The 57,671-nt window shown below is 59.2% G+C and carries 54 protein-coding genes, 1 tRNA gene and 2 rRNA genes (2 of these 57 running past the window's edge); 11 read left to right on the top strand and 46 right to left on the bottom strand.

The window, feature by feature from the left end:
* On the top strand, positions 1-577 hold the 3' portion of the coding sequence (locus tag OO730_RS00300) for a DMT family transporter (protein ID WP_264982585.1). Its footprint begins 320 nt before the window's first position; only the last 577 of its 897 coding nucleotides appear in the window; the start codon falls outside the window, past its left edge; its stop codon occupies positions 575-577.
* Positions 578-589: 12 nt separating this feature from the next.
* Here OO730_RS00300 and OO730_RS00295 read toward each other — a convergent pair whose 3' ends face one another.
* From OO730_RS00295 to OO730_RS00275, 5 genes are all read right to left on the bottom strand, one after another.
* A complete protein-coding gene (locus tag OO730_RS00295) occupies positions 590-1,903 on the bottom strand; it encodes a methyl-accepting chemotaxis protein (protein WP_264982584.1) in 1,314 nt (437 codons plus the stop codon).
* Positions 1,904-2,572: 669 nt separating this feature from the next.
* A complete protein-coding gene (locus OO730_RS00290) occupies positions 2,573-2,815 on the bottom strand; it encodes a hypothetical protein (protein ID WP_264984105.1) in 243 nt (80 codons plus the stop codon).
* Between the two features lie 2 nt (positions 2,816-2,817).
* A complete protein-coding gene (gpmI, locus tag OO730_RS00285; RefSeq protein WP_264982583.1) occupies positions 2,818-4,347 on the bottom strand; it encodes a 2,3-bisphosphoglycerate-independent phosphoglycerate mutase in 1,530 nt (509 codons plus the stop codon).
* An 8-nt stretch (positions 4,348-4,355) separates the two neighbouring features.
* Positions 4,356-4,730 carry a ribosome silencing factor gene (gene rsfS / locus OO730_RS00280; RefSeq protein ID WP_264982582.1) on the bottom strand — a complete coding sequence of 125 codons (375 nt, stop codon included), beginning with the start codon at positions 4,728-4,730 and terminating at the stop codon, positions 4,356-4,358.
* A 21-nt stretch (positions 4,731-4,751) separates the two neighbouring features.
* Positions 4,752-5,339, bottom strand: a complete 588-nt coding sequence (locus OO730_RS00275; RefSeq protein WP_264982581.1) for a nitroreductase family protein — start codon at positions 5,337-5,339, stop codon at positions 4,752-4,754.
* 339 nt (positions 5,340-5,678) lie between these two features.
* Here OO730_RS00275 and OO730_RS00270 point away from each other — a divergent pair, with 339 nt between their 5' ends.
* Positions 5,679-6,983, top strand: a complete 1,305-nt coding sequence (locus OO730_RS00270; RefSeq protein WP_264982580.1) for a phenylacetate--CoA ligase family protein — start codon at positions 5,679-5,681, stop codon at positions 6,981-6,983.
* Positions 6,984-7,009: 26 nt separating this feature from the next.
* Positions 7,010-7,441 carry an ACT domain-containing protein gene (locus OO730_RS00265; protein ID WP_264982579.1) on the top strand — a complete coding sequence of 144 codons (432 nt, stop codon included), beginning with the start codon at positions 7,010-7,012 and terminating at the stop codon, positions 7,439-7,441.
* Positions 7,442-7,511: 70 nt separating this feature from the next.
* On the opposite strand, the gene OO730_RS00260 is transcribed toward OO730_RS00265, so the two are convergent.
* A complete protein-coding gene (locus tag OO730_RS00260; RefSeq protein ID WP_264982578.1) occupies positions 7,512-8,270 on the bottom strand; it encodes a substrate-binding periplasmic protein in 759 nt (252 codons plus the stop codon).
* Positions 8,271-8,544: 274 nt separating this feature from the next.
* Here OO730_RS00260 and OO730_RS00255 point away from each other — a divergent pair, with 274 nt between their 5' ends.
* Positions 8,545-8,889 (top strand): Hpt domain-containing protein, encoded by a 345-nt coding sequence (locus OO730_RS00255; RefSeq protein WP_264982577.1) that lies wholly within the window; start codon positions 8,545-8,547, stop codon positions 8,887-8,889.
* Between the two features lie 45 nt (positions 8,890-8,934).
* Here OO730_RS00255 and OO730_RS00250 read toward each other — a convergent pair whose 3' ends face one another.
* From OO730_RS00250 to uvrB, 5 genes are all read right to left on the bottom strand, one after another.
* Positions 8,935-10,269 carry an MATE family efflux transporter gene (locus OO730_RS00250; protein ID WP_264982576.1) on the bottom strand — a complete coding sequence of 445 codons (1,335 nt, stop codon included), beginning with the start codon at positions 10,267-10,269 and terminating at the stop codon, positions 8,935-8,937.
* Between the two features lie 69 nt (positions 10,270-10,338).
* Positions 10,339-11,118, bottom strand: a complete 780-nt coding sequence (dapB, locus tag OO730_RS00245) for a 4-hydroxy-tetrahydrodipicolinate reductase (RefSeq protein ID WP_264982575.1) — start codon at positions 11,116-11,118, stop codon at positions 10,339-10,341.
* 37 nt (positions 11,119-11,155) lie between these two features.
* Entirely contained in the window at positions 11,156-13,210 is a 2,055-nt protein-coding gene (gene ligA / locus OO730_RS00240; RefSeq protein ID WP_264982574.1) for an NAD-dependent DNA ligase LigA, read from the bottom strand.
* A gap of 22 nt (positions 13,211-13,232) precedes the next feature.
* A complete protein-coding gene (locus OO730_RS00235) occupies positions 13,233-14,267 on the bottom strand; it encodes a potassium channel family protein (protein WP_264982573.1) in 1,035 nt (344 codons plus the stop codon).
* 3 nt (positions 14,268-14,270) lie between these two features.
* Positions 14,271-16,271 carry an excinuclease ABC subunit UvrB gene (uvrB, locus tag OO730_RS00230; protein WP_264982572.1) on the bottom strand — a complete coding sequence of 667 codons (2,001 nt, stop codon included), beginning with the start codon at positions 16,269-16,271 and terminating at the stop codon, positions 14,271-14,273.
* A gap of 86 nt (positions 16,272-16,357) precedes the next feature.
* On the opposite strand from uvrB, the gene OO730_RS00225 reads away from it, so the two are divergent.
* The gene (locus OO730_RS00225; protein WP_264982571.1) at positions 16,358-16,837 is read left to right on the top strand and encodes a hypothetical protein; all 480 of its coding nucleotides are present in this window, start codon (positions 16,358-16,360) and stop codon (positions 16,835-16,837) included.
* Positions 16,838-16,839: 2 nt separating this feature from the next.
* Here the strand turns inward: OO730_RS00225 and aat are convergent, their stop codons facing one another.
* The 4 genes from aat to OO730_RS00205 all read right to left on the bottom strand — a co-directional run bounded on the left by aat (position 16,840) and on the right by OO730_RS00205 (position 20,892).
* A complete protein-coding gene (gene aat / locus OO730_RS00220; protein WP_264982570.1) occupies positions 16,840-17,532 on the bottom strand; it encodes a leucyl/phenylalanyl-tRNA--protein transferase in 693 nt (230 codons plus the stop codon).
* Positions 17,533-17,577: 45 nt separating this feature from the next.
* Positions 17,578-19,890 carry an ATP-dependent Clp protease ATP-binding subunit ClpA gene (gene clpA, locus OO730_RS00215; protein ID WP_264984104.1) on the bottom strand — a complete coding sequence of 771 codons (2,313 nt, stop codon included), beginning with the start codon at positions 19,888-19,890 and terminating at the stop codon, positions 17,578-17,580.
* A gap of 9 nt (positions 19,891-19,899) precedes the next feature.
* Positions 19,900-20,214, bottom strand: a complete 315-nt coding sequence (locus tag OO730_RS00210) for an ATP-dependent Clp protease adaptor ClpS (protein ID WP_264982569.1) — start codon at positions 20,212-20,214, stop codon at positions 19,900-19,902.
* 81 nt (positions 20,215-20,295) lie between these two features.
* Complete coding sequence (locus OO730_RS00205; RefSeq protein WP_264982568.1) at positions 20,296-20,892, bottom strand: class IV adenylate cyclase; 597 nt, start codon at positions 20,890-20,892, stop codon at positions 20,296-20,298.
* Positions 20,893-20,931: 39 nt separating this feature from the next.
* On the opposite strand from OO730_RS00205, the gene crcB reads away from it, so the two are divergent.
* Together crcB and OO730_RS00195 are read left to right on the top strand one after the other, a co-directional pair.
* Entirely contained in the window at positions 20,932-21,306 is a 375-nt protein-coding gene (gene crcB, locus OO730_RS00200; RefSeq protein ID WP_264984103.1) for a fluoride efflux transporter CrcB, read from the top strand.
* Positions 21,307-21,324: 18 nt separating this feature from the next.
* Entirely contained in the window at positions 21,325-21,657 is a 333-nt protein-coding gene (locus OO730_RS00195) for a DUF190 domain-containing protein (protein WP_264982567.1), read from the top strand.
* A 55-nt stretch (positions 21,658-21,712) separates the two neighbouring features.
* Here OO730_RS00195 and OO730_RS00190 read toward each other — a convergent pair whose 3' ends face one another.
* The 19 genes from OO730_RS00190 to OO730_RS00100 all read right to left on the bottom strand — a co-directional run bounded on the left by OO730_RS00190 (position 21,713) and on the right by OO730_RS00100 (position 40,751).
* Positions 21,713-22,780, bottom strand: a complete 1,068-nt coding sequence (locus OO730_RS00190) for a protein-glutamate methylesterase/protein-glutamine glutaminase (RefSeq protein WP_264982566.1) — start codon at positions 22,778-22,780, stop codon at positions 21,713-21,715.
* Positions 22,781-22,804: 24 nt separating this feature from the next.
* The gene (locus OO730_RS00185) at positions 22,805-25,006 is read right to left on the bottom strand and encodes a chemotaxis protein CheA (RefSeq protein WP_264982565.1); all 2,202 of its coding nucleotides are present in this window, start codon (positions 25,004-25,006) and stop codon (positions 22,805-22,807) included.
* Positions 25,007-25,132: 126 nt separating this feature from the next.
* The gene (locus OO730_RS00180; protein WP_264982564.1) at positions 25,133-27,202 is read right to left on the bottom strand and encodes a methyl-accepting chemotaxis protein; all 2,070 of its coding nucleotides are present in this window, start codon (positions 27,200-27,202) and stop codon (positions 25,133-25,135) included.
* A 174-nt stretch (positions 27,203-27,376) separates the two neighbouring features.
* Entirely contained in the window at positions 27,377-27,904 is a 528-nt protein-coding gene (locus OO730_RS00175) for a DUF2062 domain-containing protein (RefSeq protein ID WP_264982563.1), read from the bottom strand.
* Positions 27,905-27,907: 3 nt separating this feature from the next.
* Complete coding sequence (gene fusA, locus OO730_RS00170; protein ID WP_264982562.1) at positions 27,908-29,956, bottom strand: elongation factor G; 2,049 nt, start codon at positions 29,954-29,956, stop codon at positions 27,908-27,910.
* Between the two features lie 2 nt (positions 29,957-29,958).
* Positions 29,959-30,834, bottom strand: a complete 876-nt coding sequence (locus tag OO730_RS00165) for a hypothetical protein (RefSeq protein ID WP_264982561.1) — start codon at positions 30,832-30,834, stop codon at positions 29,959-29,961.
* 33 nt (positions 30,835-30,867) lie between these two features.
* A complete protein-coding gene (locus OO730_RS00160) occupies positions 30,868-31,596 on the bottom strand; it encodes an outer membrane protein assembly factor BamD (protein ID WP_264982560.1) in 729 nt (242 codons plus the stop codon).
* Positions 31,597-31,604: 8 nt separating this feature from the next.
* The gene (trxB, locus tag OO730_RS00155; RefSeq protein ID WP_264982559.1) at positions 31,605-32,525 is read right to left on the bottom strand and encodes a thioredoxin-disulfide reductase; all 921 of its coding nucleotides are present in this window, start codon (positions 32,523-32,525) and stop codon (positions 31,605-31,607) included.
* 4 nt (positions 32,526-32,529) lie between these two features.
* A complete protein-coding gene (gene trxA, locus OO730_RS00150; protein WP_407681899.1) occupies positions 32,530-32,886 on the bottom strand; it encodes a thioredoxin in 357 nt (118 codons plus the stop codon).
* A gap of 110 nt (positions 32,887-32,996) precedes the next feature.
* Positions 32,997-34,085, bottom strand: coding sequence for a tRNA (adenosine(37)-N6)-threonylcarbamoyltransferase complex transferase subunit TsaD (tsaD, locus tag OO730_RS00145; RefSeq protein ID WP_264982557.1), 1,089 nt, complete (start codon positions 34,083-34,085; stop codon positions 32,997-32,999).
* Positions 34,085-35,116 carry a class 1 fructose-bisphosphatase gene (gene fbp / locus OO730_RS00140; protein ID WP_264982556.1) on the bottom strand — a complete coding sequence of 344 codons (1,032 nt, stop codon included), beginning with the start codon at positions 35,114-35,116 and terminating at the stop codon, positions 34,085-34,087. The genes tsaD and fbp overlap by 1 nt, the downstream gene beginning before the upstream one ends.
* Positions 35,117-35,142: 26 nt before the next feature.
* Complete coding sequence (locus tag OO730_RS00135) at positions 35,143-35,931, bottom strand: hypothetical protein (protein WP_264982555.1); 789 nt, start codon at positions 35,929-35,931, stop codon at positions 35,143-35,145.
* Positions 35,932-36,000: 69 nt separating this feature from the next.
* The gene (locus OO730_RS00130) at positions 36,001-36,729 is read right to left on the bottom strand and encodes a tetratricopeptide repeat protein (RefSeq protein WP_264982554.1); all 729 of its coding nucleotides are present in this window, start codon (positions 36,727-36,729) and stop codon (positions 36,001-36,003) included.
* 49 nt (positions 36,730-36,778) lie between these two features.
* Complete coding sequence (locus OO730_RS00125) at positions 36,779-37,093, bottom strand: FtsB family cell division protein (RefSeq protein ID WP_264982553.1); 315 nt, start codon at positions 37,091-37,093, stop codon at positions 36,779-36,781.
* Positions 37,094-37,096: 3 nt separating this feature from the next.
* Positions 37,097-37,375, bottom strand: a complete 279-nt coding sequence (locus OO730_RS00120) for a hypothetical protein (protein WP_264982552.1) — start codon at positions 37,373-37,375, stop codon at positions 37,097-37,099.
* 237 nt (positions 37,376-37,612) lie between these two features.
* Entirely contained in the window at positions 37,613-38,194 is a 582-nt protein-coding gene (gene pgsA / locus OO730_RS00115; RefSeq protein ID WP_264982551.1) for a CDP-diacylglycerol--glycerol-3-phosphate 3-phosphatidyltransferase, read from the bottom strand.
* A 9-nt stretch (positions 38,195-38,203) separates the two neighbouring features.
* Positions 38,204-39,088: an Mrp/NBP35 family ATP-binding protein gene (locus OO730_RS00110; RefSeq protein ID WP_264982550.1), complete on the bottom strand. Its 885-nt coding sequence runs from the start codon at positions 39,086-39,088 to the stop codon at positions 38,204-38,206.
* A gap of 42 nt (positions 39,089-39,130) precedes the next feature.
* Positions 39,131-40,090, bottom strand: a complete 960-nt coding sequence (locus OO730_RS00105) for a DUF368 domain-containing protein (protein ID WP_264982549.1) — start codon at positions 40,088-40,090, stop codon at positions 39,131-39,133.
* Between the two features lie 19 nt (positions 40,091-40,109).
* On the bottom strand, positions 40,110-40,751 hold the full coding sequence (locus OO730_RS00100) for a protein-L-isoaspartate(D-aspartate) O-methyltransferase (protein ID WP_264982548.1): 642 nt from the start codon (positions 40,749-40,751) through the stop codon (positions 40,110-40,112).
* A 170-nt stretch (positions 40,752-40,921) separates the two neighbouring features.
* Between OO730_RS00100 and OO730_RS00095 the strand changes: the two genes are divergently transcribed.
* The 3 genes from OO730_RS00095 (at position 40,922) to OO730_RS00085 (ending at position 43,529) form a co-directional block, all read left to right on the top strand.
* A complete protein-coding gene (locus OO730_RS00095; protein WP_264982547.1) occupies positions 40,922-41,350 on the top strand; it encodes a CBS domain-containing protein in 429 nt (142 codons plus the stop codon).
* 168 nt (positions 41,351-41,518) lie between these two features.
* Complete coding sequence (locus OO730_RS00090; protein WP_264982546.1) at positions 41,519-42,868, top strand: M23 family metallopeptidase; 1,350 nt, start codon at positions 41,519-41,521, stop codon at positions 42,866-42,868.
* Positions 42,869-42,980: 112 nt separating this feature from the next.
* Positions 42,981-43,529, top strand: coding sequence for a hypothetical protein (locus tag OO730_RS00085; protein WP_264982545.1), 549 nt, complete (start codon positions 42,981-42,983; stop codon positions 43,527-43,529).
* Positions 43,530-43,606: 77 nt separating this feature from the next.
* Here the strand turns inward: OO730_RS00085 and lon are convergent, their stop codons facing one another.
* From lon to OO730_RS00040, 9 genes are all read right to left on the bottom strand, one after another.
* Positions 43,607-46,069: an endopeptidase La gene (gene lon / locus OO730_RS00080; protein ID WP_264982544.1), complete on the bottom strand. Its 2,463-nt coding sequence runs from the start codon at positions 46,067-46,069 to the stop codon at positions 43,607-43,609.
* Positions 46,070-46,180: 111 nt separating this feature from the next.
* Positions 46,181-47,434 carry an ATP-dependent Clp protease ATP-binding subunit ClpX gene (gene clpX, locus OO730_RS00075; protein ID WP_264982543.1) on the bottom strand — a complete coding sequence of 418 codons (1,254 nt, stop codon included), beginning with the start codon at positions 47,432-47,434 and terminating at the stop codon, positions 46,181-46,183.
* A gap of 6 nt (positions 47,435-47,440) precedes the next feature.
* A complete protein-coding gene (gene clpP / locus OO730_RS00070) occupies positions 47,441-48,064 on the bottom strand; it encodes an ATP-dependent Clp endopeptidase proteolytic subunit ClpP (RefSeq protein WP_264982542.1) in 624 nt (207 codons plus the stop codon).
* Positions 48,065-48,339: 275 nt separating this feature from the next.
* Positions 48,340-49,824, bottom strand: a complete 1,485-nt coding sequence (gene tig / locus OO730_RS00065) for a trigger factor (protein ID WP_264982541.1) — start codon at positions 49,822-49,824, stop codon at positions 48,340-48,342.
* Positions 49,825-49,874: 50 nt separating this feature from the next.
* Positions 49,875-49,959 (bottom strand) — tRNA-Leu (locus tag OO730_RS00060).
* A 71-nt stretch (positions 49,960-50,030) separates the two neighbouring features.
* The gene (gene thiD / locus OO730_RS00055; protein ID WP_264982540.1) at positions 50,031-51,410 is read right to left on the bottom strand and encodes a bifunctional hydroxymethylpyrimidine kinase/phosphomethylpyrimidine kinase; all 1,380 of its coding nucleotides are present in this window, start codon (positions 51,408-51,410) and stop codon (positions 50,031-50,033) included.
* A gap of 81 nt (positions 51,411-51,491) precedes the next feature.
* Positions 51,492-51,920 (bottom strand): hypothetical protein, encoded by a 429-nt coding sequence (locus OO730_RS00050; RefSeq protein WP_264982539.1) that lies wholly within the window; start codon positions 51,918-51,920, stop codon positions 51,492-51,494.
* 121 nt (positions 51,921-52,041) lie between these two features.
* Positions 52,042-52,929, bottom strand: a complete 888-nt coding sequence (locus OO730_RS00045; RefSeq protein WP_264982538.1) for a MerR family transcriptional regulator — start codon at positions 52,927-52,929, stop codon at positions 52,042-52,044.
* A 170-nt stretch (positions 52,930-53,099) separates the two neighbouring features.
* The gene (locus OO730_RS00040; protein WP_264982537.1) at positions 53,100-53,582 is read right to left on the bottom strand and encodes a hypothetical protein; all 483 of its coding nucleotides are present in this window, start codon (positions 53,580-53,582) and stop codon (positions 53,100-53,102) included.
* Positions 53,583-53,843: 261 nt separating this feature from the next.
* Here OO730_RS00040 and OO730_RS00035 point away from each other — a divergent pair, with 261 nt between their 5' ends.
* Complete coding sequence (locus OO730_RS00035; RefSeq protein WP_264982536.1) at positions 53,844-54,239, top strand: MucR family transcriptional regulator; 396 nt, start codon at positions 53,844-53,846, stop codon at positions 54,237-54,239.
* A gap of 39 nt (positions 54,240-54,278) precedes the next feature.
* Here the strand turns inward: OO730_RS00035 and OO730_RS00030 are convergent, their stop codons facing one another.
* From OO730_RS00030 to OO730_RS00020, 3 genes are all read right to left on the bottom strand, one after another.
* Positions 54,279-54,944, bottom strand: a complete 666-nt coding sequence (locus OO730_RS00030; protein WP_264982535.1) for a TetR/AcrR family transcriptional regulator — start codon at positions 54,942-54,944, stop codon at positions 54,279-54,281.
* Positions 54,945-55,080: 136 nt separating this feature from the next.
* Positions 55,081-55,195, bottom strand: a 5S ribosomal RNA gene (gene rrf / locus OO730_RS00025).
* A 65-nt stretch (positions 55,196-55,260) separates the two neighbouring features.
* Positions 55,261-57,671, bottom strand: a 23S ribosomal RNA gene (locus tag OO730_RS00020) (it continues 528 nt past the right edge of the window).

Here is a 57,671-nt window from a genome sequence, read left to right as displayed (position 1 = left end):
GGCCGTGACCCTGTCCCTGCTGTCCGTGCCGCTCCTGGGCCAGAAAATGTCACTCAAGGACCTGGCGGCCATTCTCCTGAGCTATTTCGGCGTGGTGGTCATCTCCACCCACGGCGACCTGCCGGCGCTCGACTTCTCCAGTCCCGCCGGCGTAGCCTTGGCGCTCGGCAGCACGATCATCTGGGCGCTCTACTGGATCTTCAACACGCGCAGCAAGGCCGACCCCATGGCCGGTCTGTTGCTGGGATTCCTGTTCGGCTTTCCGCTCATACTTGCGGCCACGCTCGTTTTTTCCGAACTTCCGACCCTGACCACCGAGTCGCTCCTGGCCGCCACGTATGTGGGATTCTTTGAAATGGGCGTGACCTTCGCCCTGTGGATCACGGCCATGAAATACGCGGCCCTGCCCGATGGGGGCGGGACCGCGCGGGTGGCCAACCTGATATTCCTTTCGCCCTTTCTTTCCCTCGTCTTCATCCACTTTCTGGTGGGCGAAGACATCCTGCCCGCCACCGTGGCCGGGCTCGGTTTCATCATCGCGGGCAACGCCCTCATGCAATACAAGCGCAGAGCCTGAACCATCAATCCCCTATGCGGCCACGCGGACGTCGGCAGCGATCACGCCGAAAGGCTTGCCGTTGCTGCCAAAGTACGGACTCGACACCGTAATGCAGCTCTCGCCGGAGGCGGACGAGGTGTACACGTCCGAGATATAGAAGGTCCCGCTCTCCATGGCTCCCGTAAACCATGGCCGATTGCCCCATTTGCCGCCCAGGGCCGACGTATCCTCGGCATAGCCGGTGACCTTTCCGCCCATGTTGGAAACGGTCTGCACGCCTTTCTCGTCCGTTATATACAACAATTCAAGGAAGTCATTTGCCTTGAGCGCCTGGCGCATGGCCCGCTCCTGCCTGGACCGTTCGCGGGACAGGATATTGTCCGACGCGGCCAGTTCGCCGATAACCGCCTGCACCATCCCGTCACCGACCATGCGGAACATGCCGGTCATGGTCGCCAGGTCGTCGACCCCCTCGGACACGCGGGAAACCGCCTGAACCGCTTCTTCCATGCCCTTCCCGGTGGCATCGGAAATGGCCTGCACCTCGACGATGGTCCTGGACAGGGCCTCGCTGGTGATGGACTGCTGCGACGCTGCCGCGGCAATGGACCCGATACGTCCGGAGCTGGTTCCGGCATACTCGACTATCTCACTCAGGGCCTTGCCCGACTTCCGGGCCAGCCCGGCCGCCTCGTCGGCAAGGTTCGACATGTCCCTGACGCCTTCAATGGTCTGACCCACCTGCTCCTGAATCCCCTGGATGGCCACACCCACGTCCCTGGTTGCGTCCATGGTCTTTTCGGCCAGCTTGCGCACCTCGTCGGCCACCACCGCGAACCCGCGGCCCGCCTCACCGGCCCTGGCCGCCTCGATGGCCGCGTTCAACGCCAAGAGGTTGGTCTGGTCGGCGATGTCGGAGATGACGCCCATGATGGTGCCCACGCCCTCGGCCTGCACGCCCAACCCGGCCACGTTCTCGACCAGGGACTGGGAGTTGTCGGACACGGCGCTGATGGACTCCAGCGTCCTTGAGACCACTTCCGACCCGGACCCGGCATACTCCATGACCCGGGCCGCGTCTTCGGCCGCGTCGGAAGCGTTCCGGGCCGACTCGTTGACGGCCGCGTTCATCTCCTCCATTGCAGTGGCCGCCTCACTGATGAAACGCTGCTGTTCAAACGCCCCTTCATGCGCCCTGGATGCCACCTCCGCCAGCTGCAGGGAGTGGGTCCTGATGGACTGGATGGACGTGTCCAGCGTAGCCGCTGCGGACAACAAGCCCCGGCAACGGGCTGACTCGCCACGCTCCCGGGCATCCTGCGCCTGCTCCTGAGCGACGCGCACCTTGGTTTCAGCTTCTTTGGCTACATTTTCGCTCTTTGCGATTCGCTCTTCTAACTCTTCAATGTAACTGACAATTTGGTGCAAATGGTTGCTTATTTTACCAAAAACGTCATTCCCTGGCTCAGGCAATTCGACCTTGAGATTTCCCTTGGAAATCAGCCTCATCGAGTCCGATAATTTAATGTATTTATTGATGATCACCATCCTGACGACCAGAGCGGTCACCAGACATGACACCACGCCGACGCTCCCCACTCCGACCATCATCCAGTGCAGGCGGTCGATTTCCGCTGACAGAATTGTCACCTCATCACCTGCGGCCCATGCGGGACTGCCTCCCGCAACTGCCAATGCCATCACACAAATAAGTACTATATTCACCGCGCACTACCTTCTCTTCATGGGTATTTTCAGGGCTACCGCATGACTGTTTTTTCACCTTGCCCCGGACAGACAAAGCAAAGGACGGGCCAACAACGGATTGACGGCCCGCGCCCCTCGACGGGTGCAAACTCCCATTTTCTTTAGACTTTCTCTAGATTTACTCTAGAAAATCAACCATTTACGAGTTTTCTACAAATTATCTAGAGAATTTCGAGATAAAAAAAGATCAAAAAAAGAGCCGCTTGAAAGCGGCTCGGATGCTGTTCTTCATGATGAACTCTTCAATTACAGGAAATCGGGATCAATGCCCGCCTTGCCGCCCGCCAGAATGAGTTTCATGTAGCGGATGGTGCGGTCGTCCACCGGAACAATGGGGAAATTCTCGCGACAGGCGTCGCACTGGGCCATGGCCGGACGCGACGGGGAAATGAGCGGCACTTCGCGCCCGCAATGGGGACACGGATACAGGAAGATCATTTCCATGGCCGCCGGTTTGACCGGGGTCAGCGGTTTGTTCGATTGCGCCATCATTATCCCTTCTTCACCAGGTTTTTGCCGGTCATCTCGGCGGGCGGCTGCACGCCCCACAGACCGAGAATGGTCGGCGCGATATCGCCGAGTATGCCCTCTTCAAGCTGTGCACCTTCGCACCCTTCCTCGATATACACAAGGGGCACGGGGTTGGTGGAATGGGCCGTGTGCGGGCTGCCGTCCTCGGCCAGCATCTGCTCGGCGTTGCCGTGATCTGCAGTGACAAGCGCCCTGCCCCCGGCCTTGAGCACCGCATCCACTATACGTCCCACGCAACCGTCCACGGTCACGCAGGCCTTCTTGGCTGCATCCATGATTCCGGTGTGTCCGACCATGTCCAGGTTGGCCAGGTTGCAGACGCACAGGTCGTAGTCGCCGAGCTTGCCGATAAGGGTGTCCGCCACCTCGTCGGCGCTCATCTGCGGTTTTTGATCGTAGGTGGCAACCTCGCGCGGGGACGGGATCATGACCCGGTCCTCGCCCGCAAACGGCTCCTCGCGTCCGCAATTGAGGAAATAGGTCACGTGGGCGTACTTCTCGGTCTCGGCAATGCGCAACTGGCGCAATCCCCTGCCGGACACGACCTCGCCAAGGGTCCCCTCATAGCTCACAGGCGGAAACGCATTGGCCATGGGGAACGAGGACTCGTACCGGGTCATGGTTGCGAAAGCCGCAAGGGCGGGCACTGAAGCGCGCTCGAATTCACTGAAATTCTTGTCAAAAATGGTACGGCTGATCTCCCGGGCCCGGTCGGCGCGGAAGTTGAAGAAAAACAACCCGTCGCCGTCACCGATACGTCCGTCCACGCCCTTGATCACTGCGGGTTTGACAAACTCGTCGTTCTCCCCGCGGTTGTATGACGCCTGGATGGCTTCCAGCGGGTCGTTCACCGCCACGCCGTTGCCGTCCACCAATGCATTGTAGGCCACCTGCACCCGCTCGTACCGCTGATCGCGGTCCATGGCGTAAAACCGCCCGGATACGGTGGCGATCAGGCCGACGCCCAGCTCTTCCATCTTCTCCATCATCTGACGGACATACCCGAGGCCACTGGTCGGGGCGGTGTCCCGGCCATCCAGGAAAGCGTGAAGGTAAACCTCTTCAATTCCTTCCCTTTTAGCCATCTCAAGGGTGGCGTAAATATGATTGTTGTGGCTGTGTACGCCGCCGTCGGACACCAGGCCCATGAGGTGCAGTCGCCCGCTCCCGGCCCTGGTCCTGGCCATCAACTCCTTGAGGCCGGGGTTGTCGAAATAGCTGCCGTCCTCAATGGCCATGTCGATGCGGGTCATGTCCTGGTAGATCACCCGACCGCCGCCGATGTTCATGTGCCCGACCTCGGAGTTGCCCATGAACCCGTCGGGCAGCCCCACGGAGCGGCCAGAGCAGGCAAGCCGGGTATGAGGGTACTCGGCCAGCAGCCGGTCGAGATTGGGGGTGGCGGCATTGCGCACGCAATTGCCCTCCCCGTCAGGGGCGATGCCCCATCCGTCCAGAATCAGCAGCAGCGTTTTTTTAGGTTCGGCCATCGTATGGATTATCCGTCTATTTCGACTCTGGGGGCCTCGGCCCACATGCCTTCGATGTTGTAGAATTCCCGGAGTTCTTCCAGGAAGATGTGCACCAGCACGTCGTTGAGGTCGACCAGGACCCATTCGCCGGTCTGGCGGCCTTCCATGCCCAGAAATTCGAGCTTTTCCTCGGCGCATTTATCCAGGAGATGATCGGCCAGGGCCTGAGCGTGCTTCATGCCGCGAGCGGACACTACCATTGTCATGTCCGTGACGGAACTCATTTTCGACACATCCATGATCACGATATGATCACCCTGCTTGTCGTCCAGCCAACCGGCCACGATGCGAGCCTTGGCCTCACTGGAAATGTCCTGGAATTTCTTTTCTTTATTCAGCAATTTGTATCCTCACATATCAATCTATTCTTTTGGAAAACATCCGACGAGCAATTCATCCAGGCTGCGCTTGGGCACGTGATGATTGCCGTCGTCACCGGTCCAATACTTGATGTCGCCGTCCGGGGGAAGCGATTCCACCACCACCTTCTGGGCCGGGACGCCCAAGGCGAGAACCAACAGGATCTCGAGGTTGTCCGGCAGGTCGAGAATTCGGGCCAGCTTCTTCCTGTTGACCGTGGCGATGATGCAGCCTCCCAGGCCCTTTTCCACGGCCCCGAGCATGATGGTCTGACTGGCGATGCCATGGTCGCAGCCGGGCGCGTCGGCAATGTTCTTGTCCAGCATGATGGTGATGTAGCCGGTGGGACGCTCGCCCTCCTCCGGACCGTTCCAATCCTTGAGGTACGCCGCCCAGCCCAGCAGGGGGAAAATCTCCGCGCACAGGCCGGGGTCGGCGGTCACCGCATATTTCAAAGGCTGCTTGTTCGCACCCGAGGGCACAAAGCGCGTCAACTCCACCAGATCAACCAATATCCTGGCATCCAGAATCTTTGACTGGTCGAATTTTCTCCGCGTCCTGTTCCGCTCAACCAATTCTCTGAAATTCATGCTCCCTCCGATTGTTGGGTCATCCTCTCAGGCTGTAATGCACTTTGCGCCAATCCGCAATGTCGGACGGGCCTCCCGGCACGGTGCGGCACCCCCTTTATCCAACCGGCCTGCAACGACAAACCCCTTGACGCGGTAGGGAACATGGGGCAATCTCACGCCTATGCAAAAATGTCCATCTTCGCATGCGTTCTTTTTTACGGGCTTCTGACGGAGGCTCGTGGAGTTTGAACTGGCAAAGCAATGCCGACAGGGACCACGGGCTGGAAAGACCGTGGTTTTTTATTTGAGAGGGAAAGAGAAACGGACGATCAGGTCCGACCGAAGGAGGTTGAAGGGATGATCTACGATGTAAAAAACGAAACCATGCCCCGTGAGGAACTGGAACTGGTCCAGCTCAGGCGGCTTCAGGCGCTGTGTGAACGGGTGTATGCCAACGTCCCGTTCTACAAGAAGAAATTTGATGAAAAAGGGATCAAGCCGCAGGACATCAAGACCCTGAAGGACATCACCCTGCTGCCGTTCACCGTCAAGCAGGACCTGCGCGACCAGTATCCCTTCGGCTTGTTCGCGGTGCCCAAGGACCAGATCGTGCGCATCCACTCCTCCTCCGGCACCACCGGCACGGCCACCGTGGTCGGTTATACCAAGCGCGACATCGAGAACTGGGGCGAGCTTATGGCCCGCTGCTTCATGGCGGCAGGCGCCTCCGCCTCCGATACCGTCCACAACGCCTACGGCTACGGCCTGTTCACGGGCGGCCTGGGCGCGCACTACGGCGCCGAAGCGCTGGGCGCCACGGTCGTGCCCATCTCCGGCGGCGCCACCCGCCGCCAGGTCACCCTGCTCAAGGACTTCATGCCCGACGTCATCTGCTGCACCCCGTCCTACGCCCTGTTCCTCGCCGAGACCGGCCAGGAACTGGGCATCGACATCCGGGAGCTGCCGCTCAGGATCGGCATTTTCGGCGCCGAACCGTGGACAAACGAGATGCGGCTTGAAATCGAAAAGAAACTCGGCATCACGGCCATCGACATCTACGGCCTGTCCGAGATCATGGGTCCGGGCGTGGCCATCGAGTGTCACGAGGCCCAGGACGGCCTGCACATCCAGGAGGACCATTTCCTGGCCGAGACCATCGACCCGCAGACCGGCGAACCCGTCGCACCGGGCGAGGAAGGCGAACTCGTCTTCACCACCCTGACCAAGGAAGGCATCCCGCTCATCCGCTATCGCACCCGCGACCTGACGACCCTGAACACCACTCCGTGCAAATGCGGCCGCACCACGGCCCGCATGAAGCGCGTCACCGGCCGCTCCGACGACATGCTCATCATTCGCGGCGTCAACGTGTTCCCGTCCCAGATCGAGTCCATCCTCATCGAGACCGAGGGATTGACCCCACACTACCAGCTCATCGTTGAGCGCCAGGGCAACCTCGACTCCCTGGAGGTTCAGGTGGAGGTCAATGAATCCATCTTCTCGGACGAGATCAAGAGTTTACAGAAGATGGAATCAAAGGTAATGAAAAACATTAAGGAATTCCTCGGCGTCACCGCCAAGGTCAAGCTGGTGGAGCCCAAGACCATCGAACGGTCCATGGGCAAGGCCAAGCGGATCATCGACAAGAGGAAAGAGGGCTAACAATGCCAACGAACAAGGAGAATACCATGAAAGTAGATCAACTCTCCATATTCCTGGAAAACCGAGCCGGTCGACTGGCCGAGGTCACCCGCATCCTGTCCGAAGCGGGCGTGAACATCCGCGCCCTGTCCCTGGCCGACACCTCGGACTTCGGCATCCTGCGGCTGATCGTATCCGATTTCGAAACCGCCAAGACCAAGCTCAAGGACGCGGGGTTCACCGTGGGCCGGACCTCGGTGGTGGCCGTCGAAGTCACGGACGAGCCCGGTGGCCTGAACAACATCCTGGCCATGCTTCAGGAAGCGGGCATCAACGTGGAGTACATGTACGCCTTCGTGCAGCAGTCCGGCAACTCAGCCGTGCTGATCTTCCGCTTCGACCGCACCGACCAGGGCATCGAGCTGTTGCAGAAAAACGGCATCACCACCATCCCGGGCGACAAGCTCTACAGCATGTAGCCATTTCGAATCACGTAAAAAAGGGTGGGGGCACAAGCCTCCACCCTTTTTTGTTTTCATGACGCAACGGTTAGCGGTACCGGTTGATGATGGCGTCAATGGTTCCGTCCGCCCGTTTTTCCCTGATCAGCCGGTTGATCTCGGGCAGCCGTTCCTCCCACGCCTTGTGCTTGCTGAAGAAGAACCGCAAGTCCTCGCTGCCGAGATGGTTGCCGGCAATGTGAAAGTCACTATTGTTCATCTCTTCGGATTTACTGATCATCCAGGCGATGGAGATATCGTCGAAAAAGGCCACGTCCACCCGGCCCGCCTTGACCATCCGCAACAGGATGAGATCGTCATTCACGTCATATCGGACGACCTTCCCTCTGGCGAAAAGATGCTCCGCGATCGGGTATACGAAACCCTTGATGCAGCCGACGGTCAAGCCGTACAGACTGGCATCCCCGGCATATTCCCGAGGATTTGTTTTTGAAGAGTACATGACGGTCTTCACGCTCGTCACGGGCTCGCTCCACAGAAAGTTCTCGGCATCCTTGACCCACTCCCGACTTTCCAGCCGCGCGAACACGGGCCCGGAGGGCTCCCGCAACTTGCTTCGGGGAGAGGGACACAACTCGACCGTGGTCTCGACGTCCGGCGGCATCAACGCCTTGAAAAGCTCGACGGCCGCGCCGACGGGTTCCCCGTCAACGATCATCTCGAAAGGAGCCCACTCTCGAGAGAAAAGGGCAAACGTCACCGTGTTCCCGGCCATCGACGGACCGGGGGACAGAACGATGACCAGGGAAAGGACCAAAAGAATGAATTGAAAAAAACGGCTATGCACGTATTCCACCGACCCCCTGCAATCCCCCATTGAATAAGAATAAGACATTCAATTCCGCCGTTCCAGATGGTTATAACCATACGTCCATACGCCAAACCATACAACATCAATATTTCTTAACTCACAAATGGTCCATCACCGGTTCCGGACGGTTCACATGCAATCCCATCCAGCGAGCAGACACCTTTTTTTCAAAAGGTGTTGCCGGAAATCCCGCCTGCGAGTATAGGGTGAAATTACGATAGGGATTGATCGCCCTCGCTGAAGGTAAAAAATGGAACAAGAGATCATCGACAGCAAATTTCTGGAGTCAATGTCCGGCAAACGCCCGTTTTTGAAACGGATGTTCACCGTGTTCATCTCCCAGGAACCCAAGCGCATCATGGAAATCAAGGACGCCCTGGATTCCCGTGACGTGGAAAGGCTCCGCCACCTGGCCCACTCCCTCAAAGGCGGGGCCGCCACCATCGGCGTCGAACGCGTGCGCCAATGCTGCCTGGCCCTGGAAAACGCCTCCAAGGCCAGGGACATGGACGCCGCCATGACCCACATGGGTGAACTGGAGGCGGAAATGCGCCACGCCTACGCCTTCATGTTCAATTTCCTGGCAAACAACTAGACACGGACCAATCCGGCCTTCACAACCCGCCTACCGGCGGGTTTTTCATTTTCCGAGAGGCGCGTCGCCCATGCCCGGCCAGATGCGGACCATGCCGAACCCGGCGCGGATGAACGTCCACAACGCCGTTGCCAGCCAGATGTAGACCAGGACGTAATCGGGACGCAGGGAGTCGACGACCAACACGCACGCCCCGGCAACAACCGAGGCCACAAGCATGGAATTGCGCAGATAGCGAAAATCGCCCGTTCCCCAATGGATACCGTCGGTGGCGAAAGACAACGATCCCACCGGCTGCATCAGGGACACCACCAGCCACCCCGGGCCGAACACAGCGTAGGCCTCCGGCGGCACCAGCAGCCAGGCAACCCCCTCTTCCAGGGTCACCATGGCGAGACACAGGGCCACGCCGGTGCCGAAACTCCACAAGCACACGGACCGAGCCACCCGCCGGGCCTGGAACCGGTCCCCTGCCCCGAGGAAATACCCGACAAGGCTCTGGCCGGTGATGGCAAAGGCATCGAGGAAGAGCGCGGAAAAGATGAAGAACTGCCTGATGGCCTGATATGCCGCCCCCTGGTCCGGGCCGCCCCGGTTGGCCACCCTGGTACACAGGGCCAGAAAGACGAGCACTCCGCCCGTGCGCAGGAACAGGTCGCCGCCCACCTGCATCAACCGGGCGAATCCCGCCCCTTTCATACGCCAGGTCAGGCCGATTCTCCGATGCACCGCAAACAGGCACCAGACAGCCCCCAGCCATTGGCTCACCGTGCTGGCGATGGCCGCTCCGGCCACGCCCATGGACGGGATTGACCCCGAACCGAAGATGAGCAACCAGTCCAGGCCGACGTTGACCACGTTGACGGCGACGGCCACGAACAAGGGGGTGCGCATGTCCTGCACACCGCGCAGCCCACCGAAACAGGCCAGGGACACCAACACGGCGGGCGCACCGAGCAACCGGAAAAACATGTACTCGCAGGCAAGGTCATTGACCGCCCCAACGCCCCCGAACAGGGAAGCGATGGGAGGAAGAAAGGCCATCGCCCCCATCAGGATTACGCCGATCAGTGCGGCCAGCAGCGACGCCAGGGAGACCACCTTCACCGCACGCTCCCGGTCCCCGCCACCCACGGCCTGGGCCACCTCGGTCTGGGTGCCGATGCCCAAAAAGGTGAAGGCCCAGAAGATCGATGTGAAGGCCACGGTGCCGATACCCAGTGCGGCCACCGGCTCGGATCCCGGCAGCCGGGCCACAAACGCGGTATCCGCCAGCCCGACGAGCGGTTCGGCCACCAGGGAAAAGAGTACGGGCACGGCCAGCCGGATCAGGGTCCGATTGGGCCTGTCTTTGAATGAATGGGTCTGCGAGTTGTCCATGCGCCTGCCGTAAAAAAAAGGAAACCGACCAAGGCAGGCTTCCTTTTTTTATCCTATTTACCGAAATAATTAGAAGACATCCGCCATGGAATACAGCCGCCCCGCCTTCTGCCCGGACAGCCACTTGGCGGCGCGCAGGGCTCCGGCGGCAAAGGTCTCGCGCGAGTGGGCGCGATGGGTGACCTCGATGCGCTCGCCCGGCCCGAAGAAATACATGGTATGCTCGCCGACCACGTCGCCGCCGCGCAAGGTCTGCACGCCGATCTCGTTTTTGGGGCGCTCGCCGATGATGCCGTCCCGGCAATGCTTCTTGACGTCGTCGTACTCCCAGCCGCGCGCCTCGGCCAGGCACTGGGCCAGCTTGAGGGCCGTGCCGCTGGGAGAGTCCTTCTTCATGCGATGGTGGGTCTCCACGATCTCCATGTCATAGGCCCCGCCAAGTGCCTGGACCAGCTGCGGCATGAACTTGAGCAGCATGTTCACGCCCACGGACATGTTCGGGGCCCAGAACAGGGGCGTCTTTTTGGCGGACTCGGCCAAGGCGGCCTGCTGGTCCTTGTCGAGACCCGTGGTGCCGATGACGGCCGGGTTGCCGAACTTGGCGGCGGTCTCGGCCATGGCCACGGAAGACTCGGGAGAGGTGAAGTCGATGATCACCGCGCCCGGCACCTTGGGCAGGAGGTCCTCCAGGCAATCCGAAATCTCACAGTCCTCGTAGACCATGCCGTCGGTGTTGCCCTTGCGCTCGCACGCGCCAACCAGGTTCAGTTCCTCGTCGGCCAGGGTCATGTTGACCAGCATGTTGCCCATGCGCCCCTTGGCGCCCAAAACGACGATATTCACACCCATGGTGCCCCCCATGTAACAAGTTGAAAATATGTATGTTTTAGAAGTCCAGCAAAGACTTCGGCTTTGCTTTCGGCATGCCTTGAAGTAAAGCCTGAAACGCCTCGAAGTCAATAATTTCAACCCCGAGCTTTTCGGCCTTGGCCACCTTGGACCCGGCCTTTTCACCAGCCACCAGGTAATCCACCTTCCTGGAGATGGCTTTCGCGGCCACCCCGCCCAACGCCTCGACCATGGCCTGCGCCTCGTCGCGCTTGACCGGCAGCGTGCCGGTAAAGAGGAAAACCTTGCCCGCCAAAGGCAGGCCGGATGCGGCCTCGGCGGCCTTGACGCCGCCCTTGGGCCAGAAGTCCGCCTCCTTGAACCGGGCGAACAGCTCATCGGCCTCAGGACTGTGAAAATAGTCGTACAAACTCTCCGCCACGATGGGGCCGACGTCTTCCAGCTCCTGCAATTCCTCGCGGGTCACCTTGCCGATGGCGGCCAGGTCCTCGAAATTGTCGGCCAGCGTGCGGGCCGTCTGCTCTCCCACATGACGGATGCCCAGCCCGGCGATGAGCCGCCAGAGCGGCGCATCGTGCCGCGCCTTGTGAATGGCCTTGATGAAGTTCTCGGCGGACTTGTCGCCCATGCCTCCGTATTTGAGGAGCGCGGTCTTCTGCAGAGTGAACAGGTCGGCGGGCGAGTTCAGCACCCCGTCCTCGGCCAGCTTGCGCACCCACTGCTTGCCCACGCCCTCCATGTCCAGCCCCGCCTTGGACACGAAATGAATGATCCGCTGCACGGTCTTGGCCGGACAGGTGGGATTGGTGCAGATCACACGCTCGCCGTCCTCGACGGCCGGGCTGTGGCACACGGGACACTGCATGGGAAACGGGTAGGAGACAGCGGATTCAGGCCGCTTTTCAAGGTCCACGGACAGCACCTGCGGGATGACGTCCCCGGCGCGCTGAATGAGGACCGTGTCCCCGATGCGGAAATCCCGCTCCCCGATGTATCCCTTGTTGTGCAGGGTGGCGCTGGAAACCACCACGCCCGCCAGTTCCACGGGTTCCAGTTCGGCCACCGGGGTCAGCACTCCGGTCCGCCCCACCTGGATGCGGATGTTGTTCAACCGCGTACTGGTCTGGTGGGCCGGAAACTTGAGGGCCAGGGCCCAGCGCGGGGCGCGGGAAGTAAAGCCCAATGCCCGTTGCATCTCGAGGTCGTTGACCTTGGCCACCACGCCGTCTATCTCAAAGGGCAGCCCGGCCCGCTCGGCCATGAGCTGCTGGAAATAATCGGCCACTTCCCGGCTGGACGCGCAAAGCCGCGCCTCGGGCGCAACCGCGAAACCCAATTCCTGCACCCCTTCCACGATGGATTGCTGAGTGGCCCACGGCGAGGAGTCGCCGTCCCACTCCACCCGGCCGATGCCATAGGCCATGAAGCGCAGGGGGCGCGATGCCGCCACCTTGGGGTCGAGCTGACGGATGGAGCCCGCAGCGGCATTGCGAGGATTGGCAAAGACCTTTTCCCCGGCCTCGGCCTGGCGCGCGTTCAGGGCCGCAAAATCCTTGTTGGAAATGACCACTTCGCCACGGACCTCCAACAGTTCTGGAGGGTTGGCGTTGTGCAGCGTCAGCGGCAGATTCATGACCGTGCGCATGTTGTGGGTCACGTCCTCGCCCACCATGCCGTCGCCGCGCGTGGCCGCCCGGACGAATCGCCCGTTCTCGTAAATCGCCTCCATGGCCAGACCGTCCATCTTGGGATCGGTCCAGTAGGAAATGTCACTGGTCCCCACTCCCTTGGCCACGCGCTCGGCAAAACCGCGCCACGCTTCCAAGTCCATGCCGTTGTCCAGGGAGTACATGCGGACGGCATGTTCATAGGGCGTAAAACCCGCTGCGGGTTTCCCGCCAACACGTTTGGTCGGGGAGTTGGGATCGTCCAGTTCCGGGTGAGCCGTCTCAATGGCCGCCAACTCGCGGAACAATTCGTCGTATTCGGCGTCGGTGATCTCAGGAGCGTCAAGAACGTAATACCGGTGGTTGTGGTACTCAAGTTTTTCACGCAGATAAGCTGCGCGCTCTGCAGCGGCTGAAGAAATCATACTTTTCATCTATTTTAAATTATTAGAGAATCTTCTTGATCGCGGAAAGGTTCGATTTCTTGCCCACGGCCAGGAGCGTGTCGCGCATGTGGATCACTTCCTTGGGGCCGGGGTTGAAGATCATGTCGCCGTTTTCCTTCTTGATGGCGATGATGATCAAATCGAAATTGGCCCTGATCTTGGACTCGATGAGGTCCTTGTTCACCAACTCGGACTCCGGTGAAATAGCCAGTTCCTCCATCTGGAGGTCGATGCCGCCGCGCATGGCCAACTCCATGAAGTTGGTCACCGTGGGGCGCAGCACGTTCTGGGCCATGCGCAGTCCGCCGATGAAATGCGGCAGCACCACGCGATCGGCGCCGGCCAGCTCTAGCCGGGATATGTGGGACTTGTCGCCGGCCCGGGCCACGATGGTGATCTCGGGATTGAGTTGGCGGGCCGTCAGCGTGACGTAGACATTGGCTGCCTCGCTGGTCAGGGCGGAGATGAGGGATTTGGCATGCAGGAGCCCGGCGCTCAAGAGAACGGCGTCGCTGGTGGCGTCGCCTTCGATACACAAGATGCCGTCCTGCTCCATCTTGTCGATGAGGTCGGGATCCTGCTCGATGACCACCACGTCATGCCCGTCCGCCCGAATCTCCTGGACGACGATGCTGCCGATGCGGCCATGGCCGCAGATGATAAAATGATTTCTCAGCTTATTAATTTCCTTCATCATCTTGTGTCTACCCCACAGAATCTGCAGACGCCCGTCGATCAAGACTTGCGCAAAGGCACCCGCAATGTAAATGAAACCGCCCACGCCGCCCATGATCAGGATCGAAGTGAACATCCTGCCCGTCTCGGAAAGCTCCTGGACCTCCATGAAGCCGACCGTGGAAAGGGTGATGACCACCATGTAAAAGGAACTGACGAAGTTCCAGTGCTCGTAGGTCATGTAAAAAACGATTCCGATGAAAAATACCAGGCACATATAGATCGCGCCCAGAACCAGACTCCAGAACGAGCCGAGCTTCGCTCTCAGCCGGAGCATTCGTCTATGGAACAAGTCAGCCATTGCTTACCCCAACTTAAGGATGCGCTCTCGCAACAGGGCTATGCGGTCCCTGATTTCCGCAGCTTTCTCGAATTCCAATTCCCTGGCGGCTTCGCGCATTTCCCGTTCCAGCTGCTTGATGTTCTTGTTCAACGTCTTCGGGTCCGTGCCGTATTCACCAGCCGCTTCCGCCGCCTTGCCCATGGCCGGGATCGATGCGGAGCCGGACAACTCGCCGAAAAGATTGTCCATCCGCTTGCGGATGGTGGTCGGCGTGATCCCGTTGGCCTCGTTGTACTCCTCCTGCTTCTGCCGCCTGCGCATGGTCTCGTCCATGGCCGTGGCCATGGAGTCGGTCACCTTGTCGGCATACAGGATGACCCGGCCATCCACGTTGCGCGCGGCACGACCGAAGGTCTGGATGAGCGACCGAGCGGAACGCAGGAATCCCTCCTTGTCGCCGTCCAGGATGGCCACCAAAGAGACCTCGGGGATGTCGAGCCCTTCCCTGAGCAGGTTGATGCCCACCAGGACGAAGAACTCGCCCTCCCTGAGCGCCTGTATGATGGCCATGCGCTCGATGGTGTCGATGTCGGAGTGCAGGTACTTGGCAACGACGCCCATCTGGTTGAGATAGTCGGTCAGGTCCTCGGCCATGCGCTTGGTCAGCGTGGTCACGAGCACCCGCTCGTCCTTCTCCTGTCTCTTCTTACATTCCGCGAGCAAATCGTCAATCTGTCCGTGCGTTTTTCGCACTTCCACCATGGGGTCCAGCAACCCTGTGGGCCGGATGATCTGCTCCACAACCACGCCCTGGGCCAGGTCCAGCTCGATGGAGCCGGGCGTGGCCGAAACATAGACCGCCTGATGGACCCGCTCCTGGAATTCCTCGTAGTTGAGCGGTCGGTTGTCGAGCGCGGAAGGCAGCCGGAAGCCGTAGTCAACCAGCGTGGTCTTGCGCGACCGGTCGCCCTTGTACATGCCGCCCACCTGGGGCAGCGCGATGTGCGACTCGTCCACGAACAGGATGAAATCATCCGGGAAGTAATCGAGCAACGTGGCCGGGGGCTGGCCGGTGATGCGGCCGTCCAGGTGCAGCGAATAGTTTTCAATGCCGTTGCAATATCCAAGTTCCTCAATTGTTTCGAGGTCGTACATGGACCGCTGCTCAAGACGCTGGGCCTCCACCAGCTTGTTTTGGGCCTTGAGGTCGGCCAGACGGACCTGCAATTCATCGCGGATATCCTTGATTGCCCGATCCAGGTTGTCCCGGTCCGAGACGAAGTGGCTGCCCGGATAGATGACGGTCTTCCTGAGCCGGTCCCGGACCTCGCCGGTGAGCGGGTCGGTCTCGGTGATGGAATCGATCTCGTCGCCGAAGAATTCGATGCGCAACGCCTTTTCCCGGCTGTATGCGGGGATGATCTCCACCACGTCGCCACGCACCCGGAAGGTGCCGCGATGGAAGTCGTAGTCGTTGCGTTCGTAGTGAATCTCGACCAATCGGCCAAGCAGGGACTCCATGGAAAGAATCTGCCCCTCCTCAACGGGAATGACCATCTTGGCGTAGAACTCCGGCGAGCCCAGGCCGTAGATGCAGGAGACCGAGGCCACGATGAGCACGTCCTTGCGGGTCAGGAGCGCATGGGTGGCGGCATGCCTGAGCTTGTCTATGTTGTCGTTGATGGAGGAATCTTTCTCAATGTAGACGTCCGAGTGCGGGAGATAGGCTTCCGGCTGGTAATAATCGTAATAACTGACGAAATACTCGACCGCATTATCCGGGAAAAGTCCTCTGAATTCGGTATAAAGCTGGGCGGCCAGGGTCTTGTTGGGGGCCAGGACCAGGGCGGGCCGGTTGAGACCGGCAACCACGTTGGCCATGGTGAAGGTCTTGCCCGTACCGGTGGCGCCCAGCAAAACCTGATCGCGCACGCCGGATGACAGCCCGGCCGTCAACTCGGCCACTGCGGCGGGCTGGTCCCCCTTCAGGGTATATTCGCTGACAAGTTTGAAATCCGGCATGAACATTTCTTCAAGGGCTTGAGATAGCCCGGCAAAAGTCGTATGAACGAGGTGACATTAGTATCACAGCCACCCGGAGTACCACCATGGACATCAGCATAACGAATCCCGACACCACCCTCCCCGTCGACCGCGCCTTTGTCATCTCCATGGTCATCAAGAGCTTCAAGGGCAGACGCGACGTCGAGGTCCACCTGTTCCGTTCCAAGTGGGACCCGGAAGAATACGAAGGCATGGACTGGGACCGCCTTCTGGGCGCTCCTCTCGACGGCTCGTCAGGCGACCCGGAAGGAAGCAAGTTCTTCATCCTCGAGGCCTTTACCGACACGGAACGGCATACCCTTATTGATTACCTGAAAACACAATATTCCACAAGGCTTACGTCCATTCGTTCCGCGCCGATATCCTTCCCTGTCCCGACCGGCCTGACCGGTTTCACCCAGATTTCCGGCGGCAAGTCCACCGGCTTCATCGAATTCTCGAAAATCCCGAGCTACCCGCTTGAAATGGACCTCATGGGCTTCTACGACCTGAACCGGCACCCGCCCCTGGCGGACGACGAATAGCCTTACTCCTGCTCGTCGAATCGCCATGGCCCCGTCCTGGTCGGACGTTCCAGGCCCTCGCGCACCATGGAAAGAAACTGATACCGCTGCATCTCCCGCGCCCCGAACCGGAGCAGGTGCTGAGTGGTCTGCTGGCAGTCGATGAGGCTGAAGCCCCACTTCCCGAGTTGCCCGACGAACACGGCAAAGGCCGCCTTGGATGCGTCCGGCACATGGTGAAACATGGATTCGCCGTAAAAAATCGACCCCAGGGCCACGCCGTAGAGTCCGCCCACCAGCTCCCCGTCCTGCCACGCCTCCACGGAGTGGGCATACCCCAGCTCATGAAGCGCGATATAGGCGTCCACCATCTCCTCCACGATCCAGGTCCCCTCCTGGGCGGGCCGCGGACAGCAGGCGCAACGCCGGATGACCGCGTTGAACCGCGTGTCCAGCGTAAAGGTGAACGTCCCCCTGTTGAGCACCCGCTTCAGGCTGCGGGGCATGTGAAATTCTTCGGGAATCAGGACCATTCGCGGGTTGGTGGACCACCACAGGATGGGTGAGTCCTCGGCGTACCAGGGGAATATGCCGCTCGCATAGGCGTTGATGAGCCGCTGTGGGCTGAGGTCGCCGCCAACGGCCAGCAGGCCGTCGGAATCGGCCTCTTCAGGATCGGGGAAAATGGGTTCGTCGAAAAGCCGGTAGATGGTCATGGCTGCCTGACAAACGGGGCGGCCAGTGGCCGCCCCGTTTCATGACTATTGTTTCCTGCCCGCAGGCTCAAAGGAGAAGATAAACTCCCCAGACTTGCCGACAACAGGTGTCTTCTTTGATTTCTTTGACTTTCCGGCAAGGCCTACGGTGACGACGCCGCCTCGCATCAACTCGCCGAAGAGCAGCTCGTCGGCAATGACGTCCTTGATCTCGGTCTGGATGACGCGGCCCATGGGACGTGCGCCCATGGCGGTGTCATACCCCAGTTCGGCCAATCTGGCGCGGGCCGGGTCCGTGAGCACCACCGTGACGCGGCGATCCTGGAGCTGGTCGTTGAGTTCCCGAAGGAACTTGTCCACGATCTTCTCCATGACCGGCTGCTTCAGGGACTTGAAGGTCACCATGGCGTCAAGCCGGTTGCGGAATTCCGGGCTGAACAGCTTTTCCAGTGCCTTCATGGCCCCGCCGTCCCGATCAGCGTCCTCGTTGCGCGAGAAGCCGATGGCGCCCTTGGCCATCTCACGAGCCCCCGCGTTGGAGGTCATGAGCAGGATGACGTGACGAAAGTCCGCCTTGCGCCCGTTGTTGTCCGTGAGCGTGGCGTAGTCCATGACCTGCAAGAGGATGTTGAACACGTCGGGATGGGCCTTTTCGATCTCGTCGAACAGGACCACGCAGTGCGGCTTCTTGCGCACACCCTCGGTGAGCAGGCCGCCCTGGTCGAAGCCGACGTAGCCGGGAGGCGCGCCGATGAGCCGGGCCACGGCGTGCTTTTCCATGTACTCGGACATGTCGAAACGGAGGAAACCGATGCCGAGCACTTCCGCCAACTGGCGGGCCAGCTCGGTCTTGCCCACGCCGGTGGGACCGGTGAGCAGGAAGCTGCCCACGGGACGGCCGACCTGGCGCATGCCCGCACGGGAGCGCTTGATGGACTTGGACAGGGCCGTGACAGCCTCGTCCTGTCCGAAGACCACGCCCTTGAGGTCGTTTTCGAGATTCTGGAGCCTCGCCCGGTCGGACATGGTCAGCCTGCGGGCCGGGATGCGGGCCATGCGGGCCACGACCTTTTCCACGTCCAGGACCTTGATGCGATCGCCCTTGCGGGTGCGGCCCGAAAGCTTGTAGAGCGCGCCCGCCTCGTCCATGACGTCGATGGCCTTGTCCGGAAGGTAGCGGTCCGTGATATGCCGCTCGGACAACTCCGCAGCCGCCTTGAGCGCAAAATGAGTGTACTTGACGCCGTGGAACTCCTCATAATGGGACTGCAATCCCTTGAGGATGGCGATGGTCTCTTCCACGGTGGGCTCGGATATCTCGATCTTCTGGAACCGGCGCGAAAGGGCGCGATCCTTCTCGAAATGATTCTTGTACTCCTCGAACGTGGTCGAGCCGATGCACCGGATTTCCCCGGACTGCAGGAGCGGCTTGAGAATATTGGAGGCGTCCATGGAGCCACCGGACACGGAACCCGCGCCGACGATGGTATGGATCTCATCCACGAACAGGATGGCATCCTTGTTGCGCTTGAGTTCGGACAGCACGCCCTTGAGACGCGCCTCGAAATCACCCCGGTACTTGGTGCCCGCCAGCAGCGCCCCCATGTCCAGGCCGTAGATTTCGGCGCTCAGAAACTCCTTGGGAACCTTGCCCTCCACCACCATCAGGGCCAGCCCCTCGGCCATGGCGGTCTTGCCCACGCCGGGGTCGCCCACGAAGATGGGGTTGTTCTTGCGTCGGCGCGACAGGACCTGGACCGTACGCTCCAACTCCTGGCTCCTGCCGATGAGCGGGTCGATGAGGCCCTCGGAAGCCCTGTCCGTCAGGTTGACCGTGTATTCCTGGAGCGGGGTCTGCTTCTCATCGGTCCGGTCCAGCCGGTCGATCTTGGCGGCAGGATCATCGCGCAGGTCGTTCCAGTCCTCGCCCGTCGACATGCCGTGGGAGATGAACTCCAGGATGTCCAGGCGGGACACGTCGTGAGTGCGCAAGAAATAGACGGCGTAGGAATCCTCTTCGTCGAACATGGCCGCCAGCACGTCCCCCACCTCGACGGTGGTCTTGCCGGACGCCTTTTTCTGCCACACGGCACGCTGCAGCACGCGGCGCACGCCGAGGGTCTGGATGACCTCGGACTCGGTGCCCTCGGGCAGGGCCTCCATGTTCTCCACGAAGAAACGGCCGAGCTGATCGCGCAGCCGTTCCATCTCCGCGCCGCACGCCTCGAGAATCTCCTCGCCCTGTTCCTCGATGGAGATGGCGTAAAGGAGATGCTCCAGCGTCAGGAATTCATGATTCCTGCGCTTCACCTCGTTGACCGCGGCGGTCAGAGCACTTTCAAGTTCCTTGCTGAGCATCGTCATATGCTATTCACCTTCCATGCTGCACTTGAGCGGAAAACCGGCACTTTTCGCGAGCCTGTGAACCAGGTCCACCTTGGTTTCGGCCACCTCGGCGGTGAATGTGCCGCAGACACCGTAACCCTGGTTGTGGACCGACAACATGATCGCCGTGGCCTGAGCCTCGGTCTTGCGGAAAACGCGCACCAGTATCTCGACCACGAAATCCATGGTCGTATAATCGTCATTGTGCAGCAGGACCTTATACTTTCTCGGTTCCTTGACTTCGTGTTCGCCAAGCAACTCGGATTCAAATCGGTCCCCGGTAAAAGGGTCGCTCATTTCTGTTCAATCTCCAACAATACTCTTGTTTCCTTAATCATGAATATAAAGTCGTTTTCACCGTCTGTCGAGGGTTGCGGGTCAATCTTTTCCAAGCTCGCGCAGAAGGTCGTCACGCACGGACGCCTCGAACCGGAAATTCTCGTCCGGGGCGAGCCCACTGGCGTGCCGGTGCTCGATGTTGAGCCCATGGTATGTCTGCTTGGTGGTCTCGCATCCCCCGATGCCCAGGGCCTCGGCACAGGCGTAGACCGTCACGTCCGTTCCTTCGATCTCGATGAAATCCCCGAACGGCAGCGTGTCCAAGCAAACCACGCAATCCATGTACCGCCATTTCTCGCGCACCTTCTCGTACCCGAATGCCTCCGTGAGGCCAACGGCCAGCAGCGAGTCGCGCATGGCCCCGAAATCGCCCACCATGGTTTCGATTTCCTCGAAGACCTTGAGCTGGGTCGGCTTCATTTCCCTGGGCGGACGCTTCACGGTCAGAACGGCTTGGCCCTGTCTCTCGCGCAAACGCAGAAGGACACCCCGTTTTTTCAAGGACCTGTCAGGATAGTCAAAGACCGTGTTCGTCTCGAAATACCGGCCCAGGGACTCGCCGCCGCCTTCGCGCAGACGGAGACTTGTTTCCTTCAGATTCACATCCAGGAATTTCAACTCGCTTTCCAGAACCATTGCCATCTCCCGGCGTATTGCTGTACCTAAATTAAAATGTTGACGAAAATACTCTATCTCTGCGTGGGCGGCGCAGCCGGGACCTTGTCCCGCTACTGGCTGTCCGGTGTGGCCCAACGGCTGGCGGGCGGCTCGTTTCCGGCCGGCACCTTTGCCGTGAACATGCTTGGCTGTCTGCTCTTCGGCGCGATATGGGGCTTTTTCGAAAACCGCATTCTGCCCGGCTCCGAAGTCCGCCTCCTTTTCCTGACCGGTTTCATGGGCGCTTTCACCACCTTCTCCACATACATGTTCGAGACCGCGGGATTGGTCAAGCTCGGGCAGATCACGGCAGCCCTGGGAAACGTCGTCGGCCAATCCGTAGCCGGACTGGCCCTGGTCATCCTCGGCATCGCCCTGGGACGCCTCCTCTAACACCGCCTGGAGGGATACATGAAACTCCTTGAAAAAGCAGAACGAATCCGAATCTACATCGGTGAAGACGACAAATTCAAAGGACAACCCCTGGCCGAAGCCATCGTCAAAGAGGCGCGCAAGCTGGAACTGGCCGGGGCCACGGTCTTCCGTGGCCTCATCGGCTTCGGGGCCAACAGCCTCATCCACACAAGCAAGATACTCAGGCTCTCGGAGGGACTGCCCGTGGTCGTGGAGATCATAGACCACCCGGACCGCCTGGAACCCCTGCTCGCCCTCCTCGACGACATGGTCAGGGAAGGCATGGTCACGCGGGAGCCCGTGGACGTCATCGCCTATCGGCACTCCTGAAAAAACCCCCGCCGGCAATCCGGCGAGGGTTTAACAAACCATATTCACTGATTATCTAACTGCAAGCGCGGACAATCTCCGGGGCGATCTTGGTCAGGGAAAGGATCTTGTCCACCCCCCCTGTCTTGATGGCCTCCTGAGGCATGCCGAAAACGACGCAGGACGCCTCATCCTGAGCGATGGTATAGGCACCGGCTTCCTTCAGTTCCCGGATACCCTTGGCCCCGTCGTCGCCCATGCCGGTCATGATGGCCGCGACCACGTTCTTCCCGCCGTACCGTGCGCCGGAACGGAACAGGACATCCACGGACGGACGATGGCGGGAGACCAAAGGCCCTTCCTTGACCTCAACACAATACTTGGAACCCAGGCGCTTGAGCAGCATGTGCTTGTCGCCCGGGGCAATGAGTGCCTGGCCGCGCATCATGGGGTCGCCGTCCCTGGCTTCCTTGACACTGATCCGGCAAATCGTATCCAAACGCCTGGCAAAGGCGGCCGTGAAATGCTCGGGCATGTGCTGGACGATGGCAATGGGCGGACACCCCTCGGGAAGGGCTTCCAGAAACACCCGCAAAGCTTCGGTGCCGCCGGTGGACGCACCGACGAGACATATCCTTTCGGTCGATCCCACTGCCTGCAGCTTTCCTTTTGGTATGACCGCATCGGCGCTCAGCTTGGGAGACACCTTCAGCGGCGGGACAGATATCTTGATCGACTTGGTTCTGACCTGCGCAGCAGCCTTGACCTTGTCGATGAGCCGGATACTCGATTCTTCAAGAAATTTCTTGGTCCCGACCTTGGGCTTGGCGATGATCTCAACCGCCCCCAATTCGAGAGCCCTCAATGCGTTGTCCGTACCCTTCTCAGCCACTGATGAACATATGACTACGGGCACAGGGTGTTGTTTCATCAGCTTTTGCAAAAAAGTCAAGCCGTCCATGCGCGGCATCTCGATATCCAGGGTGATGACGTCGGGAATTTCCTTCTTGAGCTTTTCGGCGGCCACAAAAGGATCAACGGCCGTACCCATGATCTCGATCTGCGGATCGGAGGAAAGGATATCTACCAATGTCTGCCGCACGACAGCCGAATCATCGACGATCAAGACTCTGATCTTTCGCATTCTGAAACCTCATCAGACAACTAACTAATTGGACTCTGCAATAACCCGTCGCACAAGACTCGGGACGTCAAGGATAAGGGCAATGGAACCATCTCCCTTGATGGTGGCCCCGGATATCCCTTCCACGTCCTTGTAGACGCGCCCCAGGCTCTTGATGACCGTCTGGTGCTCGCCGATGACCGTATCGACCACGATGCCGACACGGCTTCCTTCCACGCCGGTGATGACGATCTGCTCGATGGGCGGATTGTCTCCCTCGATGTCGAACCAATCGCGGATATGGATATACGGGACTATCTCCCCGCGAAGGTGCAGGATGCGCTGGTTTGAATCGCTGCTCTCGACTTCTGCCCGGGAAAGCTCCACGCATTCCTCGACCAGGGAAAGCGGGATGACGTAGTATTCGTCCTCGACCCGGACCTGCAACCCGTCGATGATGGCCAGGGTCAGCGGCAGCCTGATGATGATGGACGTCCCGGCATCGGGTTTGGAATCGATGTCGATGACCCCGCGCAGGGAATCGATGGCCCTTTTCACCACATCCATGCCCACGCCGCGGCCGGACACATTGGTCACCTCGCTGGCCGTGGAAAAACCGGGCTCGAAAATAAGTTTGAGCAACTCCTTCTCGGTCAGCTCAGCGTCCTTGCTGATGAGTCCCCGCTCCACGCCCTTCTCCCGGATCATCTCGCTGCTCATGCCGCGACCGTCGTCCGTGATGCGAATAAGGACCTCGCCGCCGGAGTGCTCGGCGGCCAGCATTATGTTGCCCTGCGGGGGCTTGCCCTTGGCCTCGCGCTCGGCGGGCGTCTCGACGCCGTGATCGATGGAGTTGCGCAGCAGGTGGACCAGGGGGTCGCCCAAGCGTTCGATGACCGTCTTGTCCAACTCGGTCTCAGCGCCGCTGGTGGACAGGCTGATCTGCTTGCCGAGGTCGGCGGACAGATCGCGCACCAACCTGCGGAACTTGCTGAAGGAAGTGCCGATGGGCAGCATGCGGATACCCAGGGTGGAATCCCTGAGTTCGTCACTGAGGCGCTCCAGTTCCTCGGCCAGCAACGTCATGGCCGGGTCGTTCCTCTCGGAGACCACCTGGGTTATCTGAGCCTGGACAATGACCAATTCGCCGACCAGGTCCACAAGATAATCGAGCTTGTCCGCAGCGACCCGAATTGACGACAACGCTTCCTGCTTCCGCTTTCCGTCCAATTGCCGGGCTTCGGCCTGCTGCTTAACGGCCTTGGTAACTTTCTCCGGGGCGACCTTGCCCTTGTCGGCCAGTATCTTACCCAGTGGTTGATCGGCCTTGACGGTCTTCTGCTCTTCCAAGGCCTCCTCGAGGTCCTCTTCGGCAAGCTCGCCGCAGTCGACGAGAATTTCGCCCAGCTTCCGCACTCCGTCCAGGCATTCGCCTTCCTCTCCCAGGGCAACGGGCAGGGAAGGTTGAACCTCGATCTCATCAGCAGTTTCGGGCTCAATGGTGGGGGGGGGCTCGGGAACAGGCGTTTCCTGCACTGAATCGGACGCCGACTGTTCGGAAATATCCACGGCGACTTCGGCGTCCAGGAAGAAAAAGATATCCTCCACGCCGTCCTTGTCCTTCGGGGTGACCAAAGAGAGATTCCAGCCCGCACCGGCATCACCATGGCGGGACAGGACCGTCAACTTGCCGATCCGATCCAATTCCTCGAAAAAGGATTCCACGGCAGCGGCGTCGATATGGGCGTCCCCTTTCGGCGTCAGGCGGATGGTGAAGGTGTTGCCTTCCGAATCAGGCTTGTCCTCTTCGCCCAGTTCTTCCGACTCAACAGGCGCATCGACCGCTTCGTCGCCGCCATCGCCCGCAACGCCGGAGACAAAGGCCCTCAAACCGTCGAGGATGTCCTCCCGGTTGTCCGGGTCCAGGGGTTCCCCCGCCTCGGCGTCGAGCATGACGCTAATCTGATCTCGGGCCTGGAGGGACAGGCTGCACAGAACGGGGGTCGACTGGACCTCGCCGTTGCGAACCTGATCGAAAACGGTTTCCAATTCGTGGGTGAACCCCGCGATTTCGTCAAAGCCGAACATGGACCCGGACCCCTTGATCGTATGCAGGGCCCTGAATATCTGGTTTATCAAATCCGAATCGTCCGGAGCTTCTTCCAACTCCAGAAGCGCACCTTCGAGTTCGCGCAGGAGGTCGTATGCCTCCTCCTTGAATATTTGCCTGTTCAGATCATCGGACATTCGTGAGCTCTCCTCGAATCACACATCCACGAAAGCAAATTACCGCACCACGACGCCTTTATCCACGCCTGAACGATATATCACCCGGAAACAGACAAATAGACTATTATAAATTACTTATGCACATTACTCCGTGCCGAGAAAGACGATCTCGGCACGCGCCGTCTCCTCGTCGAAGGGCTTGATGGCCACACGAATCCTTTCCCCCTTGAGTTCGGCCGCACCCAGGAGAAGCCCCTCGAAATAGTCGAACAGTCCCCGGGAGGAGCGGTAGTTCATGAACAGTTCGTTCCCCTTGTCCTCAAAGGTGAAATTCGGGGCCTTCACGCCCGGCTGGGCTTCGCTGAATTTGGCATGGACCGTGTTCATGCTCATGAAAAAATCCTTGAGGGACTCGTCCTTGAAATACCCGGGATACATTTCGCTGAAGCGGCTCAAGGTATACCGGCCCAGCTCCTGGAAGAACTCTTTGAGAGGCACCTTGGCGCGGTTGGCGGCGGATTGGGCGATTTGCACCAGCACATGGTCCGGATAGCCGCCTTCGGCCTGAAAGACCGGATTGTCCAGCTCCGCCTGCATGGCGTCGAACACGTCCCCGCCATAGGTCTCCCGCACGAAATCCTGGGCTATCCCGGGCAATATGCCCCGCATCTCCCTGGGCGATTCCCGCAAATCGCTGCCCGCCCCGCCTTCACGGAACTCATTGGAAACATTCAAAAGCTCCCTGGCGAGGTCGGCCATCTCGCGGGTAGCGCTCGCCGCCTGCCCCGCGGCCTCGTCGGCGTCCTCGGCTATGGTCGCGATGTCCTCGACATTCTCCATGATCTGCTCGGTTGCGGAGGACTGCTGCCCGGCCACGGTGGCGATGTCGGCCACGCGCTCGACCATGTCCCGGATACCGGCCATGATGTGCTCCAGCGCATCGCCCGCCCTCCCGGAAAGATCGGTTGACTCGCTTACCTGCTTGGCGGTCGCTTCCATGGATGCGATGGCACTCTTGGACCGGGACTGAATGGTCCCGACGGCCGCTTCCACCTCCCGGGTGGCATCCACGGTCTTTTCAGCGAGCTTGCGCACCTCATCCGCCACCACGGCAAATCCGCGTCCGGCATCCCCGGCCCGGGCAGCTTCGATGGCCGCGTTGAGGGCCAACAGGTTCGTCTGGTCGGCGATGTCATTGATGACGCTGATGATCTTGCCGATTTCACCGGCCTGGCTGTCCAGTTCCCCGACCTCGCGCTCCAGCCTTGTCGAAAACTCGGCCACCTCGTTGATGGCTCCCACGGCCGCGTCCACCATGGACTTTCCCCTGCCTGCGGAATCATTTGCCTCGGTGGCCGCCAGGCGGGTGGCCTCGGCGTTCTTGGCCACCTCCAACACAGTCGCCATGATCTCTTCCATGGCAGCGGCCACGGATGCGGTCTGCCTGCGCTGGTTCTGTGCCCCCTGAGCCTGGTCATCGGCGGAGGCGGACAAAAGATCGGTGGCCGAGGCCACATGCTCTGCCAGGCCGCTGATGCGCTCTCCGGCACGGACCATGCGCTCGCGCTGTTCCTCCAACTCCTCCTGGTGGGCGCGCTGTTCCGTCAAATCGATGAACGACGTGACGGCACCAAGGACATCACCGCCGTCGTCCCGGACGAGGCTGATGAAAACCCGGACGAATATGACCCGGCCATCCCACAGGGTCAGCTCGGCATCTTCTTCGACCCCACGCCCCTGCTGCAGGGCTTTTTCCGTCTTGGACACGCCGACCTTGTCATACAGGGCCTGGCTGACGCTCAGGCCCGTCACCCGATCCCCGCTCTTCTTCAACAGGGCGAGCATGGAATTCGTGACCAGCCTGATCACACCTTGGGCGTCGCAGACCAGGGCCGGGGTCCCGAGATCCCTCAAGGCACTCTCATAGAAGACGACCTGACGCCGACGCTCGGACATGGCTCCTGCGCAGGTACTCACGACCTCGTCCAGCGGACCGTCGAGCGCACAATTCTCCCCTGTGGCCATCGCGTTCAGGGCGTGCTTCAGTCCTGACAGACGCCGGTGGCCGAGCCAGGCAGCCAATCCTGTCAGGACCAGGGTTGCTGCCGCGCCGCATCCATAGGCGATCCAGCCTCCGACATATGCCGCGGCACCAAACACGCCGCACACTCCCAGACCGAAGACGATCACGAAAACCAGTGGCCCGCCAAGCATTGGCATCTCCTTAAATCGTGAAATGAAATCGCAAGGAAAAACTATAGATTACCACAACTCAAGTACCCATATTCATCAATAATTGCAAACCCCGCGTATGCGGAAAAGGGAAAGGCCGCTCGGACATACGCCCGGCGGCCTTGAAATGACGGGAATAAGACTCCTGTCAGCGGCTTACTTGCGCAGGGCCCGGATCGCCTTGCGACGACGATACCGACGAACCACATACAGGGTCAGGAAGTAAGTGACGATCGTGGCCGGGATACCGAAGACGAGCCCGCCCATGAACATGACGGCAAAGACATGCCACCCTGCATCGATGAGATGGGTCATTTCAAGGTGGTTGGGGTCGAAGGCCACGTCCTGAAACGGCATGACGGCCTTGCCCACGGCAAAGAGGAAATAATAGAACGGCACCATGGTGGCGGCGTTGGAGTAACAGGTGGCGAGCCACGCCGCGAGCTTGTTGACCCTGAAGACAAAGGCCAGGAAAATGACCACCACGGACTGGAAGGGAATGATGGGCATGGCCCCGATGAACATGCCGAGGGCACAGGCCGCAGCCAGGTTCTTGGGCGAGGACTTCTGGCGCATAAGCCGCAAAAACCAGTACCGGGTCAGCCGCTTTCCGCCGATCCACCAACGGTAAATCCTGCCCTCCCCCTGCTCCTCGCGGGGGTCTCGCCGACGAAGATCTGCCAAAACCTACTCCAAAATATCGAAGCGCGAAAATTTCATCATGAAGCCCGCGCGGCCCTGAGTGGCGGAACGCAGGTCGGTGGAAAAGCCGAACAGCCTGCCCAACGGGGCAAGTCCCTGGACAACCTTCTGGCCCGAACGGTCGATCATGTTCTCGATCTTGGCGCCCTTGGCCCCGAGCAGACCGACCACGTCGCCCACGAACTCCTCGGGAACGCTGATCTCCACCCACATGATGGGCTCCATGAGCTTGGGTCCGGCATTGGACAACGCATCCTTGAGCGCCATGGCCGCCGCCATGCGGTAGCCCACGGCGCTGGAATCCTCCCGCCTGCCCAGATCGGTCACGCGCACACGCACGTCCCTCACCGGATAGCCGCGCAGGACACCGCTCTGCAACCCGTCCTCGATCCCCTCTTCAAGGGCCCTGATCCACTCGTTGGGCCAGGCTTCGAGGTCGACCTCCACGGAGATCTTCTGCCCCTTGTCGCGTTCCAGGGGCTCCACGGACAGCCGGACCGAACCGTAATGCAAGTCCTCGCCGAGTTCCCGGTCGAATTCCCCCTGCCCCTTGCCGATGGCGGTCACGGTCTCCTGGTACACGACCTGCGGCTTGCCTGCACGCGGTTCGAGCTTGTATTCCCGTTTCAGCCGCTCCAGAATGACCTCCAGATGCAGCTCGCCCATACCGGACAGAATGACCTGATCCGTATCCTCGTCCCGCTTGAGGTCCAGGGTCGGGTCCTCAAGCAGATATTTTTCCAGGACTTCGTCCAGCTTATCGCCCTCCTCCGAATTGCGGGGCTCGATGGCCAGCGAGATGACCGGCTTGTAATCAGCAATCTGTTCCAACAGAATGGGCGCATCCCGCTGGGCCAGGGTATCGCCGGTACGGGCCAGCTTCATGCCCGCCGCAGCCACCATGTCACCGGCAAAGGCGCGGTCGATCTTCTCCTTGCGCCCGGCATGAAGACGGAAGAGCCGGGCCACGCGCTCGGTCTCGTCCTGAGTCACGTTGTACACGGAATCGCCGCTCCCGATACTGCCGGAATAAATACGCATCAAGGCCAGCTTGCGCCCGGAGTCCATGGCCACTTTGAAGACCAGGGCGGACAGCGGCTCACTGTGGGAAACCCCAAAGGACCGCTTGGTGCGATCCCTGGGATCAATGCCCTCGGCAGGCGGGACATCCAGAGGACTCGGCAAATACCGGCAGACCGCGTCCAGCACGTGCTGCACGCCGATGTTCTTCAGCGCCGAGCCCACCAGAACGGGAACTATCTTCCGGGCCAGGGTGGCCTTGCGCAAGGCCGCATGAATCCGGTCCACCGGCACCTCTTCACCCATGAGATACAGGTCGAGGATTTCCTCGTCCTCCTCTGCTGCGGTCTCGATGAGTTTCTCGCGCCAGGGCGAAATGCGGTCCGTCTCCTCGTCCGTCAGGGCGCGCGTGGCGTACTCGGCCCCGCTGGACGCCTGGTCGAATTCGTAACGCTGCATGGTCACGAGGTCGAAAACCCCGGCAAAATCCTGGCCCGCGCCATCGGGATACTGGATGGCCAGCGGGTTGGCGCCCAGCTTCTTGACCATGGATTCGAGTACGCTCTCGAAGTCCGCGCCCAACCTGTCCATCTTGTTGACGAAAGCGAGCTTGGGGACATGGTAGGACTCGGACTGACGCCATACGGTCTCGGACTGCGGCTCCACGCCGCTCACACCGCAAAACACGCCCACAGCCCCGTCGAGCACCCGCAGGGACCGCTCCACCTCGATGGTGAAATCCACATGGCCGGGCGTATCGATGATGTTGATCATGCACGGGTCCCACCGACAGGAGGTCACCGCCGAAGTGATGGTGATGCCGCGCTCCTGCTCCTCGGGCATGTAGTCCATGGTGGCCGTGCCCTCGTGGACTTCTCCGATACGATGTATTTTACCGGAATAATAAAGAATTCTCTCTGTAAGAGTGGTCTTCCCGGCATCGATATGCGCGATGATGCCGATATTGCGAAGGTTGCCCAGCACCTTCGCCGAGGGGGCGTTGCTCTTGCTCACGATCAGGCTCCGATGGTCCAGGCGGTGGATTGGAATTGGAAAGATTCGGGACGAAGCCGCGGCCAGACCCAGCACCCCTCCTGTCCCGGTCCCAGCACCAGCCGGGCCCGGTCCAGCACCTCGTCTACACGGGATGCGGGCGCATAGGCGACCTCCGGGATCGAATCCAGGAAGTCTTGGAAATCATTTCCCTCGCAACGGAAGCCTTCGGGCGGAAGCGCTGTCTCGGCCCCGTGGACGGAAAACGACAAATCAGGGTGCGCGAAAGCCAACCCGTCCAGATCAAACGGTTCGTCCGTATCCATCCAGAGGACTGCTTCGCGATCGCATTCAAGACAGATGAAATCGATGTTTCGCGTGGGGAAACGCAGGGAACGGAACAGCCCCTGCCCGAGCTCCAGGCCAAGGACCACGCCGGTGGCGCCCGAGGCGTCCATTTCTTCCAGCATCCCCTTCACCCGGTCAAGGCTCATGTCGGTGACCAGTTCCTGTCCGGCCAATTCCAGGCCGGTCAGCAGGGGCTCGGGCCACTCGTCCCCACCCAAACGAACGGCGAGCACATTCTCAACCCCGCAGGCCAGAGGGGGAACCACACCGGCCAGCAACCGGGCCGGCGATGCAAGGTTGGCGTCAAACACCACCACGGCATAGTCCGCCGGGGCGGAAGACTGGACGGAATCAAATCCCCCGCGCCAGGCAACGGCCTCACGGCCAGAAATCCTGCGGGAGGGCCCGTACCACTCGAACAGGCGGGCTATATTGGTCTTGAGCAGGGCGCGCCGATTGTCGGGAACGGCGTCATAGGCACGCGCGAACACTTCGTCGTCAACAACGAATTCATTGATCCATTCTGGAAATTCGCACGCGGTTTTCTGCATGGGACACACTGTGCTGTTAGCGGCCGGCCAAAGCTAGAGCCACTGTTTGAGCCAACGCAGCCAACTGCCCTGGAGGCGGGCTCTTTCTTCTTCGGACAGACTCTTCTGGTATTCGTAGTAGGAACTCTCGGCCCGCCGGATGGCGTAGTCGCGCAAGTCGGGGATTTCCGAAAAATTCTCCACCACGTACTGGTAACGATGCCATGCGGGGCCATACTGCTCCGTACGCCAGAAGAAATCGGCCATGAACACCTCGTGTTCGGCCAGGATGCGTCTTGCCTTGGCGATCTGTGCCTTGCCGGCCTCGGCGTACTTGGACTGCGGATAGGTTTCCACCAGCCGGTACAGGTACTCCAGGGCCTCGTTGATGTTCTCCTGACGACGATCAATGGTCTTGAACATGTTTATGTTCGACCCGGCGATCTGATAGAGAACGTAGGGGATTTCATCGTTGGTCGGATGCAACGCCTCGAATTCCTTGTAGGCTTCGAGGGCCAGCAGGTACTCCTCGTCAAGGAAATACGCATCACCGAGAGCCAGCTCGCCCTTCATGGCGAAGGGGCTGAACGGGAATCGGTCCTTGAGCTTGGAGAAGTATTCCTGGGCGTCATCGTATTCCTTGTCGCCCATGGCATCCATGCCCGCTTCAAACAATTCCTGGGCGGTGTCCTCGGGCGGAGGAAGGAAATAATTATCGATCCACATGCATCCCGACAGGGACAGGAGAACAACGGCCAGGACGGGAACCACTATGCGACGCATGGGCACTCCTAAACGTCCAGCTGTTCGAGATATGAAAAAGCGGCGGTGGCGGCGGTGGCCCCGTCGCCCACGGCGGACGCGACCTGACGGCACTGCTTGGCCCGGATGTCTCCGGCGGCAAAGATGCCCGGCACATTGGTGCCCATTTCCACGTCGGTGACGATACCGTTTTTTTCCTTGTGGATATCATCCGGCACGAAGTCCATGATCGGCTCGAAGCCGACAAAAATGAACGCGCCGTCCACCTTGAGCTGCGACGTATCGCCGGTGGCGACATTTTTGAGGGCCAGGGTCTCGACATCGGCCTCGCCCTGGATTTCCTCCACCACCGTGCTGCGGATGATTTCGATCTTTTCATGGGTGGAGCACTTGTTCTGGTAGCAGACCAGCCCCCGGAAATCATCGCGACGATGGATGAGATAAACCTTGTTCACCAGCCGCGCCAGGTACAAGGCCTCTTCCAGGGCGGAATTCCCGCCGCCGACAACGGCCACGTCCCGGTCACGGAAGAAATTACCGTCGCACAGGGCGCAATAGGAAACGCCCCGTCCCAACAGCCTCTCCTCGCCGGGCACGCCGAGCTTGCGGTAGCGTGAACCGGTGGCCAGGATGATGGTCTTGGCCTGAACGTTTTCCTCTCCCACCACGATGGTGTGATGGGGAGAGCCGACCTCGATGGAACGCACTTCGTCGTTGATGCGCTCCAGGTCGTAGTCCTCGAGATGGTTGGCGAACTTGTCCGCAAGCTCCCACCCCTGAAGTCCCTTGGGGAACCCCGGATAGTTCTCGATCTCCGAAGTCATCAGAACCTGACCGCCGGGAGCAAGCTTCTCGATCATGGCGGTTTTTACGCCCGCCCGTAAAAGATAAAGGGCAGCCGTCATTCCTGCCGGGCCGCCCCCTATGACTACGGCGTCATAAGATTTCATAAAATTACAGCGCCTTCTTGGTGATCATTTCCTTGATGCTGGACTTGGAGACCGCACCGGTGGACTGGTCGACGACTTCGCCGTCCTTGAAGAGAATCAGGGTCGGGATGGCGCGGATGCCGTATTTGCCGGGAGTGGCGGAGTTCTCGTCAACGTTCATCTTGACGATCTTGACCTGGCCCTCGAACTCCTCGGCCAGTTCGTCGATGACCGGACCCATGGCACGGCAGGGGCCACACCAGGGAGCCCAGAAGTCGATAAGGACAGGAACGTCGCTCTGCAAAACATCCTGTTCGAAAGTGCCGTCTGTAATCTGATTCGCCATGGAATTCTCCTTTTTTTCTCGGCTCGCAGCCGTCATATTCGTTATGCCCCGGCGGCTCCGGGATCAGGGGCCAACCGCAGTCGTTTTCACAATTTCCATAAAATATGATTCCATCCACCCCGCTGTCAAGGAAATGGCTGAAAATATCACTTCTTTCCCCAATTCCGCGGCGGGTTCCAATCCAGCGGCACCACCCGTCCGCGGGGAATGGCTTCGAGGTCCAGCCCGTGCTCGCATCCGGCTGTCGCCAACCGCCATCCGGCATAGGCGATCATGGCCCCATTATCAGTACATAATGCCAGATCAGGCAGGGTCAACACAAGTCCGTTTTGTCCGGCCACGGTTTTCATCGTCTCCCTGACCATGGAATTGGCGGCCACGCCCCCGGCGACGATCAGGCTCTCGACCGGCCCTGCCTGCTTCAGGGCCCGCTCCACCTTGATGCGCAGGGTATCGGCCACACTCCAGTTGAACGAGGCGCAAACCGTTGCCAGATCAGCCCTTCTGCGTCCCTTGAGACCGGCCACGGCCTCCGTGTCGGCCATGGTCTCGAAAACCAGCTTCGGGTGCGCGGCCACATAATTTGCCACCGCCGTCTTGAGACCGCTGAAGCTGAAATCCAGGGTGGGATTATCGATGTACGGCCGTGGGAACAGGGTCGTATCCGGGTCCGCCTCCCGGGACAGGTCATCGATGAACCGCCCTCCGGGATAAGGAAAATTCAAGAGCTTCGCCACCTTGTCAAAGGCCTCTCCGGCGGCGTCATCCAGGGTCCGCCCCAACAACTCGAATTCGGTGGGCGACTTGATCAGGTAGGTATGGGTATGACCGCCGGAAACGAGCAGTCCCAGCGCCGGGAAACGCAGCTCCTCCTTGAGGCCGGGAGCCAGCAGATGCGCCCAGAGATGGTTGACTCCCACCAGGGAAGCGCCCGTTGCCAGGCAGAGACCCTTGGCAAAGCTGACGCCCACCAGCAGGCTGCCGAGCAGCCCGGGGCCGCGTGCAACGGCCACGGCGTCGATGTCTTCCGATCTGGTGCCGGTTTCGTCCAGCAGGTCCCGATAGAGCCGGGGCAGGACGCGCAGATGCTCCCTGGACGCGATCTCGGGCACCACGCCGCCGAACAGGGCGTGCGTGTCCACCTGGGTGGCCAGCTTCTCGCCCTTGAGGCAGCCGTCCTCCACCAGGGCCACGGCCGTTTCGTCACAGGAAGTCTCGATCCCCAGGGTGAGCATTATTTCTTCTTCTTTCGCCGGTCCTCGGCCTCGAAGATTTCCTGGACAATACGCACGTCGTTGAGCGAGCCGCAATAAAACGGGACGCGCTGGTGCAGGTGTTCCGGCTCGATGTCCAGAATGCGGTTCAGGCCGTCGGTGGCCATGCCGCCCGCCTGCTCCACGATGAACGACATGGGATTGCACTCGCAGGTCAGCCTGAGCTTGCCGGTGGGCTTCTTGGGGTCGCGCAGGTCGGCCGGGTACATGAAGATGCCCCCGTACAGCAGATTGCGATGAAAGTCGGCCACCAGCGAGCCGATGTAGCGGCCGCTGTAGGGCTTGCGCAGGGCGTTCTTGGGCGACTTGAAATAGGCCAGGGCTTTCTTGGTGTCGCGATCCCAGTACCGCTCGTAGCCTTCGTTCACGGAATAAATCTTGCCCTGCTCGGGAATGCGGATGTTGGGATGCGAGAGAATGAACTCGCCCACGCTCGGGTCATGGGTGAAACCGTGGACGCCGTCCCCGCAGGTGAAGACCAGCATGGTGGACGAGCCGTAGAGCACATATCCTGCGGCCACCTGTTCACTGCCCTTTTGCAGGACGTCGCTGGACATGAGCGCGGCCTCGGGGTCGGACCGCCGCTTGAAGATGGAAAAAATGGTGCCGATGTTGACGTTGACGTCGATGTTGGAAGAACCGTCCAGGGGGTCGAAGATGATGATGTACTCGCCCCGGGGCAGGTTTTCCGGGACCTCGATGATGTCCGCATTCTCCTCCGAGGCCATGGCGCAGAGCACGCCCGAACGGGCCAGCCTGTGGATGAGGATGCGGTTGGCGTACTCGTCGAGTTTCTTGACCTCCTCGCCCTGTACGTTGACCTCGCCGGTGAAGCCGAGGACATCCACCAGCCCGGCCTTGTTCACGGCACGACCGATGATCTTGGCCGAAAGGACCAGCTCGTTGAACAGCCGGGTGAACTGTCCTGTGGCGCCGGGCACCATCTTCTGGTGCAGCAGAATGTGCTCCGTAACCGTAACCTGTTGTGCCATGATCTATTCCCCAAATCCTTTTATCGCTAGAAAGGCCACCAGGACCCGGTGTGTCCCGGCTCGACGCTCTCGGTGGCGTACACGTACTGATCCTCGCCCACATAGCGGGTCAGCCAGGTATAATAACGGTCGCCCACCTGTATCTCGCCGTGCACGCTGTCCTCGAGCAGATCATTCCAGTCCACGGCGAGCAACGCTGCCTTGTCCACGTCCGCGCCCAGGGTCCATACTCCGCCGCCGGGGTGGATGATGACGAGCTGTTCGGGATGCGGGCTCTTGCGCAGCAGGCTACGGGGGTCAAACCCTACACCAATCAGGCCGCGAAAGTCGATGGATTCGAAATAGGGACGGCCAAGATACAACTCCGGCCCGAGGTCGGAATAATCGACCACGGTGAGGAGATGAATGTTCCGCCAGGTGCCCTCGAAGACCAGCGGCTTGGATATCCGTTTGATGGGCAGTTCCGGCACCATGGCAATGATCGTCCCCGCCTCGTCCGTAACCAGGACGCGGTTCACCCAGGTGAAACGGGCGCGCAAAAGCTCCATCCAGTCCACGCCGGGCAGGGTGTCCGTGTTCTCTACAAACCGCGTCAGTTCCATGAGGGGCGCGTCCACGGGCGTGATCAGCTTGGCCAGTTTTTCCTGGTTGGGATTCTCGAACTGATAATCCTCGGTATCGATTTCAGGAGGCGGATCAACGAAATCCTTGGTGGTGTTCCACGATTCCTTGGTCACTTCCGCCGTGGTGTCCCACCAACTGCAACCGCCGAGCATGACCGACACGGCCAGCAGGCACAAAAGTATATTCTTCATAGAGTCCGCTTTGAATGGGTGACCGTCCCGGACCGCTTGCGACCCGGGATGCCTACCTTTCGGGTTGTGTTATCCCTGCACCCTGGCTTCGAAACGGGAGGCCAGTGTCTCAAGGGTGCTGATCAATCGGTTCTTGGCATGGACGCTGAACGCATCACCGGGCTCAACGCCCGGACCGGAACCGTTTTGCCGATCCCGTTCCAATTGCACGATCCGTTCCTGCAACTCGGCCCGCCGATCGTCGGAAAGGGATGATTGCAACAATTCGCGGTAGATTTCAAGGGCGCCGTCCACATCACCCTGGGAGGCCAACAGGTCGGCCATGGTCTTGGTGCGGAAGGAACCGGCGTTTGCACGGAATGTCCCGGCACCCTCCGGGACGGTTCTTTCCACCTTGGGCAGGCTGAACGGCTTGGACTCGCACGGCGGCGGCAACGGCGCTCCCACCAGCCTGTCGGCCAGGGTGCCTATGCCCTCGAAAACCACGTCGGTCCATTTGATGGTATCGCCGGAAAGATTGGAAGAAACCAGCATGAGAAAAACGGCAAGGTCCCGCTGTTCGGGGGGCAGGCTGCGAGCCCAGCCGCGCCAGAACGCCGGATAATCCTGAAGGGGGTTTATGACCCGGGAAAGCTGCTCGTGGACCTCTTCCTCCCGCTCGAGTTCGGTGAGCAGTTCCACCAGAAGCATGCGTGCCTCAAGATAGTCGGGGTGGCGATCCAGCCCTTGCAACAGGGTCTTTACCGCATCTTCGGGCCGGCCATTCTCGACGAACAACTTGGCCAAAGGGAAAAACACCCTTGAACCGGGCTCCAAGGAGAGAACTTCTTGATACCACTCAATTTTCTCACTCATCTGCGCCTTCTCCACCGGGTTTGGCATTCTCATCCGGGAATATATACAACAGTTCGTCCTTTTTCACAAAATTCATACGCTCACGGACAACCTTTTCCTGGTATCCCCTATCCGACTTGAGCTTGCGGATTTCCTGGCTCAAATCCAGGCTTTCGGCGTCCACGGCCTCGACCTTACGGTTCAGGGCGTCGTACCGTTCCTTGAGCTCGAGATAGGCGAACACCCCCTGGTCGCTCCACACCAGCCGGAAAAGCAGAATGAGGTTGATGGCCAGAAGCAGCGCAATCAGTACCAGTCGTCCACGCATCGCTTACTGCAGCCTGCGGCCCGCTTTTTTGCGGCCCGCCTGCCGGTTCAGGGGCCCCTCAAGCTCCTTGAGGAAATTGGACGTGGCCTTCTCGATACGCTCCACGTCCCTCTCGCTCAGCTCCACCTTGTCGATCTTCTCCAGAAACGACTTGAGCACGGCGAATTCATCCAGAAGGGAATTGCCGTGCTCCAGCTTTTCCAGCTGGGACTCGAGGTCCAGAATGGTCTGGAGACAATTGGTTATGCGGACAAGGTGTTTCACCGAATCGGAATCTGCCATGAAGGAACCCGTTTTTTCGGTGACAACCACGGGGTTGTCGCCCTTTTTTCCAAGTAAATGCACAGATTGAGCAATGCGTAAGTCTACCATGTAACAACCCCTCTGTCACCATTGATTTTATTCAACAGTCACAAACGGTTACATGGCAATGTTCGGTTACGGTGAGATTTTCTCTCAATATTTTCTAGAAGATTCGCAAAAAGATGTTTCGGGAGGCACATCTTCCTGTCGACCGCCCTATTCCGAGACGCTGATCCACTTCTTGTAGAAGTTGTAGAGATAGTGACCGCCGGAAACCACGGTCAGGACCAGCGCGAAATAGAGCAACACCCTGCCCGTGGGACGCGGGTCCCAGCCGAAGAACGGGTAGTGGAAGATCAGAAAACCAACGGCCAGGGACTGAGCCATGGTCTTGGCCTTGCCCAACTTGTCGGCGGCGACCACCTCGCCCATCTCGGCGGCGATGGCCCGCATTCCCGTGACGGCCAGTTCACGACCGATGATGATGATCACCACCCAGGCGGGAACGCCCCAGCCGTCGCCGAGCTTGACCAGCATGATCAGCAGGGAGCCGATGAGCAGCTTGTCCGCCAGGGGATCAAGGAACTTGCCAAGGCTGGTGATGAGGTTCTGCTTCCGGGCTATCACGCCGTCGAAATAGTCCGTGACCGAAGCCACGAAATAAAGGCCGAAGGCCATATAGGAGCCCCACTGGAACCGGTACCACATCTCCAGGTAGAGCAGAAAGACGATAACGGGCGCGGCCAGGATGCGGGCCATGGTCAGACAGTTGGGAAGATTGAAGAGGTCCTTTTTCATGTCGTCCGCCTAGCCGTGGGTTGTGGAGGCCGCTTCGAAGCTCTTCCGGCACGCTTCGGCGATGGTGTCGGCCAGCTCCAGAAAGCCCTTCTTGGCAAAGGAATCCTCTTCCAGCAACACGACGGGCTTGCCGATATCCCCGGCAACAACCGTGGCCGGGTCCAGGGGAATGGCGCCCAGGAAGTCCAGCCCGTATTTCTCGGCCAGGGCCTTGCCGCCGCCTTTCTTGAACAGGTCGATGTCCTTGTGGCAATGAGGACAGACCAGGCCGGACATGTTCTCCACCACGCCGAGCACGTTGGCCTGCGCGTACTGAAGGAAATTAATCGATTTCCGCACGTCGGACAAGGACACCTCCTGAGGGGTGGTCACCACCACGCACAGGGCGTCCGGAATGGTCTTGAGCACGGTCATGGGCTCGTCGCCTGTGCCGGGGGGAGAGTCCACGACCAGAAAGTCCAACTCGCCCCACTGCACGTCGGAGATGAACTGGCGGATGGCGGAAGTCTTCATGGGCCCGCGCCACAGAACGGCCTGGTCCGGGTCCTTGAGCAGGGACTCCATGGACACGACATGCAGGTTCTCGTTGTACTCCTTGGGCATGATCAGGGAACCGCGATCGATATCCAGGGTGCCGGAAATGCCGAGCAGGGTCGGCACGCTGGGGCCGTGGATGTCGACGTCCATGAGGCCTACCTTGAAGCCCTGGGCGGCCAGGGCCGCAGCCACGTTGACGGATACGGAGCTCTTTCCCACCCCGCCCTTGCCGGACATGATGAACAGTTTGTATTTGATTTTCTCCAGGGTGGAACGGATCATTTCATCCTGAATCTTCATCTTGGCGCTTTGCTTGCCCGCGCTGGAGCCGCAGGAACCGGAGCTGCACTCGCTCATAACGTTTCTCTCTTTATCTTTGATCCCTCAAGGGAGTCCCTTTCATTGCCTGCGGCCCTTTGAAAGCCGCTCCAACACGAGAACGACGACCGCGCCCGCCAGGACCAACCCCATGGCCAGGAACACTTCCCCGCCCAGTTGGTCCGGCAGCACGTTCTGCTCGCGCAGGACGTGTATCTTTCCACGAATAACGGAAGATTCCAAGACTTCTTTCCAGGGCCAGACCTTTCTCAGGGCTCCGATCATGAATCCCGTCAGCACGCTGATGGTGGCCGCATGATAGCGGCTCAACAGGAAATGCAGCACGCGGGAGAACAGAATGATGCCCGTGGCCGCCCCGGCCGCGAACACCGCGATGACCAGAAAATTATCCCACACGAACGGGGCCTTCAGCGTCCGGGTGACGTATTCGTACTTGCCCAGCATGAGCAGCAGGAACGCTCCGCTGATACCCGGCAGGATCATGGCGCAGATGGCAATGGCCCCGCACAGGAAGATGAAAGGCAGGGTCTCGGGCGTTGCCACGGGAATCATGCCCACCAGCAGATAACTTCCGGCCGCGCCCAGGCCCACGAAGCCCAGGTTGGCGGCATTGAGCGTTCCTATCTCCCGCCCCACCACGAAGATCGAAGCGGCAATGAGCCCGAAAAACAGGGACCATATGGCCACGGGATGGGCGTGCAGCATGTAGTTCATGACCGAGGCCATGGTCACCACGGCCGTCAGGATGCCGAACAGCAGACAGAGTATGAAGCGCAGATGGGCCGTTGCCAGTGCCCCGGGGATATCAAGAACGACCAGCCGCCGGAGAAAGGCCGCGTCAAAGGAACGGATTCCGTCAACGAGCTGTTCGTAAATGCCGGTGATGAAGGCGATGGTCCCGCCGGACACGCCGGGGATGATGTCCGCGCCCCCCATGCACACGCCCTTGAGCCAGAGCAGGGCCCCGCTTTTCAGGGTGTCGGGGCCGGGGCTGGCCATGAAGCCTTCGCGTATGGTCATTTTTCCGCTCATTTGCCGTCTACCACCCGTGGCTGCCCACCAGGTCCACGAAGGCCACGGCCCCCTTGTCGGTCCTGGTGACCACGCCGTCCTTCTTTTCCACGAGGACGAGAATCTGATTGCGCTTGGAGTTGCCCACGGGGATGAGCAACCGGCCCGGATCGGCCAATTGGTCCACAAGCGGCTCGGGCACTTCGGGCCCGCCCGCCGTGACGATGATGCGGTCGAACGGGGCCTCTTCCGGCCATCCCATGGTGCCGTCGTCGAGCTTGACCGTGACCGCGAACATACGCATGTCCATGAACCGTTTCCGGGCTGAATAAAAAAGTTTCCTGATGCGCTCGACGGTATAGACCTCGGCCCCCAGTCCTGCCAGGACAGCGGCCTGATACCCGGACCCGGTGCCTATTTCCAACACCCGCATGCCCGGCTCCACCTCGAGCATCTCGGACATGAGGGCAACGATATACGGCTGCGAAATGGTCTGCCCTTCCCCAATGGGAAGCGGGCTGTCGTTATATGCCTTGAAGGCCAAGGCTTCTTCCACGAAAAGATGCCGGGGCAAGGACCGCATGACATCAAGAACCCGCTTGTCCGTCACGCCGCGCGCCTCGATCTGATCACGCACCATGCGTTCCCTAAGCCGTACCGGATCTACCATGAAAACTCCTCGAAACAGTCACTGTCCCCAAAGCGGAAACGTCTGCCGGATGCTGAACAGATTTTATTCACCAAGTCAACCGGGGGGATCGTCGGCGCATGATTATTTCCCGCCCTTTCTTGACAGTCGGGAAACTTTCACAGATAATCAATAAAAATGGGAGAATACGAATGCTCAAGGTAAAAGACATCATGACCTCCCCGGTCTTTTCCCTCAAGGAAACCGACTCGCTGCACAGCGCGCGTTCTCTCATGGACCTGCAACGCATCCGACACATCCCCATCGTTACCCTGGATAACGAATTCACCGGCCTGGTCACGCACCGGGACATCCTTGCCGCCACCATCTCCCAACTGGCCGAACTGGACCCGGAAACGCAGAAGGAAATCGACGTGGGCATCCCCATCCATGAAATCATGCGCACGGATATCGCCACCGTGGATGAGGAAACCTCTCTCAAGACCGCTGCGGAAATCCTGCTCAACCACAAGTACGGCTGTCTGCCGGTCATCGGCAAGGGAACGCTGGTCGGCATCGTCACCGAAGCCGACTTCCTCCGCCTGACGATCTCCCTTATGGACGGACTGGACGAAAAGTAATCGCCGCAAGCTACCGAAAATATTTCAGGCCGCGTTACTTGAATGCGGCCTTTTTCTTTTATTTTATGTATTTAACCTGATTTTTCAGATTTTCGACCCCCTCCCCTTGTCTCCCTCGAGCGAGTACTATAGAAATAGTCTAGATTTTCTAGCACACAGGAAGGATCAATGAACAAAGAAACGAGTCTTGGCAATAACAAGAAAAAGGGCAAGGGGCTCCCCCTGGGGCTCCTGCTGGCCATTATCGGCCTGCTCGCCCTGGCGGGCGCCGCCTTCATGCTTTTCAGGGACACCACGCCCCCCGTGATCGCCATCGGGCCGGACATGGAGCTGATCGGCAAACAGTCCGAGATGAATATCGTCGTGGAAGACCCGGGCAGCGGCCTGAAATCCGTCGAGGTCGTGGCCGTGCAGGCCGGCAAGCGGATAACCCTGCTCTCCGAGACCTATGCGGGCACGGTCATGCGGATCGAAAAACCGCTTTCCCTGGCCGAGCTCAAGGAAGGCGAACTGTCCATCGAGGTCACGGCCATGGACGGGTCTCTCTATCCCTTCGGCGCTGCAGGCCTTTCCAAGGCACAAAAGACCTATGTCCTGGACACGACCCCGCCGCGCATCTTCGTACAGTCCCACACCAACAACCTGAATCAGGGCGGTTGCGGCCTCATGATCTTCGCTCTGTCGGAAAAGGCCTCCTCAGCGGGCATCCTCGTGGGCGAACGGTTCTTCCCCGCCTACCTCCAACCCGACGGGAACGGCAAATTCCTCTACTACTGCCTGTTCGCCCATCCCTGGGACGTCAAATCCACAGATTTCAAACCCATGATCACGGCCGTGGACGGTGCGGGCAACAGTGCCAAACGGTCCTTCAACTACCACACCAATGCACGCACCTTCCGGCACGACCGGATCAATCTGTCCGACTCCTTCATGGAAAAGACCATCCCCGAATTCCAGGGGCTGGTGCCCAACGAGGGGTCCCTTCTCGACCAGTACCTGTACATCAACAACGAGATCCGCAAGCAGAACCGGGCCAAGCTGATTGAATTCAGCCGCAGGACAAGCCCGGTCATGCTCTGGGACGGCCCGTTTGTCCGCTTGCCCAACGCGGCCAACCGCGCACGGTTCGCCGACGCCCGCGACTACATGTACAAGGGCAACAAGGTGGACTTCCAGACCCACCTCGGCCTGGACCTGGCCAGCCTGCAACACGCTGCGGTGCCGGCGGGCAATGCCGGGACCATCGTGTTCGCCGACTTCCTGGGCATCTACGGCAACGTGGTGGTCATCGACCACGGCCTTGGCCTCCAGTCCCTGTATGCACACTTGAGCTCCATCAGCGTGGCCGTGGGCGACACGGTGGCCAAGGGGCAGCTCATCGCCCACACGGGCTCCACAGGCCTGGCAGGCGGCGACCACCTGCACTACGGCATCACCGTGGCCGGCATCCCCACGCAACCGTTCGAATGGTGGGACGCCAGCTGGATCAAAAACAACATCACATCCAAACTGCAATAACCTTGAAAGGCCCCGGAACACGGGGCCTTTTTGTTTGAGTGCAGGAGACTTATTCCTGGACCGGGAATTGCAAGTTTCTCCCCGGTGGAAATTATTTCCCACCGGAGGAGCCATGCAGATCACCGATCAAACCGCCCCGCTCTTTTATCCCGAGACACGTGACGCCCGTTCACTTGTCCGGACCTTCACGCCGACAGACATGACCCTTGAACCGGAAAAGACCGACGAGGAACTGCGCCTCGAATCATCGACCTTTTCCTTCCAGCGCCAACTGTCGCCGGAAGAGGAGAACAGGGTCCTCTTTCTCCAGAATCTCCTCGCCCAGATGCTGGCCATGGCCGACGGCCAGCCCATCGAGGAACAACGCTCCCGCATCCGGGACATCGAGAAGGAGCTGGAAAAGATAACGGGCGTCAAGGTCAGATCAAGCCTGTCGGCCATGACCAAAGACCTGCCGGGGAAACAAGACGAGGACGAAGAGGAGAACCTGGGCGTCGACGGCATCGACCCCAAGGAGGCGGCCCACAAACGACGGCCCGACTACAGCGACTCCGACAATCCGGGCATGCAGATGTTGCAATGCAGCGCGTCCTTCTTCAAGCTCAGTTCCCTCCTGGACAGCACCGGCGACCTGAAGTCCATTTCGTCCGCCGCTTCCTGACCCCGCCCCCATAAAACGTAAAAAAAGGCCGGATGGATAACCATCCGGCCTTTCTGTTTGCTGTTCTGCCACGCCGCCTATTGGGGGGTGGGCCGCTGAAGCTCTTCCTTGATCAGCCCGGCGGAGATGGGGGCCTGGCCGTGGCGCTTGTGCCAGACCTGGGCCTTGCCCACTTCCAGGGCCTTGTCGATGACTTCGTCCATGGTCTTGACCGGAATCACCTCCAGATCCTTGAGGATGTCCTTGGGGACGTCCTTGAGATTCTTCTCGTTCTCGGACGGGATGAGCACGGTCTTGATCAGGCCGCGATGGGCCGCCAGCAGCTTCTCGCGCAGCCCGCCGATGGGCAGGACGCGACCGCGCAGTGTGATCTCCCCGGTCATGGCTAGGTCGTGGCGAACCGGGATGTTCAGGAGCGCGGAAATCAGGGCCGTGGTCAGGGTGACGCCCGCGGACGGACCATCCTTGGGAGTGGCCCCGTCGGGAACGTGGATATGGATGTCCACCTTCTTGTAGAAATCGGGCTTGAGACCGAGCAGGTCGGACCGGGCGCGAATCCAGGACACGGCCGCACGGGCGGATTCCTGCATGACGTCGCCGAGCTTTCCGGTGATCTCCACCTTGCCCTTGCCGGGCATGAGCACCACTTCGACCAAGAGCATCTCGCCGCCGAGCTGGGTCCAGGCCAAGCCGTTGCACACGCCGACCTGGGCTTCCGCCTCACGCTCGCCGTAGGAGAACTTCTGCACGCCGAGCATCTTGCCCAGCGACTGCTTGGAGATGTGAATCGCCTTGTCGCGATCCTTTTCCTCCACGATCTGCATGGCCGACTTGCGGCAGATGGACGCAATCTCGCGCTCCAGGTTACGCACGCCCGCTTCCTTGGTATAGTAGCGGACCACGTCCAGAATGGCGTTGTCCGAGAACTTGAGATTCTCGGGCTTGAGACCGTGCTGCTCGATCTGCTTGGGCAACAGGAATCCCTTGGCGATCTCGACCTTCTCGTTTTCGAGGTAGCCGGGCAGCCGGATGATCTCCATGCGGTCCTGCAACGGCAGCGGAATGCCATCGAGATTATTGGCCGTGGTGATGAAGAACACCTTGGAAAGGTCGTAGTCCAGATCCAGATAATGGTCGTTGAAAGCGTAATTCTGCTCGGGGTCGAGCACTTCCAGCAGCGCGGCCGAAGGATCGCCGCGGAAATCTGCGGACATCTTGTCCACTTCATCCAGGCAGATGACCGGGTTGTTGTACTTCACCCGCTTCAGGGACTGGATGATCTTGCCCGGCAGCGCGCCCACGTAGGTGCGCCGGTGGCCGCGAATCTCCGCCTCGTCCCGCACGCCGCCCAGGGAAAGCCGCAGGAACTCGCGGTCCATGGATCGGGCGATGGAACGGGCGATGGAGGTCTTGCCGACGCCGGGAGGGCCGACGAAACAGAGGATGGGACCCTTCATGGTCTCCACCAGGGTCTGCACGGCCAGGTATTCGAGGATGCGCTCCTTGGGCTTCTCGAGACCGTAGTGGTCCTCATCGAGAATGGCCCTGGCCTGGGCAATGTCCACGTCCTTGTCGTCCTTGACTTCATCCCAGGGCAGGTCGAGCACCCAATCGACGTAGTTGCGGACGACGGTGTATTCCGCGCTGGACTGCTGCATGGTCCGCAGCTTCTTGATTTCCTTGCGCACGCGCTCGCGGTTCTCGTCGGACATGGGCTTGGCGTTGAGCTGTTCTTCCAGCTCCAGGGCCTCGGTCTGGGGGTCATCCTCGCGCCCCATCTCCTTGTTGATGGCCTTGACCTGCTCGTTGAGATAGTACTCGCGCTGGTTCTTCTCCATCTGATCCTTGACGCGCCCCTTGACCCGCTTCTCGATGGACACGATCTCGATCTCGCCCAGCAGAAGCTCGAACACGCGTTCCAATCGCCTGATCGGATCAATCTCCTCGAGAATCTCCTGTTTGCGGGAGAAATCGATCTTGAGATGCGGCATAACCTGATCGGCCAACTGGCCGGGGTCCTTGATGGTGGACATGGCCAGGATGGCCTCGGGAGCCACCTTCTTGTTGACCTTGCCGAACTCGTCCAAAGATTCCTGAACGGCGCGAATCAGCGCCATGGCCTCGGCGGACACCTCTCCGGATTCCTCCAGCCGGGTGAACCGTGCCTTGGGATATTCCCCTTCCTCCTCGCCATAGGAAAGCAGGTCCTCCTCGGGAGCCCAGGAGGCACGGGAAACGCCCTCGAACAGTACCTTGATGGTGCCGTCGGGCAGCCGGAGCATCTGCAATATCTTGCTGACCGTCCCCACGCGATACAGATCGTCCGCTTCGGGGTGCTCTTTTTCGGGCGTCTTCTGGGTGACCAGGAATATCTGTTTGCCATAGTCCGCAACGGCGGTCTCGATGGCTTTTATGGAAGCCTCGCGTCCCACGAAAAGCGGCACGATGGATTTTGGAAACATGACCACTTCCCGCAAGGACATCATGGGAAGCATCTGGGTTTCAGGGGATTTCTTGCCGTCGAATCCGAAAGTCGGCATGGACTCCTCCGATGCGTTGAATATGGGGCACACTCCCCGGGCTGGGGAGTGATTGCCGTCGATAATGTGGAAATAAGGCCCGGTGGCGTTTTGTCAACGCCGTGGTCCCGGTTACGCGGACTTCACTTCCTGATGATACAGCAACAGAGGCTCCATCTCGTTCTCGACCACCGACTTGTTGATGATGCACTCGCGCACATCCGGCATGGCCGGCAGCTTGTACATGATCTCGAGCATGGTCTTTTCCAGAACGTTGCGGAGGCCGCGTGCGCCGGTCTTGCGTTCCAGCGCCTGCTTGGCGATGGCCCCCAGGGCGTTCTCGGTGAACTTGAGCTCCACCTTGTCCAGCTCGAACAGCTTCCTGTACTGCTTGACCAGGGCGTTCTTGGGCTCCTGGAGAATACGGACGAGGTCTTCCTCGGTCAGTTCCTGGAGTGCGGTCTGCACCGGGATGCGGCCGACGAACTCGGGAATGAGACCGAACTTGATGAGATCCATGGGCTCCGCCAGGGCGAACAGCTCGCCCAGGTCCATATCCTTCTTGGCCTCCACCTTGGCGCCGAAGCCCATGCCGGAACCGGTATTGCGCTTCTGCACGATCTTGTCCAGGCCGATGAAAGCCCCACCCAAAATGAACAGGATATTCGATGTATCCATGCGGATGAACTCCTGCTGCGGGTGCTTGCGTCCGCCCTTGGGCGGGATGTTGGCCTCGGTGCCTTCGATGATCTTCAGCAGCGCCTGCTGGACACCCTCGCCCGAAACGTCGCGGGTGATGGACGGGGAGTCGCCCTTGCGCGCCACCTTGTCGATCTCGTCGATGTAGATGATGCCCCGGGAGGCCGCATCGATGTCGTAGTCGGCGTTCTGGAGCAGCTGGACCAGGATGTTCTCCACGTCCTCGCCCACGTAGCCCGCCTCGGTCAGGGTGGTGGCGTCGGCAATGGCGAACGGCACCTTGAGCACCCTGGCAAGGGTCTGCGCCAGCAGGGTCTTGCCCGAGCCGGTGGGGCCGATGAGCAGGATGTTGGACTTGTCGATCTCCACCTCGTCCGGACCGGAGTTGGCGGCGGCGTAGAAGACGCGCTTGTAGTGATTGTGCACGGCCACGGACAGGATCTTCTTGGCCTGGTTCTGGCCGATGACGTACTCGTCGAGAAGCGCCTTGATTTCCTGGGGCGGCAGCAGACGGCCATCCTCGAATTCCTCGCTGATGGTCTCCTGGGCCATGATGTCGTTACACAACGCCACGCACTCGTCGCAGATGTAGACGTCGGGACCGGCGATCAGCCGCTGCACCTCAGCCTGCGTCTTGCTGCAAAACGAGCAGCTCAATTCGGATGCGTTCTTGTTCTTGTCAGTCATACGATGTTAACCCTTGCTGTCTTCCGTGACCTCGTCGCGGGACTTCATGACCTTGTCGATGAGACCGTACTTCACGGCTTCCTCGGCCGACATGAAATAGTCACGTTCGGTATCGCTTGCGATCTTGGACAGCTTCTGGCCGGTGTGGTCGGCCAGGATGTTATTGAGAATGCCCCTCTGACGCAGGATTTCCTTGGCCTGGATGTCGATGTCCGTGGCCTGGCCCTGTGCGCCGCCGAGGGGCTGGTGAATCATGATCCGGCTGTGGGGCAGCGCGTAACGCATGCCCTTCTCGCCCGCCGCGAGGAGAAGCGAACCCATGCTGGCCGCCTGGCCCAGGCAAAGCGTCGCCACAGGAGCGGAAATGTACTGCATGGTGTCGTAGATGGCCATGCCCGCCGTGACCACGCCGCCCGGCGAGTTGATATACATGTAGATCTCCTTTTCCGGGTCCTCGGACTCGAGGAAAAGAAGCTGGGCGCAAATGAGGCTTGCCACATGATCGTCAATGGCGCTGCCAAGGAGAATGATCCGGTCTTTGAGCAGTCGGGAGTAGATGTCGTACGCGCGTTCTGTACGACCGGTAGTTTCGATGACCATCGGGATGGCGACCATGGACGTCTCCTTCATGGGATTATTAAACTGTTTATCGGACGACGGAAACGAAAACGTTAGCATCTCCTTCACGGTAATAAGGTGATGCAACAGCCGTTTCCGATGAGTTTCAAGCTTGTCCAGTATGAGCCATTTCGCCTGTAAGGACAAGATCAAACTTCCCCGCCAAGCACGAAACCAAATAGGTATCAGGCGGCCGGGGTCAAGGGTAAAGCCTAAAAAAAACGACGGCCCGGAAAACCGGACCGCCGCATTCTGATTCCGTTTCGGGGAAACCGCTTTCGCGGTCCCTACTCGGCAACGTGCTTGTCGGCACGCTCCTGAAGCTTGGCCAGGGAGTATCCCTTGGCGGTGGATTCCTTGATATCGAGGTTGGCGACGGCCCATTCAACGGCCTCGGCCTTGTTCTCGAACTTGGGAGCGCCGCCCTTGTTGGCCGCTGCCTTCTTGGGGGCAGCCTTCTTGGCGGGCTTGGCGCCGTCGGACGGCGGAGCCACCAGCTTGATCTCGGCGGAGTCGTAGATCAGTTCGGAGGCCTTGTCGCAAAGCAGGCGATCCTTGAGCGGCACGATGAGATTGTTGTCCTCGTAGTACTTCTTGAGCTCGTGCAGGGGCTGACGGGTCTGCATGGCCATCTGGGTCATGGTGGACTCGATCTCCTCGGGGGAGATGTCCAGCCCTTCCTCTGCGGCCACGGCCAGCAGGAAGATTTCGGCCTTCACGGTCTGCTCGGCCTCGGCGCGGAAATCCCCACGCAGCTGCTCGGGGGTCTTGCCCAGGGACTGAAAGCCCTTGCCCTGGCGGTCGAGCTTGTACTCGAGGTCCTGGATCAGGCGGTCGATGCGATCCTCGACCATGGCCGGCGGCAGGGGGAATTCATCGATGGACTCGATGACGCTCTTGAGCAGCTCGTTCTGCGCCGTGGACTTGTTCATCTGCTTGCGCTGGGAAGCGTAGGACTCGCGGATGCCGGTACGCATGGTCTCGACGTCCTTGAAGCCGGCCTTCTTGGCCACCTCGTCGGTCATCTCGGGAACGATGCGTTCCTTGACCGCGTGCAGCTTGGCCTTCATGGTCACGGTCTGTCCGGCCAGCTTGTCGTTGATGAAATCGGTCGGGAAGGTGATGTCGGTCTCGCCGGTCTCGCCGGAAGTCATGGTCTTGAGCAGTTCCTCGAACTCGGGCAGGGCCTGATTCTCGCCCAGCACCAGATCGAAGTTCTCGGCCTGGATGCCTTCAACGATCTTCTCGTCCTGGTAGGCGCCGAAGCTCACGGAAGCGACCTCGCCGTCCTTGGGCGGACGGACGTCCTTGATGACCTTCACCTCGGCGTTGTTGGCCAGGATGCGGGACTCGACCTCGGCAACCTCCTCGTCGGAGACGACCACGTCCACTTCCTCGGCGACCAACCCCTTGTACTTGGGCAGATCAAGGGTGGGCGCCACTTCAAATTCGATGGCGTACTTGAAATCCTCGTCGCGAACCAGTTCCTTGGCATCGACGTCGATGCGGGACATGGGCTGCATGGACAGGCCGGACATGATCTCGTTGATCTGGTAATTGATCAGGTCCGTGGTGGCTTCACCGTAAATCTGCTTGCGGTACTTGGACTCCACGACCGTGGACGGCACCTTCCCCTTGCGGAACCCCTTGACCTCGACCTGCATACGATACAGGGCGAGAGTCGCGGAAACGGCCGCGTTGACCTCTTCTGCGGGAACCTCAACCGTGATTTTCCGCTTTACCGGCGAAAGCTCTTCAACATTGTATTCCATGACACATATCCTCCTGGACGCTCTTGAGCGCGTAAAATTTTCTGCTTTTGTGGTGCGGGCGGAGGGACTCGAACCCCCAAACCGTGAGGTACCAGATCCTAAATCTGGCGCGGATGCCAGTTTCGCCACGCCCGCAAAAAGAACGTGCTTATTAAGCAAGCTCCCACAGATATGTCAACCTTATGGGGCCTTGAAGAAACGGAAATCTACGAACCGTCGGACTTCGCCGATATGGCGTCTGCTATTTCGCGCAGCTTGGCCATGAGCGCGGGCGTATCCTTGGCAAGGACATAGAGTACCGGTTCATGGCCTGTGCCGCCGGGGTCTCCCACCGCTCCGACATCCGCCGGAGTTCCATGGTCGCGAATCGCCCTGAAACCGCCCCACTCCTCGAACGCACCGCCTTCATCCCCGATATAATCGGGGGTTGAGTCGCGATCCATCCAGGCCACCTCCATGCCCAGGGAGTCGAACGCCTGCCGCACCTTGGACCCGCCGCCCAGCGCCATGGCGCACCCCACATCGGGCAGCAGGCGGGCAGCGGCCAGCAGAATTGAGGCCGTCCTGACCGACGCACCGAATTCAGGATAGCCGACCACGGAGACCTGATCACGGGCCGTGGTGATGAACCCGCCTGAAAAACCGGCCACCTCTTCAAGCCGGGACGCATAGGGCAAGGCAACGGCCACGTTTGCCCGGCTGCGCGGCAGCATTGCCGTCAGGCCGGGCGTGGCCGCCAGTTTCCGCCCCAGGTCGTCCACCCGGGCGAGGATGTCGCCACGACCCTTTTCCTTGAGCCAGGGGGCCAGGTGATTGGGCGGGCCGCCCCCTTCTCCCAGGCGATACCCGGCGCGCAAGGCCAGATGCAGATATTCCTGAGCCCGCAATATGGCCGGGCCCATATCCATGCCCTGGGCCAATCCCGTGGCGATGGCAGCGGAAAGGGTGCATCCCGTGCCATGCGTGGACTCGGTATCGACCCGCTGCTGCATGAAGGGAATGGGCTCGGTTCCCGGCGTCGCGAACCAATCGGTGATCGCCGGTGAATCCGTATGCCCTCCCTTGATGAGCACCGCCCTGGGGCCCATCTTGAGAAGCAGCCGGGCCGCGATGAAGATGTCCTCGCGGCTGCCTATGGCCATTCCGGTGAACAGCTCGGCTTCCGGGATATTGGGCGTCAGCACGTCCGCCAGGGGAAACATCTGGTCCACCATGGCCTCGACCGCGTCGTCCTTGAGCAGCTTGGCCCCGGACGTTGCCACGCACACGGGGTCGACCACGAGGGGGAACTCCGCTTTCTTCAGGATGGGCGCGATGGCCTCGATGATGGGCGCGGAAAACAACATCCCGGTCTTGGCCGCATCGACCTTGATGTCGTCGAGCACCGTGGTCAGCTGCCTGGCCACGAACTTGGCGGACGGGGCATGAATGGAGGTAACGGCCTTGGTATTCTGGGCGGTCAGGGCCGTGATCACGCTGGCGCCGTAACCGCCCAGCATGGTGATGGTCTTGAGATCGGCCTGTATGCCCGCCCCGCCGCCGGAATCGGACCCGGCGATGGTCAGGATGCATGGGAGTCGTTCCATGGTCTGTCTCCAAAAAAGCAAATGTCGCGTACAGGTTGTATCACCCGTACGCGACATTGGCACGAAAAATATGTTCGTGGATCAACCGCAGGACAGCTTCACGTAATCGTCCACGGAAACGCCGTTCCACGCCTTGGACACCCAGTAGGCGGTGGCCCAGATCATGAGCGCAGTGGCCTGGAGGTCGGTCAGCCTTCGCAGCTTGACTTCGAGGTTGGACTTGCTCGCCCCGTGCTGGATGTGCACGTTGTGCTCATCGCAAGCCTCTTCGACCCGGAGCAGAAGGTACGCCTGCTTCGACTGATTGGGAAGCAGCTTCACTTCCTTGTGGGATTCAAGAATTGTTTTCAATTCAGCGACGGAAAAGTCACTGGAAACGTTACGGATGGACTTGAAAAAGACATCCACAGCCCAAGGCAGTATAAACTCTGCGCCGGCGCTCTTGGTCTTGAAGTAGTCCTTGAGCCATTTTTCCTGATCGTGAGTAATTCTCGCAGCAACCTGGGGCATACCGTCTCCTCCAAATGAACCGGCGAAACATGTTTCCTATGGTACGTTTAGCAGTTGGTTTATAAGCGAAACAGGCGAATCAATCAAGAGTTTTTCTAGAAGATCGTCAATCCGACACAGACTAGCCGTTGAAAACCGCCCGCAACTGCCGGAACAAGGTCAGCAAAAGGGCATCGGGAGCATCGTTCCCGTCGATATTCAGGCGGATTATCTCGGTGACGGTGTTCCGGTTCGGCGTGACGGTCTTTTGGGCCACCAGGACGACATTCTGCTCTCGCCCCTTGCCTGCATCCTCGGTGCGGATCACCAACACCCACTGGCCGTTCTGACGCTTCCAGGACGTTTCCACACTCACGGAGTCGGACTCCTTGCGCTCAATGAGCTGCACGAAATCTTCCAGGGAAAAAGCCTTCTTCCCCTTGCCCTGCACGCCGAGATATTCACCGTCCGAGGCGATCACCAGGGGGCTGGACAGGAAATCGACGGGCGGAAAATCGATCCCACCGTCAGTTGCGCTGCCGGATAGTTTTTTACGCAGAGACAAAAGCTCTTTTTGCAGATCATCGACCACTTTCTTCTGTTGCCGAGCCTCTTTCTCACGCTCCTCGCGCAAGGCGGACAATTCATCCCTCAAGGACCGGATTTCGCTTCGGAACAGGGACTGGTTGTCCAGGACGTCCGACATTCTGGAAAGCACTCCCGCCAACTCCTGAATCCCACCATCAGACAAAGATTGATCAAACCTTTGATCAGACTGTTGATCATTTATTAACAAGCTGAATTTCAATGCTAATTCATTTTCAATTTGTTCAGCAGACCAATTGTCATTAAACATGGTACGGATCCTCCTGAATATCTCAAGCACCTCGACTGGGTACCGGGTACGACGGCCCCCGCCGCCCTCAGACGGAATATATTTTCCAAATTTATCCTTATAGTAGACGACGGTCGACGGAGGAATACCCAACTGTCGACCGACCTCTCTAAGGCTTATGAATTTTTTACTCATAACAACATTCTCTTGTTGATCATTATTCTCTAATTAATCAATATGCAGAAAATAACTTATTGTCAACACAATTTTGAACAACACTGTTCAACTATCATCATTGCTCATAAACAAAAAAAGTGCGGCGGGAATATCCGCCGCACCCGAAGATGCCGATATGAGAAGGCCTCTTATTCGAGGGCTCCACGCACCTCCTTGAGGGACATGAGAACATCCTGCATCCTGTTGCGCAGTTGTTCGTCCTCAAGGGTATTGCCAAGGTAAGCAGCCTTCATGGCCATGTCGTTGACCATGTCGTGAGCTATGATTCGCTTCATGGCGGAAGGCAGGCCCTCCTCCATCTGGACCATGCGCTGGTCGAGGGTGGACATCTCGTTCCGCAACTCTCCCAAGGACTTAACTTCATCAGTGAGACCGGCAATATTCCGATTCATGCCGAAGAAAAAGATGACCAGCAAGACAACGACCAGCAGAGAAACAATCAGCGCGACCTTGCTCATATCCCTGTTTGTCTCCGCCATTGCCGGCGAATCCGCATTCTCCAGGGCATTCTCAGCTCCGCCGTTATGCGGGACTGCCTCTAATTTATGGACTTTATTGTTATCCGGACTCACGAAAAACTCCATTGAATTAATTGATTCCACCAGTTTCACAAACGTTTCCAAGCAACATACTGAACACCCTCATCGGAATCAAGGTCAATAAACGTGAAGTCGGTCATGGCGATGAACGTCTCAACGCACCAGGCGTGCGTATTATTTTTCTATACATGAAGGTGTTCAATACTTGACAATGCTCTGTAATTACTATGTAGAGTAAATCCTGGCAGTGCAGGATACCCTTTTTATTACTCTGGCCCGACACTGCACTATATTAACATTGGTTTATACACCATATGGATAAAGGAGACAGGGATGGAAGATTATCTGAAAGAGGCGCTGGAAATAGTCAAGGCCCAGGCAAGCGTACGGACCATGACCGAAGATGAGATCACATCCATGGTTCAAAAGATCGCCATCGGCATCAAAGCCATTGCAGAGGGCGATGTTTTATCTACGGATGAACCGACAGCGATTGATCCCAAAAAGGCCATCAGGGAGAAGTCCATTCTTTGCTGCGTCTGTGGCAAGACCTTCAAGGTCATCACCAAGAAACACCTGGCCACGCACGGGCTTACCCCTGAAGAATACAGGGAAAAATGTGGCTACAAGAAGAATCTCCCCTTGGTCTGCAAGAGCCTCCAGCGCGAACGACGCAAAAAAATGAAAGAAATGAAGCTGTGGACAAAGCGCGGCAAGAACAAAAAATAGATCAGCGAAAAAGGCCCGGGGCACATGCTCCGGGCCTTTTCATTTCCTGAGGGTCTTGGTCAGGATAACTTCGATGCACTGCTCGATTCGGGTCCATCCATCTTCCGAGCGCAAATCCACACCGCCGATGCTGGAATGGATCCGGGAACGGACTGCCAGGAAATTCACGGAGCCGGCCATAAGCAGCACCAACGCGGTCAGATCGACGTCCTCCGGCGGGTCCTGCTCCATCAATTCGAAAAACTCGAGGGCGGTCTTGACGCGCACCTGCTCCAGGGTTTGCGTCAGATCATTCCGCTCCAGGGCCTCCCAGGCAAGTATCTCCAACGTCTGCGGCCGGTTCAGAATCGCCCGCAGGTACCGCCTGAAAAACATGGCCATGAGGGCATGCGGAGGCATCCCACGCACACTGTCCGGGTCATCACCGACCAGTTCCGCCGCCGTCGGCCAAAAATCGACCGTCTCCCCATATGCGGCCACAAGCCCGCTCAGCCCGCCGAAATACCGATAGATCAGTTTCTTATCCACCCCTGCTTCACGCGCCACCAGGTTCACGCCCAGCCGCTGAAAGCCGACCTCCGCAAGAACCCTGCCCACGGCCCTCACAAGCTTGCCCTGCGTGATCTCCTTGTTCCGAATCGGAATGACCTTGGGGAGCGCTTTCAAATGTGCCAAATCAATCTCCGGTTTTAACTGATATTCCACCACTACTATCCCACACACCATCATCAACCACAATGATAGATTGCCCCTGACCATCCATCACGCGAGTTGGGGGGCGTGACTTTGGACCAAAAGAAAAGGCCCTCAGTCTAATCGACTGAGGGCCTTTTGAAATATTCCTTGGCACCGACCTACTTTCCCACACGCTACCATGCAGTATCATCGGCGATGGAGGGCTTAACTACCGGGTTCGGAATGGGACCGGGTGTACCCCCTCCTCCTTGGGCACCAAGAAAAAGTGTTGAGTTTTTACTCAAATATTTAAGTAAATAGGGGAAGAGAGAATTCCTTTTTATTGTAGAATAAGTCGCACGATCTATTAGTACTGGTCAGCTGAACAGCTCACACTGCTTACACCTCCAGCCTATCAACCTCGTAGTCTTCGAGGGATCTTTAGGGACCGAAGTCCAGGGAGAATTTATCTTGAGGCGGGCTTCCCGCTTAGATGCTTTCAGCGGTTATCCTTACCGAACTTAGCTACCCTGCAATGCCACTGGCGTGACAACAGGAACACCATAGGTTCGTCCACCCCGGTCCTCTCGTACTAGGGGCAGACCCTCTTCAATTCTCCTACGCCCACGGAGGATAGGGACCAAACTGTCTCACGACGTTTTAAACCCAGCTCGCGTACCACTTTAAACGGCGAACAGCCGTACCCTTGGGACCTGCTTCAGCCCCAGGATGTGATGAGCCGACATCGAGGTGCCAAACCGCGTCGTCGATGTGAACTCTTGGACGCGATCAGCCTGTTATCCCCGGCGTACCTTTTATCCTATGAGCGATGGCCCTTCCATTCGGAACCACCGGATCACTAAGACCAACTTTCGTTCCTGCTCGAGATGTCTCTCTCACAGTCAAGCTCCCTTATGCCTTTGCACTCAACGGCTGGTTTCCAATCAGCCTGAGGGAACCTTTGCAAGCCTCCGTTACATTTTAGGAGGCGACCGCCCCAGTCAAACTACCCACCAGACACTGTCTCCAAACCGGATTACGGTATTGGATTAGATACCTAAGTATTCAAGGGTGGTATTTCAAGGGTGACTCCACGCATACTGGCGTACACGCTTCAAAGTCTCCCACCTATCCTACACATGAATAATCAAATACCAATGTCAAGCTGCAGTAAAGGTGCACAGGGTCTTTCCGTCCTTCCGCGGGTACCCGGCATTTTCACCGGGAATTCAATTTCACTGAGTCTCTGGTTGAGACAGTGGGGGGATCGTTACGCCATTCGTGCAGGTCGGAACTTACCCGACAAGGAATTTCGCTACCTTAGGACCGTTATAGTTACGGCCGCCGTTTACCGGGGCTTCGATTTAGAGCTTCGACCGAAGTCTAACCCCACCTCTTAACCTTCCGGCACCGGGCAGGCGTCAGTCCCTATACATCGTCTTACGACTTAGCAGAGACCTATGTTTTTAGTAAACAGTCGCCCCCCCCGATTCGCTGCGTCTCAAAACCGCTCATATAGTTAAATATTCACAGTCTCGAGCACCCCTTCTTGCGAACTTACGGGGTCATTTTGCCGAGTTCCTTAACCAGAGTTCTCTCAAGCGCCTTGGTCTACTCGACCCACCTACCTGTGTTGGTTTGCGGTACGGTTTGCACATGCTAAACTTAGAAGCTTTTCTTGGCAGCATGGAATTAACGGCTTACGTCAGTTTAATGACTCGGCATCACGTCTCAGGCATATAGATTGGCGGATTTGCCTGCCAATCAACCCTACACGCTTGCACCGGGATATCCAACACCCGGACCGTCTATCCTCCTGCGTCCCTCCTTCGCACACATGTACAAGTACAGGAATATTAACCTGTTTCCCATCGACTACGCATTTCTGCCTCGCCTTAGGGGCCGACTTACCCTGGGAAGATTAACTTTACCCAGGAAACCTTAGGTTTACGGCGAATAAGTTTCTCACTTATTTTATCGTTACTCATGCCAGCATATTCACTTCTCATTAGTCCAGCGCACCTCACGGTACACCTTCATCCCATCTGAGAACGCTCCCCTACCGCTCATAGTAAACTATGAACCCAAAGCTTCGGTACAATGCTTAGCCCCGTTACATTTTCGGCGCAGAATCGCTAGGCCAGTGAGCTATTACGCTTTCTTTAAAGGATGGCTGCTTCTAAGCCAACCTCCTGGATGTATCAGCAACTCCACCACCTTTCCCACTTAGCATTGATTTCGAGACCTTAGCTGTTGGTCTGGGCTGTTTCCCTTTCGGCCACGGTCCTTCGCAACCATAGCCTGACTGCCACACATCATTTACCGGCATTCGGAGTTTGAAAGGGGTTGGTAACCTGGTGGGGCCCCTAGCCCTGTCAGTGCTCTACCTCCGGCAAACTAATGTGACGCTATACCTCAATATATTTCGGGGAGAACCAGCTATCACCGGGTTTGATTGGCCTTTCACCCCTATCCACAAGTCATCCAAATCGTTTTCAACCGATACTGGTTCGGCCCTCCACTTGATTTTACTCAAGCTTCAGCCTGCTCATGGATAGATCACCCGGCTTCGGGTCTACTCCGCAATACTTGACGCCCTATTCAGACTCGCTTTCGCTACGGCTACACTTACGCTTAACCTCGCATTACAGAATAACTCGCTGGCCCGTTATGCAAAAAGCACGCGGTCACGGAACAAGTCCGCTCCCACAGCTTGTAGGCACAAGGTTTCAGGTTCTATTTCACTCCCCTAACAGG

The organism is Pseudodesulfovibrio portus, assembly GCF_026000375.1.
GTDB lineage: Bacteria > Desulfobacterota > Desulfovibrionia > Desulfovibrionales > Desulfovibrionaceae > Pseudodesulfovibrio > Pseudodesulfovibrio portus.
This window is presented reverse-complemented; position numbering and strand designations above follow the sequence as displayed.

Coding starts and splice junctions, on each gene's coding strand:
- OO730_RS00100 (WP_264982548.1), bottom strand. CDS start 40,751: ATGGTAGATCCGGTACGGCTTAGGGAACGCATGGTGCGTGATCAGATC.
- trxB (WP_264982559.1), bottom strand. CDS start 32,525: ATGAAATCTTATGACGCCGTAGTCATAGGGGGCGGCCCGGCAGGAATG.
- OO730_RS00185 (WP_264982565.1), bottom strand. CDS start 25,006: ATGTCCGATGATCTGAACAGGCAAATATTCAAGGAGGAGGCATACGAC.
- gpmI (WP_264982583.1), bottom strand. CDS start 4,347: ATGGCCGAACCTAAAAAAACGCTGCTGCTGATTCTGGACGGATGGGGC.
- OO730_RS00105 (WP_264982549.1), bottom strand. CDS start 40,090: ATGACCATACGCGAAGGCTTCATGGCCAGCCCCGGCCCCGACACCCTG.
- OO730_RS00090 (WP_264982546.1), top strand. CDS start 41,519: ATGAACAAAGAAACGAGTCTTGGCAATAACAAGAAAAAGGGCAAGGGG.
- OO730_RS00135 (WP_264982555.1), bottom strand. CDS start 35,931: ATGAAGAATATACTTTTGTGCCTGCTGGCCGTGTCGGTCATGCTCGGC.
- OO730_RS00045 (WP_264982538.1), bottom strand. CDS start 52,929: ATGAGTAAAAAATTCATAAGCCTTAGAGAGGTCGGTCGACAGTTGGGT.
- OO730_RS00195 (WP_264982567.1), top strand. CDS start 21,325: ATGAAACTCCTTGAAAAAGCAGAACGAATCCGAATCTACATCGGTGAA.
- OO730_RS00250 (WP_264982576.1), bottom strand. CDS start 10,269: ATGGACAACTCGCAGACCCATTCATTCAAAGACAGGCCCAATCGGACC.
- OO730_RS00290 (WP_264984105.1), bottom strand. CDS start 2,815: ATGGCGCAATCGAACAAACCGCTGACCCCGGTCAAACCGGCGGCCATG.
- fbp (WP_264982556.1), bottom strand. CDS start 35,116: ATGGCACAACAGGTTACGGTTACGGAGCACATTCTGCTGCACCAGAAG.
- OO730_RS00275 (WP_264982581.1), bottom strand. CDS start 5,339: ATGAATTTCAGAGAATTGGTTGAGCGGAACAGGACGCGGAGAAAATTC.
- pgsA (WP_264982551.1), bottom strand. CDS start 38,194: ATGAAAAAGGACCTCTTCAATCTTCCCAACTGTCTGACCATGGCCCGC.
- lon (WP_264982544.1), bottom strand. CDS start 46,069: ATGCCGACTTTCGGATTCGACGGCAAGAAATCCCCTGAAACCCAGATG.
- OO730_RS00110 (WP_264982550.1), bottom strand. CDS start 39,088: ATGAGCGAGTGCAGCTCCGGTTCCTGCGGCTCCAGCGCGGGCAAGCAA.
- OO730_RS00050 (WP_264982539.1), bottom strand. CDS start 51,920: ATGCCCCAGGTTGCTGCGAGAATTACTCACGATCAGGAAAAATGGCTC.
- OO730_RS00235 (WP_264982573.1), bottom strand. CDS start 14,267: ATGGCTGACTTGTTCCATAGACGAATGCTCCGGCTGAGAGCGAAGCTC.
- clpP (WP_264982542.1), bottom strand. CDS start 48,064: ATGAAGGAGACGTCCATGGTCGCCATCCCGATGGTCATCGAAACTACC.
- OO730_RS00270 (WP_264982580.1), top strand. CDS start 5,679: ATGATCTACGATGTAAAAAACGAAACCATGCCCCGTGAGGAACTGGAA.
- OO730_RS00265 (WP_264982579.1), top strand. CDS start 7,010: ATGAAAGTAGATCAACTCTCCATATTCCTGGAAAACCGAGCCGGTCGA.
- OO730_RS00035 (WP_264982536.1), top strand. CDS start 53,844: ATGGAAGATTATCTGAAAGAGGCGCTGGAAATAGTCAAGGCCCAGGCA.
- OO730_RS00180 (WP_264982564.1), bottom strand. CDS start 27,202: ATGCTTGGCGGGCCACTGGTTTTCGTGATCGTCTTCGGTCTGGGAGTG.
- OO730_RS00125 (WP_264982553.1), bottom strand. CDS start 37,093: ATGCGTGGACGACTGGTACTGATTGCGCTGCTTCTGGCCATCAACCTC.
- OO730_RS00210 (WP_264982569.1), bottom strand. CDS start 20,214: ATGAGCGACCCTTTTACCGGGGACCGATTTGAATCCGAGTTGCTTGGC.
- dapB (WP_264982575.1), bottom strand. CDS start 11,118: ATGGGTGTGAATATCGTCGTTTTGGGCGCCAAGGGGCGCATGGGCAAC.
- OO730_RS00165 (WP_264982561.1), bottom strand. CDS start 30,834: ATGCAGAAAACCGCGTGCGAATTTCCAGAATGGATCAATGAATTCGTT.
- OO730_RS00095 (WP_264982547.1), top strand. CDS start 40,922: ATGCTCAAGGTAAAAGACATCATGACCTCCCCGGTCTTTTCCCTCAAG.
- OO730_RS00205 (WP_264982568.1), bottom strand. CDS start 20,892: ATGGTTCTGGAAAGCGAGTTGAAATTCCTGGATGTGAATCTGAAGGAA.
- OO730_RS00160 (WP_264982560.1), bottom strand. CDS start 31,596: ATGCGTCGCATAGTGGTTCCCGTCCTGGCCGTTGTTCTCCTGTCCCTG.
- OO730_RS00255 (WP_264982577.1), top strand. CDS start 8,545: ATGGAACAAGAGATCATCGACAGCAAATTTCTGGAGTCAATGTCCGGC.
- OO730_RS00190 (WP_264982566.1), bottom strand. CDS start 22,780: ATGCGAAAGATCAGAGTCTTGATCGTCGATGATTCGGCTGTCGTGCGG.
- uvrB (WP_264982572.1), bottom strand. CDS start 16,271: ATGCCGGATTTCAAACTTGTCAGCGAATATACCCTGAAGGGGGACCAG.
- OO730_RS00085 (WP_264982545.1), top strand. CDS start 42,981: ATGCAGATCACCGATCAAACCGCCCCGCTCTTTTATCCCGAGACACGT.
- ligA (WP_264982574.1), bottom strand. CDS start 13,210: ATGATTTCTTCAGCCGCTGCAGAGCGCGCAGCTTATCTGCGTGAAAAA.
- thiD (WP_264982540.1), bottom strand. CDS start 51,410: ATGGAACGACTCCCATGCATCCTGACCATCGCCGGGTCCGATTCCGGC.
- OO730_RS00120 (WP_264982552.1), bottom strand. CDS start 37,375: ATGGCAGATTCCGATTCGGTGAAACACCTTGTCCGCATAACCAATTGT.
- clpX (WP_264982543.1), bottom strand. CDS start 47,434: ATGACTGACAAGAACAAGAACGCATCCGAATTGAGCTGCTCGTTTTGC.
- clpA (WP_264984104.1), bottom strand. CDS start 19,890: ATGCTCAGCAAGGAACTTGAAAGTGCTCTGACCGCCGCGGTCAACGAG.
- trxA (WP_407681899.1), bottom strand. CDS start 32,886: ATGACGGCTGCGAGCCGAGAAAAAAAGGAGAATTCCATGGCGAATCAG.
- tig (WP_264982541.1), bottom strand. CDS start 49,824: ATGGAATACAATGTTGAAGAGCTTTCGCCGGTAAAGCGGAAAATCACG.
- tsaD (WP_264982557.1), bottom strand. CDS start 34,085: ATGCTCACCCTGGGGATCGAGACTTCCTGTGACGAAACGGCCGTGGCC.
- OO730_RS00225 (WP_264982571.1), top strand. CDS start 16,358: ATGGACATCAGCATAACGAATCCCGACACCACCCTCCCCGTCGACCGC.
- aat (WP_264982570.1), bottom strand. CDS start 17,532: ATGACCATCTACCGGCTTTTCGACGAACCCATTTTCCCCGATCCTGAA.